At 66.8% G+C, this 50,454-nt stretch carries 74 protein-coding genes and 1 pseudogene (1 of these 75 only partly in view); 26 read left to right on the forward strand and 49 right to left on the reverse strand.

Annotated features, from left to right (window positions below; translation table 11 throughout):
* Window positions 1-64: 64 nt before the first annotated feature.
* Complete coding sequence (locus tag J8G10_RS18375; RefSeq protein ID WP_251448493.1) at window positions 65-211, reverse strand: hypothetical protein; 147 nt, start codon at window positions 209-211, stop codon at window positions 65-67.
* 57 nt (window positions 212-268) lie between these two features.
* Here J8G10_RS18375 and J8G10_RS18380 point away from each other — a divergent pair.
* Both J8G10_RS18380 and J8G10_RS18385 read left to right on the forward strand, forming a co-directional pair.
* Window positions 269-1,665, forward strand: a protein-coding gene (locus J8G10_RS18380) for an IS3 family transposase (RefSeq protein ID WP_370428832.1) whose coding sequence is annotated in 2 segments (ribosomal slippage) — window positions 269-605 and window positions 605-1,665 — 1,398 coding nt in all. Because the reading frame shifts where the segments join, the coding sequence is not laid out codon by codon here.
* Window positions 1,666-1,749: 84 nt separating this feature from the next.
* Window positions 1,750-1,845, forward strand: coding sequence for a hypothetical protein (locus J8G10_RS18385; RefSeq protein ID WP_370651862.1), 96 nt, complete (start codon window positions 1,750-1,752; stop codon window positions 1,843-1,845).
* Between the two features lie 1,038 nt (window positions 1,846-2,883).
* Here J8G10_RS18385 and J8G10_RS18390 read toward each other — a convergent pair.
* The 9 genes and pseudogenes from J8G10_RS18390 to J8G10_RS18425 form a co-directional block, all read right to left on the reverse strand.
* A complete protein-coding gene (locus J8G10_RS18390; RefSeq protein WP_169080437.1) occupies window positions 2,884-3,798 on the reverse strand; it encodes an alpha/beta fold hydrolase in 915 nt (304 codons plus the stop codon).
* A 16-nt stretch (window positions 3,799-3,814) separates the two neighbouring features.
* Window positions 3,815-4,537, reverse strand: coding sequence for an alpha/beta fold hydrolase (locus J8G10_RS18395; RefSeq protein ID WP_251448496.1), 723 nt, complete (start codon window positions 4,535-4,537; stop codon window positions 3,815-3,817).
* A 161-nt stretch (window positions 4,538-4,698) separates the two neighbouring features.
* Entirely contained in the window at window positions 4,699-5,244 is a 546-nt protein-coding gene (locus J8G10_RS18400) for an IclR family transcriptional regulator (RefSeq protein ID WP_223159176.1), read from the reverse strand.
* A 42-nt stretch (window positions 5,245-5,286) separates the two neighbouring features.
* Window positions 5,287-5,439: pseudogene (locus J8G10_RS19490) on the reverse strand (helix-turn-helix domain-containing protein); the annotation flags it as partial.
* Window positions 5,440-5,551: 112 nt separating this feature from the next.
* Window positions 5,552-6,763 carry an NAD(P)/FAD-dependent oxidoreductase gene (locus J8G10_RS18405; protein WP_005054949.1) on the reverse strand — a complete coding sequence of 404 codons (1,212 nt, stop codon included), beginning with the start codon at window positions 6,761-6,763 and terminating at the stop codon, window positions 5,552-5,554.
* Window positions 6,760-6,957 carry a ferredoxin gene (locus tag J8G10_RS18410; RefSeq protein ID WP_005054951.1) on the reverse strand — a complete coding sequence of 66 codons (198 nt, stop codon included), beginning with the start codon at window positions 6,955-6,957 and terminating at the stop codon, window positions 6,760-6,762. Before J8G10_RS18410 ends, J8G10_RS18405 begins: the two co-directional genes overlap by 4 nt.
* Before the next feature lie 3 nt (window positions 6,958-6,960).
* Window positions 6,961-7,287 carry a hypothetical protein gene (locus tag J8G10_RS18415; protein WP_005054953.1) on the reverse strand — a complete coding sequence of 109 codons (327 nt, stop codon included), beginning with the start codon at window positions 7,285-7,287 and terminating at the stop codon, window positions 6,961-6,963.
* Entirely contained in the window at window positions 7,284-7,871 is a 588-nt protein-coding gene (locus J8G10_RS18420) for a 3-phenylpropionate/cinnamic acid dioxygenase subunit beta (RefSeq protein ID WP_005054954.1), read from the reverse strand. The genes J8G10_RS18415 and J8G10_RS18420 overlap by 4 nt, the downstream gene beginning before the upstream one ends.
* The gene (locus J8G10_RS18425; RefSeq protein ID WP_005054956.1) at window positions 7,868-9,121 is read right to left on the reverse strand and encodes an aromatic ring-hydroxylating dioxygenase subunit alpha; all 1,254 of its coding nucleotides are present in this window, start codon (window positions 9,119-9,121) and stop codon (window positions 7,868-7,870) included. The genes J8G10_RS18420 and J8G10_RS18425 overlap by 4 nt, the downstream gene beginning before the upstream one ends.
* Before the next feature lie 124 nt (window positions 9,122-9,245).
* On the opposite strand from J8G10_RS18425, the gene J8G10_RS18430 reads away from it, so the two are divergent.
* The 4 genes from J8G10_RS18430 (at window position 9,246) to J8G10_RS18445 (ending at window position 12,643) form a co-directional block, all read left to right on the forward strand.
* Window positions 9,246-10,642 (forward strand): IS3 family transposase gene (locus J8G10_RS18430; protein WP_370428832.1). Its coding sequence is split into 2 segments (ribosomal slippage): window positions 9,246-9,582 and window positions 9,582-10,642, totalling 1,398 coding nucleotides; the frame shifts between segments, so codons are not numbered across the junction.
* A 91-nt stretch (window positions 10,643-10,733) separates the two neighbouring features.
* Complete coding sequence (locus J8G10_RS18435) at window positions 10,734-11,537, forward strand: polysaccharide deacetylase family protein (protein WP_203225534.1); 804 nt, start codon at window positions 10,734-10,736, stop codon at window positions 11,535-11,537.
* A complete protein-coding gene (locus J8G10_RS18440) occupies window positions 11,534-12,199 on the forward strand; it encodes an N-carbamoylsarcosine amidohydrolase (protein ID WP_005050795.1) in 666 nt (221 codons plus the stop codon). The genes J8G10_RS18435 and J8G10_RS18440 overlap by 4 nt, the downstream gene beginning before the upstream one ends.
* Window positions 12,200-12,250: 51 nt before the next feature.
* Complete coding sequence (locus J8G10_RS18445) at window positions 12,251-12,643, forward strand: SDR family oxidoreductase (RefSeq protein WP_005050794.1); 393 nt, start codon at window positions 12,251-12,253, stop codon at window positions 12,641-12,643.
* Window positions 12,644-12,728: 85 nt separating this feature from the next.
* Here the strand turns inward: J8G10_RS18445 and J8G10_RS18450 are convergent, their stop codons facing one another.
* Window positions 12,729-13,172 carry an SDR family NAD(P)-dependent oxidoreductase gene (locus J8G10_RS18450; RefSeq protein ID WP_082157159.1) on the reverse strand — a complete coding sequence of 148 codons (444 nt, stop codon included), beginning with the start codon at window positions 13,170-13,172 and terminating at the stop codon, window positions 12,729-12,731.
* Here J8G10_RS18450 and J8G10_RS18455 point away from each other — a divergent pair.
* Window positions 13,100-13,318 carry a histone-like nucleoid-structuring protein Lsr2 gene (locus J8G10_RS18455; RefSeq protein ID WP_082157160.1) on the forward strand — a complete coding sequence of 73 codons (219 nt, stop codon included), beginning with the start codon at window positions 13,100-13,102 and terminating at the stop codon, window positions 13,316-13,318. The genes J8G10_RS18450 and J8G10_RS18455 overlap by 73 nt on opposite strands.
* Window positions 13,319-13,323: 5 nt before the next feature.
* On the opposite strand, the gene J8G10_RS18460 is transcribed toward J8G10_RS18455, so the two are convergent.
* Together J8G10_RS18460 and J8G10_RS18465 are read right to left on the reverse strand one after the other, a co-directional pair.
* Window positions 13,324-14,382: a nucleotidyl transferase AbiEii/AbiGii toxin family protein gene (locus J8G10_RS18460; RefSeq protein WP_005050776.1), complete on the reverse strand. Its 1,059-nt coding sequence runs from the start codon at window positions 14,380-14,382 to the stop codon at window positions 13,324-13,326.
* Entirely contained in the window at window positions 14,375-15,034 is a 660-nt protein-coding gene (locus J8G10_RS18465; protein ID WP_005050774.1) for a type IV toxin-antitoxin system AbiEi family antitoxin domain-containing protein, read from the reverse strand. The genes J8G10_RS18460 and J8G10_RS18465 overlap by 8 nt, the downstream gene beginning before the upstream one ends.
* Before the next feature lie 152 nt (window positions 15,035-15,186).
* On the opposite strand from J8G10_RS18465, the gene J8G10_RS18470 reads away from it, so the two are divergent.
* The 5 genes from J8G10_RS18470 to J8G10_RS18490 are packed head-to-tail and all read left to right on the forward strand — an operon-like array spanning window position 15,187 to window position 17,842.
* Entirely contained in the window at window positions 15,187-16,071 is an 885-nt protein-coding gene (locus J8G10_RS18470) for a hypothetical protein (RefSeq protein ID WP_005050771.1), read from the forward strand.
* Entirely contained in the window at window positions 16,071-16,322 is a 252-nt protein-coding gene (locus tag J8G10_RS18475) for a hypothetical protein (RefSeq protein WP_005050769.1), read from the forward strand. The genes J8G10_RS18470 and J8G10_RS18475 overlap by 1 nt, the downstream gene beginning before the upstream one ends.
* Window positions 16,315-16,617 carry a hypothetical protein gene (locus J8G10_RS18480; RefSeq protein WP_005050767.1) on the forward strand — a complete coding sequence of 101 codons (303 nt, stop codon included), beginning with the start codon at window positions 16,315-16,317 and terminating at the stop codon, window positions 16,615-16,617. The genes J8G10_RS18475 and J8G10_RS18480 overlap by 8 nt, the downstream gene beginning before the upstream one ends.
* Window positions 16,617-17,093: a hypothetical protein gene (locus J8G10_RS18485; protein ID WP_005050765.1), complete on the forward strand. Its 477-nt coding sequence runs from the start codon at window positions 16,617-16,619 to the stop codon at window positions 17,091-17,093. Before J8G10_RS18480 ends, J8G10_RS18485 begins: the two co-directional genes overlap by 1 nt.
* Window positions 17,090-17,842 (forward strand): HNH endonuclease family protein, encoded by a 753-nt coding sequence (locus J8G10_RS18490; RefSeq protein ID WP_005050763.1) that lies wholly within the window; start codon window positions 17,090-17,092, stop codon window positions 17,840-17,842. Before J8G10_RS18485 ends, J8G10_RS18490 begins: the two co-directional genes overlap by 4 nt.
* Window positions 17,843-17,847: 5 nt before the next feature.
* On the opposite strand, the gene J8G10_RS18495 is transcribed toward J8G10_RS18490, so the two are convergent.
* Window positions 17,848-18,381 (reverse strand): AlpA family transcriptional regulator, encoded by a 534-nt coding sequence (locus J8G10_RS18495; protein ID WP_005050761.1) that lies wholly within the window; start codon window positions 18,379-18,381, stop codon window positions 17,848-17,850.
* 93 nt (window positions 18,382-18,474) lie between these two features.
* On the opposite strand from J8G10_RS18495, the gene J8G10_RS18500 reads away from it, so the two are divergent.
* The 5 genes from J8G10_RS18500 (at window position 18,475) to J8G10_RS18520 (ending at window position 22,123) form a co-directional block, all read left to right on the forward strand.
* Complete coding sequence (locus J8G10_RS18500; RefSeq protein WP_043340519.1) at window positions 18,475-18,711, forward strand: hypothetical protein; 237 nt, start codon at window positions 18,475-18,477, stop codon at window positions 18,709-18,711.
* A gap of 100 nt (window positions 18,712-18,811) precedes the next feature.
* Window positions 18,812-20,440, forward strand: a complete 1,629-nt coding sequence (locus tag J8G10_RS18505) for a hypothetical protein (RefSeq protein ID WP_005050756.1) — start codon at window positions 18,812-18,814, stop codon at window positions 20,438-20,440.
* Window positions 20,440-21,264: a hypothetical protein gene (locus J8G10_RS18510; RefSeq protein ID WP_005050753.1), complete on the forward strand. Its 825-nt coding sequence runs from the start codon at window positions 20,440-20,442 to the stop codon at window positions 21,262-21,264. The genes J8G10_RS18505 and J8G10_RS18510 overlap by 1 nt, the downstream gene beginning before the upstream one ends.
* Complete coding sequence (locus J8G10_RS18515) at window positions 21,261-21,662, forward strand: hypothetical protein (protein WP_005050751.1); 402 nt, start codon at window positions 21,261-21,263, stop codon at window positions 21,660-21,662. The genes J8G10_RS18510 and J8G10_RS18515 overlap by 4 nt, the downstream gene beginning before the upstream one ends.
* Before the next feature lie 35 nt (window positions 21,663-21,697).
* Window positions 21,698-22,123: a hypothetical protein gene (locus J8G10_RS18520; RefSeq protein ID WP_005050749.1), complete on the forward strand. Its 426-nt coding sequence runs from the start codon at window positions 21,698-21,700 to the stop codon at window positions 22,121-22,123.
* Between the two features lie 268 nt (window positions 22,124-22,391).
* On the opposite strand, the gene J8G10_RS18525 is transcribed toward J8G10_RS18520, so the two are convergent.
* On the reverse strand, window positions 22,392-23,642 hold the full coding sequence (locus J8G10_RS18525) for an Eco57I restriction-modification methylase domain-containing protein (RefSeq protein WP_082157161.1): 1,251 nt from the start codon (window positions 23,640-23,642) through the stop codon (window positions 22,392-22,394).
* 205 nt (window positions 23,643-23,847) lie between these two features.
* On the opposite strand from J8G10_RS18525, the gene J8G10_RS19655 reads away from it, so the two are divergent.
* Window positions 23,848-24,255: a hypothetical protein gene (locus J8G10_RS19655; protein ID WP_005050745.1), complete on the forward strand. Its 408-nt coding sequence runs from the start codon at window positions 23,848-23,850 to the stop codon at window positions 24,253-24,255.
* On the opposite strand, the gene J8G10_RS18530 is transcribed toward J8G10_RS19655, so the two are convergent.
* The gene (locus J8G10_RS18530; RefSeq protein WP_005050743.1) at window positions 24,176-24,730 is read right to left on the reverse strand and encodes a hypothetical protein; all 555 of its coding nucleotides are present in this window, start codon (window positions 24,728-24,730) and stop codon (window positions 24,176-24,178) included. The two genes, J8G10_RS19655 and J8G10_RS18530, sit on opposite strands and share 80 nt — an antisense overlap.
* Before the next feature lie 351 nt (window positions 24,731-25,081).
* Here J8G10_RS18530 and J8G10_RS18535 point away from each other — a divergent pair, with 351 nt between their 5' ends.
* Window positions 25,082-25,447: a hypothetical protein gene (locus tag J8G10_RS18535; RefSeq protein ID WP_135012837.1), complete on the forward strand. Its 366-nt coding sequence runs from the start codon at window positions 25,082-25,084 to the stop codon at window positions 25,445-25,447.
* Window positions 25,448-25,627: 180 nt separating this feature from the next.
* The gene (locus J8G10_RS18540; RefSeq protein WP_251448499.1) at window positions 25,628-26,410 is read left to right on the forward strand and encodes an IclR family transcriptional regulator; all 783 of its coding nucleotides are present in this window, start codon (window positions 25,628-25,630) and stop codon (window positions 26,408-26,410) included.
* 99 nt (window positions 26,411-26,509) lie between these two features.
* Here the strand turns inward: J8G10_RS18540 and J8G10_RS18545 are convergent, their stop codons facing one another.
* Genes J8G10_RS18545 through J8G10_RS18570 form a run of 6 tightly spaced genes read right to left on the reverse strand, consistent with a single transcriptional unit; the run spans window position 26,510 to window position 31,090 of the window.
* A complete protein-coding gene (locus tag J8G10_RS18545; protein ID WP_005050739.1) occupies window positions 26,510-27,349 on the reverse strand; it encodes an aldo/keto reductase in 840 nt (279 codons plus the stop codon).
* Window positions 27,346-28,584: an NAD(P)/FAD-dependent oxidoreductase gene (locus J8G10_RS18550; RefSeq protein WP_005050737.1), complete on the reverse strand. Its 1,239-nt coding sequence runs from the start codon at window positions 28,582-28,584 to the stop codon at window positions 27,346-27,348. The genes J8G10_RS18545 and J8G10_RS18550 overlap by 4 nt, the downstream gene beginning before the upstream one ends.
* A 1-nt stretch (window position 28,585) precedes the next feature.
* Entirely contained in the window at window positions 28,586-28,780 is a 195-nt protein-coding gene (locus tag J8G10_RS18555) for a ferredoxin (protein ID WP_005050734.1), read from the reverse strand.
* Window positions 28,781-28,794: 14 nt separating this feature from the next.
* On the reverse strand, window positions 28,795-29,109 hold the full coding sequence (locus tag J8G10_RS18560; protein WP_005050731.1) for a hypothetical protein: 315 nt from the start codon (window positions 29,107-29,109) through the stop codon (window positions 28,795-28,797).
* Complete coding sequence (locus tag J8G10_RS18565; RefSeq protein WP_005050730.1) at window positions 29,106-29,699, reverse strand: 3-phenylpropionate/cinnamic acid dioxygenase subunit beta; 594 nt, start codon at window positions 29,697-29,699, stop codon at window positions 29,106-29,108. The genes J8G10_RS18560 and J8G10_RS18565 overlap by 4 nt, the downstream gene beginning before the upstream one ends.
* Window positions 29,696-31,090, reverse strand: a complete 1,395-nt coding sequence (locus J8G10_RS18570; protein ID WP_005050729.1) for an aromatic-ring-hydroxylating dioxygenase subunit alpha — start codon at window positions 31,088-31,090, stop codon at window positions 29,696-29,698. The genes J8G10_RS18565 and J8G10_RS18570 overlap by 4 nt, the downstream gene beginning before the upstream one ends.
* A gap of 172 nt (window positions 31,091-31,262) precedes the next feature.
* Between J8G10_RS18570 and J8G10_RS18575 the strand changes: the two genes are divergently transcribed.
* Window positions 31,263-31,964: a class II aldolase/adducin family protein gene (locus tag J8G10_RS18575; RefSeq protein ID WP_251448502.1), complete on the forward strand. Its 702-nt coding sequence runs from the start codon at window positions 31,263-31,265 to the stop codon at window positions 31,962-31,964.
* A 51-nt stretch (window positions 31,965-32,015) separates the two neighbouring features.
* Here J8G10_RS18575 and J8G10_RS18580 read toward each other — a convergent pair whose 3' ends face one another.
* From J8G10_RS18580 to J8G10_RS18660, 20 genes are all read right to left on the reverse strand, one after another.
* The gene (locus tag J8G10_RS18580; protein WP_005050725.1) at window positions 32,016-32,930 is read right to left on the reverse strand and encodes an alpha/beta hydrolase; all 915 of its coding nucleotides are present in this window, start codon (window positions 32,928-32,930) and stop codon (window positions 32,016-32,018) included.
* On the reverse strand, window positions 32,927-33,640 hold the full coding sequence (locus J8G10_RS18585) for an alpha/beta fold hydrolase (RefSeq protein WP_005050723.1): 714 nt from the start codon (window positions 33,638-33,640) through the stop codon (window positions 32,927-32,929). Before J8G10_RS18585 ends, J8G10_RS18580 begins: the two co-directional genes overlap by 4 nt.
* Window positions 33,641-34,060: 420 nt before the next feature.
* Window positions 34,061-34,432 (reverse strand): LysE family transporter, encoded by a 372-nt coding sequence (locus tag J8G10_RS19660; protein ID WP_363250050.1) that lies wholly within the window; start codon window positions 34,430-34,432, stop codon window positions 34,061-34,063.
* Between the two features lie 268 nt (window positions 34,433-34,700).
* On the reverse strand, window positions 34,701-36,104 hold the full coding sequence (locus J8G10_RS18590) for a hypothetical protein (protein WP_005050720.1): 1,404 nt from the start codon (window positions 36,102-36,104) through the stop codon (window positions 34,701-34,703).
* Between the two features lie 109 nt (window positions 36,105-36,213).
* Window positions 36,214-36,342 carry a hypothetical protein gene (locus tag J8G10_RS19500; RefSeq protein WP_264674921.1) on the reverse strand — a complete coding sequence of 43 codons (129 nt, stop codon included), beginning with the start codon at window positions 36,340-36,342 and terminating at the stop codon, window positions 36,214-36,216.
* Window positions 36,339-36,623, reverse strand: coding sequence for a hypothetical protein (locus tag J8G10_RS18595; RefSeq protein WP_005050718.1), 285 nt, complete (start codon window positions 36,621-36,623; stop codon window positions 36,339-36,341). The genes J8G10_RS19500 and J8G10_RS18595 overlap by 4 nt, the downstream gene beginning before the upstream one ends.
* Window positions 36,620-37,060: a hypothetical protein gene (locus J8G10_RS18600; RefSeq protein WP_005050717.1), complete on the reverse strand. Its 441-nt coding sequence runs from the start codon at window positions 37,058-37,060 to the stop codon at window positions 36,620-36,622. Before J8G10_RS18600 ends, J8G10_RS18595 begins: the two co-directional genes overlap by 4 nt.
* On the reverse strand, window positions 37,053-37,274 hold the full coding sequence (locus J8G10_RS18605) for a hypothetical protein (protein ID WP_005050716.1): 222 nt from the start codon (window positions 37,272-37,274) through the stop codon (window positions 37,053-37,055). The genes J8G10_RS18600 and J8G10_RS18605 overlap by 8 nt, the downstream gene beginning before the upstream one ends.
* A gap of 45 nt (window positions 37,275-37,319) precedes the next feature.
* Complete coding sequence (locus J8G10_RS18610) at window positions 37,320-37,619, reverse strand: hypothetical protein (protein ID WP_005050714.1); 300 nt, start codon at window positions 37,617-37,619, stop codon at window positions 37,320-37,322.
* Between the two features lie 164 nt (window positions 37,620-37,783).
* Window positions 37,784-38,224 (reverse strand): hypothetical protein, encoded by a 441-nt coding sequence (locus tag J8G10_RS18615; RefSeq protein WP_005050713.1) that lies wholly within the window; start codon window positions 38,222-38,224, stop codon window positions 37,784-37,786.
* On the reverse strand, window positions 38,218-38,409 hold the full coding sequence (locus tag J8G10_RS18620) for a hypothetical protein (protein ID WP_005050712.1): 192 nt from the start codon (window positions 38,407-38,409) through the stop codon (window positions 38,218-38,220). The genes J8G10_RS18615 and J8G10_RS18620 overlap by 7 nt, the downstream gene beginning before the upstream one ends.
* Window positions 38,406-38,669: a hypothetical protein gene (locus tag J8G10_RS18625; protein WP_005050711.1), complete on the reverse strand. Its 264-nt coding sequence runs from the start codon at window positions 38,667-38,669 to the stop codon at window positions 38,406-38,408. Before J8G10_RS18625 ends, J8G10_RS18620 begins: the two co-directional genes overlap by 4 nt.
* A 22-nt stretch (window positions 38,670-38,691) precedes the next feature.
* Window positions 38,692-39,987 (reverse strand): hypothetical protein, encoded by a 1,296-nt coding sequence (locus J8G10_RS18630; protein ID WP_193599313.1) that lies wholly within the window; start codon window positions 39,985-39,987, stop codon window positions 38,692-38,694.
* An 11-nt stretch (window positions 39,988-39,998) separates the two neighbouring features.
* Window positions 39,999-40,460: a hypothetical protein gene (locus J8G10_RS18635; protein WP_005051910.1), complete on the reverse strand. Its 462-nt coding sequence runs from the start codon at window positions 40,458-40,460 to the stop codon at window positions 39,999-40,001.
* Between the two features lie 54 nt (window positions 40,461-40,514).
* Window positions 40,515-40,691 carry a hypothetical protein gene (locus tag J8G10_RS18640; RefSeq protein ID WP_193599314.1) on the reverse strand — a complete coding sequence of 59 codons (177 nt, stop codon included), beginning with the start codon at window positions 40,689-40,691 and terminating at the stop codon, window positions 40,515-40,517.
* 53 nt (window positions 40,692-40,744) lie between these two features.
* The gene (locus J8G10_RS18645; protein ID WP_193599315.1) at window positions 40,745-41,194 is read right to left on the reverse strand and encodes a hypothetical protein; all 450 of its coding nucleotides are present in this window, start codon (window positions 41,192-41,194) and stop codon (window positions 40,745-40,747) included.
* 11 nt (window positions 41,195-41,205) lie between these two features.
* On the reverse strand, window positions 41,206-41,976 hold the full coding sequence (locus J8G10_RS18650; protein ID WP_193599316.1) for a hypothetical protein: 771 nt from the start codon (window positions 41,974-41,976) through the stop codon (window positions 41,206-41,208).
* 340 nt (window positions 41,977-42,316) lie between these two features.
* Window positions 42,317-42,448, reverse strand: coding sequence for a hypothetical protein (locus J8G10_RS19505; RefSeq protein WP_005050812.1), 132 nt, complete (start codon window positions 42,446-42,448; stop codon window positions 42,317-42,319).
* Window positions 42,449-42,575: 127 nt separating this feature from the next.
* Window positions 42,576-42,821: a hypothetical protein gene (locus J8G10_RS18655; protein ID WP_005050814.1), complete on the reverse strand. Its 246-nt coding sequence runs from the start codon at window positions 42,819-42,821 to the stop codon at window positions 42,576-42,578.
* On the reverse strand, window positions 42,818-43,105 hold the full coding sequence (locus J8G10_RS18660; RefSeq protein WP_005050816.1) for a hypothetical protein: 288 nt from the start codon (window positions 43,103-43,105) through the stop codon (window positions 42,818-42,820). Before J8G10_RS18660 ends, J8G10_RS18655 begins: the two co-directional genes overlap by 4 nt.
* A 159-nt stretch (window positions 43,106-43,264) precedes the next feature.
* Here J8G10_RS18660 and J8G10_RS18665 point away from each other — a divergent pair, with 159 nt between their 5' ends.
* Both J8G10_RS18665 and J8G10_RS18670 read left to right on the forward strand, forming a co-directional pair.
* Window positions 43,265-43,525: a hypothetical protein gene (locus J8G10_RS18665; RefSeq protein WP_005050818.1), complete on the forward strand. Its 261-nt coding sequence runs from the start codon at window positions 43,265-43,267 to the stop codon at window positions 43,523-43,525.
* Entirely contained in the window at window positions 43,525-44,706 is a 1,182-nt protein-coding gene (locus J8G10_RS18670; protein ID WP_005050820.1) for a hypothetical protein, read from the forward strand. Before J8G10_RS18665 ends, J8G10_RS18670 begins: the two co-directional genes overlap by 1 nt.
* A gap of 55 nt (window positions 44,707-44,761) precedes the next feature.
* Here the strand turns inward: J8G10_RS18670 and J8G10_RS18675 are convergent, their stop codons facing one another.
* Together J8G10_RS18675 and J8G10_RS18680 are read right to left on the reverse strand one after the other, a co-directional pair.
* Complete coding sequence (locus J8G10_RS18675) at window positions 44,762-45,346, reverse strand: hypothetical protein (protein WP_005050822.1); 585 nt, start codon at window positions 45,344-45,346, stop codon at window positions 44,762-44,764.
* A gap of 139 nt (window positions 45,347-45,485) precedes the next feature.
* The gene (locus tag J8G10_RS18680; RefSeq protein WP_251448505.1) at window positions 45,486-46,130 is read right to left on the reverse strand and encodes a hypothetical protein; all 645 of its coding nucleotides are present in this window, start codon (window positions 46,128-46,130) and stop codon (window positions 45,486-45,488) included.
* A 101-nt stretch (window positions 46,131-46,231) separates the two neighbouring features.
* Between J8G10_RS18680 and J8G10_RS18685 the strand changes: the two genes are divergently transcribed.
* Window positions 46,232-46,738: a hypothetical protein gene (locus tag J8G10_RS18685; RefSeq protein ID WP_005050828.1), complete on the forward strand. Its 507-nt coding sequence runs from the start codon at window positions 46,232-46,234 to the stop codon at window positions 46,736-46,738.
* 73 nt (window positions 46,739-46,811) lie between these two features.
* Window positions 46,812-47,396: a hypothetical protein gene (locus J8G10_RS18690; protein WP_005050830.1), complete on the forward strand. Its 585-nt coding sequence runs from the start codon at window positions 46,812-46,814 to the stop codon at window positions 47,394-47,396.
* Between the two features lie 36 nt (window positions 47,397-47,432).
* On the opposite strand, the gene J8G10_RS18695 is transcribed toward J8G10_RS18690, so the two are convergent.
* From J8G10_RS18695 to J8G10_RS18715, 5 genes are all read right to left on the reverse strand, one after another.
* Complete coding sequence (locus J8G10_RS18695; RefSeq protein WP_005050832.1) at window positions 47,433-47,798, reverse strand: hypothetical protein; 366 nt, start codon at window positions 47,796-47,798, stop codon at window positions 47,433-47,435.
* Window positions 47,799-47,918: 120 nt separating this feature from the next.
* Window positions 47,919-48,434, reverse strand: a complete 516-nt coding sequence (locus J8G10_RS18700) for a hypothetical protein (RefSeq protein ID WP_005050834.1) — start codon at window positions 48,432-48,434, stop codon at window positions 47,919-47,921.
* Window positions 48,435-48,557: 123 nt separating this feature from the next.
* On the reverse strand, window positions 48,558-48,977 hold the full coding sequence (locus J8G10_RS18705) for a hypothetical protein (protein ID WP_005050836.1): 420 nt from the start codon (window positions 48,975-48,977) through the stop codon (window positions 48,558-48,560).
* Window positions 48,978-49,033: 56 nt separating this feature from the next.
* Window positions 49,034-49,408, reverse strand: a complete 375-nt coding sequence (locus J8G10_RS18710; protein ID WP_005050838.1) for a hypothetical protein — start codon at window positions 49,406-49,408, stop codon at window positions 49,034-49,036.
* A 122-nt stretch (window positions 49,409-49,530) separates the two neighbouring features.
* Window positions 49,531-49,962, reverse strand: a complete 432-nt coding sequence (locus J8G10_RS18715; protein WP_005050841.1) for a DUF6573 family protein — start codon at window positions 49,960-49,962, stop codon at window positions 49,531-49,533.
* Between the two features lie 110 nt (window positions 49,963-50,072).
* Here J8G10_RS18715 and J8G10_RS18720 point away from each other — a divergent pair, with 110 nt between their 5' ends.
* Window positions 50,073-50,454: the 5' portion of a DUF1643 domain-containing protein gene (locus tag J8G10_RS18720; RefSeq protein ID WP_005050843.1), read on the forward strand. Its footprint extends 131 nt past the window's final position; only the first 382 of its 513 coding nucleotides appear in the window; its start codon is at window positions 50,073-50,075; the stop codon falls past the right edge of the window.

Genomic DNA, 50,454 nt, shown 5'->3' on the forward strand with positions numbered 1-50,454 from the left:
GTCTTTCTGTGTGAGTTCTTGGTCGTTCTCACTGACCATCGCACGATGGCTCACCCCGTCGCGGTCACGACGCCGCGGGCCCGAAAGACCACCACCCCGCGGGACTCCAGGCCCGGTAGCCGGGGAACGACTGGGCCCGGCCGGTGAAACCATGCGCCCACTCGGTGAGATCGTCCAGCCGCCCCCTGTGCGTCAGGATGGGGTGAGACACCAGCACTGCTGACCTTCGCACTGCACGGGGCGAGAACGGACCAATACTGAGATGACGATGACGGTTGCTGACGTCGGCACCGATGATGGGGCTATGGCTCCTCGTGCTGACCGGCCCAAGAGGCGGACGTTCACCGCCGAGTTCAAAGCGGCGATCCTGGCCGAGTACGACGCCGCGGACCGCTCTGGGCGTGGGGAGATCCTGCGCCGGGAGGGCCTGTACACCTCCCACATCATCGAGTGGCGCAAGGCCGCGGCCGCCGGCTCGCTGTCCGGGCTGGGCAGCAAGCCGCGGGACCGGCGCGAGCGGGAGCTGCAGGCGCTACGGGCCCGGGCGGAGAAGGCCGAGGCCGAGCTGGCCAAGACCAGGGCGGCGCTGGACCTGATGGGAAAAGCACACGCGCTCTTGGAGACGCTCTCCGAGAGCGCGGACAAGCCGCCGCGGTCGCCGCGGTGATCAACCCGGCCGTCGACGGGCTGGCCGAGCACGTCGGCACCGCGGCTGCGTGCGCGCTGCTGGGTCGCTCCCGCGCCAGTCACTACCGGGCCAAGAACCCGCCACCGCCACGTCCACGGACACCGCGGCCGGCACCGGCGAACAAGCTGTCCGCCGCCGAGCGGGCCCACGTGCTGGCCGTGTTGACCAGCCAGCGGTTCGCGGACAAGTCGGTCGCCCAGGTCTGGGCCACGCTGCTGGACGAGGGCACCTACCTGTGCTCGATGTCCACGATGCACCGGATCCTGCGCGAGCACGACATGGCCGGGGAACGGCGCCGGCAGGCGAGCCACCCGCCCCGGACCCGGCCCGAGCTCGTCGCGACGGCGCCGGGGCAGGTGTGGAGTTGGGACATCACAAAGCTCAAGGGGCCGGAGCGGGGCGTGTACTACGACCTGTACGTCGTGCTCGACATCTTCTCCAGGTTCGTCGTGGGCTGGACCATCGCGGCCCGCGAGGACGCCGAGATCGCCAAGAACCTGCTCGAGCACGCCATGGGCATCCATGGCGTGCCGGAGGCGATCCACGCCGACCGCGGGACCTCGATGACCTCCAAACCGGTCGCTCAGCTGCTCGTCGACCTCGGGGTGGCCAGGTCGCACTCCCGCCCGCACGTGTCGAACGACAACCCTTACAGCGAGGCGGCGTTCAAGACGCTGAAGTACGCCCCGGTCTTCCCCGAGCGCTTCGGGTCCCTGGCCGACGCCGGCGCGTTCGCCGAGCAGTTCTTCGCCTACTACAACCACGAGCACCGCCACTGCGGGATCGGGCTGCACACCCCCGCCAGCGTCCACTTCGGCACCGCCGGGCAGGTCCGCGCCCAGCGCCAGGCCACCCTGGACGCGGCCTACGCCGCCCGTCCCGAGCGCTTCGGCCACCGCCGACCCCAGGCGCCCAAGCTGCCCGAGGCCGCCTGGATCAACCAGCCCTCACAGGAGGCCCTCATACAGACCGCCTGACGGAATCTGTCTCACCCGCCTTGACACTTTCCGGAAGACCACGGCCTGCTCACTCGCACCGTCTACCCCGAGGTTCCCGCTCGCGTGGAGTACGAACTTACTGACCTCGGACACAGCGCAGCCGCCCCGTTGAAGCATCTGCGCGACTGGGTTGAACACAACGTCGGAACCGACCAGTAGCGACCCCCTCGGCGCTACATCGAGCCAGGAGTCCCGGCCTCCGCGTAATACCGCGTCAACACAGACGAGGCGTCGCGGTCGCCGTCACCGGACACGACAGAGTTCAGCAGGTACCGGTACCCGTCACCGGTCGTCATCACCCTAATTGATAACGTCACACCTAGAAGGTGCGAAGTAACCGACGCGCGAGCACAGGAGCGCTTCTGTCATTTCGAAGGCGAGACTTCGCGCGATTGGGATTCGCCGGGCCATCCTTCTTCTCTTTCGTCGAACGTCACCGCAACACCGTGTCGCTGGGGTTCGTGAAATCTTCTTCCGGAAGCGAAACCCAGGTACTGCGCCATGAGGAACTCGCCGCAGCGATGCACAGGCGTTCGACAGTTCGGTCGCACGAACCGATCGTTTGTTAACGGACGGCACTGTACGTCGATCGAAAGTCGCGCCGACACCCCCTGCGAATTCGCGTCGCGGGATAGTTTGCCAGGATCCGGCGATCAGCGTGGTGCGCATCAAGGAGGTGCGCAGCGGCCTCAGCACGAGGAGCCTGCCCGCGAGGCCGACCACCCCGCCCCTAGGAACGGTAGGAGTGCGACGTCGGGGCGAGCTGGGGGCCACCCCCCCGAGACCGAAAGTAGCACCGCAGCGACGATAAGCGCCACGCCAACCAGGGTGGTCGTCAGCTCCCCGACCAACGAACCGATCCATCCGCGTTCCTGGAGGTCTCGGAACATCCTTATGCTCAGCCCGAACGTTCCGTTCGAGCTGCGAACCGATCGTCTCGATGCGTCGTGGCAGACGCCTCAGCTGTCCACCGATGACCTGGAGTTGCACGCGGCCGTCGGCGAACATCTCCCTTGAGTCCATCGCCAGACGTATGAAATGAGGAGTTCGAGCAAGGGCCCGATCGACCAAGTCGTAGTCGGCAACGAGCTGGCACAGCGTTCCCTCGAGTGACACGAAGGAAACGACTGGCGTTCTCCTCCGCTGTTGGGGACGTCGGGTCGGCTGAAATAATGGCCGGGACGATACGGTGGCGAGTCAGAGCGCCGTGATCCACCGCGCGATCTCGTCAGCGATCTCGTCGCTATTGTCTTCGACCATCAGCATGTGGCCGTTCCCAGCGAGAAGAGGCAGTTCGGACGACCAGAAGGTGACGGCGGCGCCCTGATCGGTGAGCCAGGCCACGATGTCCTGATCCAGCTGCGAGGGGTGGTCGGTATCGGCTCCACCCGTGAAGACGAGAATCGGCTTGTTCGTGAACGCGTCGGTCGGCCCGATCCTCATTTGGCTCCCACCGATGTTCTGACGCTGATAAAGCATCCGGGCCGGGATCGGCCGAAGGGTGCGGCGGAACACCTCGATGCACTCGCGGGGGAACCGCCGGCTGGGTCCGATGGCCTTGTCGTTCACGAAGGCGCTTGTGGGTTCCCAGAAACCCATCTTCGGGATGGTCCAGTCGATGGCCGCTCCACGGATGGAGACCTCCTGGTCGGACTCCCTCACGATCTCGGGCACCGCCTGTATATTTCCAGGCGGGCCCGGAGCGACGGCTACGAGCCCGTCGATGAGATCGCCATGCGTCTCTAGGAGGCGGAAGCCAATCGGACCTGCCATCGAGTGCACGACCAGCACGACGTTCCGGCCGAGACCAGAGAGGAACACGCCCATCCCTCGGCACACGCTCTCATAGTCCAGCCGCGCAGACGCCGCACGATCATCGACGTGTTGGGCCGCCTCATAGGACAACCCCAGCCAGTCCACCACCAGCACACCGTAGCCAAGCGATACGAATCGTGCCGCCCAGCCCTGTCGGCCGTCGGGCGTCTCGAGATAGTACTCGTTCGAGGCACCACCCCCGTGCACGAGGACGATCCACCGAGCAGGCGCACCCGACGGCGCCAGTTCGGTGTACGAGATCGGCGCGACGTCGTCTGGGCGTGAAATCGAATCCATAGCTTCCCCAGGCCTGTTAGGCAATGACGGCGTCGAGGGCCCGTGCGAGCCTCTCCGGATGCGTGAGCATCACCAAATGGCTTCCGTCGATCTCGATCGTGCGCGGACTATCAAGCCGCCCGGCCGCGGCCTGGTAGATCTCAGCGGGAACGGCCTGGTCCTGAGCGAGGAACACATAACTTGACGGGATGCTGCTCGCCCAGAACCGGTCGAGGCGGATCGGCTCATCGGACCAGCCTGCCGGCGATGGGACGAGCCTCGGCTCGAGCGCGGCGAGCTGCTGCTGCTCGAACGGGGACATGTCCTGCATCATCGCGGCCCAGAGCTCAGGCGGCATGACCATGGTGTTGTCGTCGGACTGACTCGCAAGCGCCTTCATCGCTGCGACCAACGGATCGGGGAACACGTCGTTAATGCTCTCGCCGTCGCGCAGCACCCAGGCGTCGACGAAGACGACCCGGCCGATGCGCTCGGGCATCGCCTCAGCGACGAGTTGGATGAGCGGACCTCCGCCGCTATGACCGACGAGCACGATGTCGAGCTGGGTGAGCTCTCTTACCTGATCGATCAGATCGCGCGCCATCATGCTCATCGTGACGCCGGAGCGGTCCACGTCACCGTCTTCGAGACCGCGCAGCGTCGGCGCGATCACCTCGTGCCCCATTCTGCGCAATTCGTCGGCGACGCCGTCCCACGCCCAGCCGCCTACCCATCCGCCGTGCACCAGTACGATCTGCATTGATCATCCTCTTCGCATATTTATCTGCTGAGCAGAACTTGTTCCTAACTAGAAGACACAATAGCTTGCGCGGCGCCAACAGTCCAGCATGGCTCGAGCTCTCTTCAGAACGCGCCGAACGACCCCTGCACCAGGTCGCAGGGGAAAGAGACGACGAGCCTTCAGGAGGTCAGGTCGGCCAGACGTACGGCTGCCTCATCGAGGAGTGCGACGAGGGTCTTCACCTTGCGGGGAGGCAAGCGGAACACCGGGGCAGATGCGTTGATCGCCAACCGCAGCCCGCTCGCCGAGGGAACGGCCACGGCCACCGAGGCCACGCCCTCCTCGCTCTCCTCCCGGTTCGTTGCATAGCCCTGCTTCGCGACAAGATCCAGTTGTGCGAGGAGCTCGGTCTTGGTACGGATCGACTGCGGAGTCACCTGTGAGAGTTGCTCGTCGGGGTAGAGACGGTCCAATTGTTCTCGCGGGAGCTGCGCCAGGAGAACCTTTCCCGTGGAGGTGCAATGGGCCGGCATCTCCTTGCCCAACCGTGAAGCGACTCGCACCGCCGTCGTCGGTTCCGAGACTGCGAGAAAGCGAGTGGAGTTGCCGTCGAGCGTGCCGAGGTGAACCGTCTCGCCGGCTTGGTGGCTGAGTTCCTCGAGGATCGGTTGCACGATCTGCGGGATGTCCATCTTTCTCAGCACCGAGAAGGCGATCGTGGTCAACGACGGCCCTGGCCCGTATGTCTTCGTTCGCGGGTCTTGCCGCACGAATCCTCGCCATTGAAGCATCGCGAGGATGCGATGCGCCGTTGAGGTCGCGACACCCAGGTGCTTGCTGGCGTCCGTCAGTCGAAGTTCGTTCTTCTCACCGAGCAGGAGCAGGAGTTTCAGGGCATTGTCGACCGACTCGATCGGTATTGCGGAGCCGCATCGACTCCGTCGGCTGCTCTATTTCTCTGCACAACAGAAACTGTATCGTTCCTGCCGGCCCTCAGGGCCGCCATCAAGGGCAAGGCGATCCCGTCCAGGTCTATCCGGACGCCGATTCGAGCAGCCGGCCCAGTCGTACACGAACGTCGGAAAGCGACGATCCCGCTGCGATGGACCGGCGGACTTCGACGAGAGCGCGGGGCCAATTCAGTACCACTGCCCCGTCGAATGACAGACCATTCTGAGAGTACAGAGACGCGATCCGGTCGGGTGTTCGAGGGTCCGTCACCATCTCGGGGTTGACTGCCGTCGTGCGACCGACGATGTGCAGCTTCCAGTTGAACTGGTCACTCCAGACATACTCGACAGGCAGATATGAGCGTCGGTCGTCGGGATGAGCGATGTTGTGCGCGACACAGCGCGCCTGGTCGACCGCATTCGTCCAGTGCTCAAGACGGGTGAGATCGCCGCGAACCGGATGCCGCCACCGCGCAACATCGCCGATCGCATGGATTTCCGGGGCGCCGAGTGCCGTGAGGAATTCGTCGCAGACGAGACCGTCGTCGATCTCGAGCCCTGAGTCCTCGAGCCATTCGACGTTCGGCACTGCCCCGATGCCGATGACGACGACATCACCGTGGAGCTCGGAACCGTCATCCAGGAGCACGCGGAAGTCTCCCTTCGCACCGTCGATCTGCGCGACCGTCCGTCCGAGAACCGCATGTACGCCATGCCGGGAGTGCTTCTGCGAGAAGAGGGCGCCAATCTCGTCACCGAGCCGGCGTGACATCAGGTCGCGTGTCGCCGAGACCAGGGTGACATCGACTCCGAGCCCAAGAGCGGTCGCGGCGACCTCGGCGCCGATGAAGCCCGCTCCGATGACGATGATCCTGCGATCGGGAACTAGCTCGGCGCGCAGCCGGTCTGCGTCGTCGAGTGTCCGCAGCACATGGATTCCCTCGCCTTCACCCCACGGCGACGGCCGCGCGCGGACGCCGGTCGCCACCACGAGGTCATCGAAGCCGACCCGCCGTCCATTCGCCAGCCGGAGCTCCGACAACGCACGGTCCAGACCTACCGCCGGCACACCGAGACGAAGGTCGATGTTAAGCTCGAGCGCCTCCGCCGCCGTGAGGAGCGTGACCTCGGCTGCACCTGCACCGACGAGGTATCCCTTCGACAGCGGCGGCTTGTCGTAGGGCAGCACGGGCTCGGAGCCGATGAGCACAACGTCTCCGCGATACCCCTCTGCCCGAAGCGCCTGCGCGGCCCGTACCCCCGCGATCGACGCACCGACAATCGCTGTCGTCATTCGTCTTCCACCCGGAGCGCGGAAACCGGGCAGCTGTTCGCCGCCTCGGTGACCCGTTTCCGGTCGGCCTCGTCGACCTCTGTTCTGAGCAGGATCACGACGCCGTCGTCATCGAGATCGAAATAGTCTCCCGCGGCCATGATGCAGTTGGCGTAGCCCTGACAGAGCCCGAGATCCGCTTTCACGACAGGCATGTGTCACTCCTCTCCTGCTTCTTCAGGCGTTATCTCAGGGAACATCGGTGCGAACGGTTGGGCGATCATGGCGGAGAACGTCGCCGTAGTCTGCCAGGTCAGCGCCTCGAGCTCGAGCGGATCGAGAGCGACCCACTGCCCGGATCGCGGCGACTCGATCAGGAGCCGGGAGCCGTTGCGTGTCTCCACGCGAGATACCCGGATCTCCGAGAACTCATTGGCGATCGAGATCGGAGCCCCTACCCGCTGGTCTTCGAGCCGCTGACGTTCGTCTGCTGCTGCGATGGCCGCGATGCGGTCGTCCTCTTCGCCTTCCCATTCGAGTTTCATAGGAAGATCGCCAGATTCTGTGTGCGCAAGACCGACTCGTCGACCGTGATGGTTCGGCGTGCGAGCTGCAACCCGCCGCCGACACGTCGCAGAACGTCTTCGCGGCCGGCCGAGATCACCGCGGGCTCGTGCACGTCGCCGCGACTGCGGAAAAGAAGCACCGCAGAATCGACGACGACCTCGCCCGGGACGTCGCTCTCGAAGGTGCGCACGTTCGTGACGAAGTGACGGAGCCGGGAGGGCGGATCCTCTGTCCAGGCGTGTTCCGTGAGGAAGCGGGCGACCCGCCGGCTCAGGGAGTACTTGTTCTCGTCCCAATGCGCCATGCCCGGAGACGTCGAGTACCCGGCGCCGAGCGCGGTAGTGACCTGCACGGGCATGATGTAGTGCACATCGTCGGCGATGAGGTCGAGCCAGTCCTCGTACCGCTGCTCGTCGAGGATGTATGCCTCTTCGACGAGCCACCTGTGCGTCTCCAGATGCAGGCCGTCCGAGAACGACAACGAACTCCCCACCCGCGTGGCTTTGGTCGTATGTGCTCCGAGCGGCGACTCTTTCAGTCGAACCCAGCGCGCCTCGGTCATGACAGCCCCTCCGGCATCCCCACCGACGAGATGATCAGCGCGGTCGGCTCCGTCTCGAGGTAGTCCGCCCAGCGCTCGAGCAGATGCCGCTGGTTGTACTCTCCGTAACCGACGTGGGCCACGCCCGGGCCAGAGAACGCGTCCGGTCCGAGCGGCTCCACGACGAATCTGCCGTCTTTCAGCACGCCCATCCGGCTGTTCAGCAGCAAGCGCCGCGCCATATTCCCTTTCGCGGTGTTCGTAAGGGACACCCAGTTCTCCACATCGTCCTGCTCGAACATCCCCGTGCTGCCGAAGCACATCAGGTACGCCTTGTACGACAGAGCCTTGAACTCCTCCGGTGCCGCTGCGTCGACGGCGAACCAGGAAAGCACCTCGGTCTCGTTCTCGCTGATCGGCTGCCAGGTACGGATCGAGATGAACGGGAGCACGTCGTCGCCGTCTTCCACCTTCGGCCAGTTGTGCACGAAGCTCATGTTCGGGAAGATCGAGGCCGCCGAGATCATGAAGCCGTTCTCGCCGATCACATTGAGCTGGTCCTGGGACCAGACCTCCTTCATCCGGTCGATCATCTCGTCGGGGTAGCCCACGTAGCGCAGCCGCTCCTCGAGCGTTCCCTCCGGAAGCTTGTAGGTCGTGCCTCCGCCGTTGCCCGCCCAGTACGTGTTGCCGTCTTTACGCTTCTCCGCCTTCGGTTCGCGGAAGAGGCCGATCTCGACCACCGAGGTGTGGGTCTGTGGCGTGTGGTACATGTCGCCGGCGAAGTTCTCTGCGCCGATCTTCCAGTTCGCCTTCACCCGCCAGCGCTGCGGGCCGCGGAGCTCGATGCCCGAGGAGCTCTGCTTCGTGTAGTAGTCGAGATAGAAAGCGAAATCGCCGAGGTAGTCGATCAGCGGTGGCGCATCCGGATCCATGCTGATGAAGATCAACCCGTTGTAGCTGTCGAGGCTCGGCGCCGGAAGCAGGCGGGCTCCCTTGCGATTGAAGCCAGCCTCGCCACCGTACGCCTCTTCGTGGAACGGCAGCCCCACGATTCGTCCGTCGTTGCGGTACGACCAGCCGTGATACGGGCAGCGGAAGTGCGAGGCGTTGCCCATTTCCGCCCGGCACACCTGCATTCCTCGGTGCAGGCACATGTTGAACATCGCCTTGACGGAGCCACTCTCGTCGCGCACCACGATGAACGAGTCGTCGAGCACTCGCCGCACCACGTAGTCGCCGGGCTGAGGGATCTCTGATTCGTGACCCACGAAGATCCACGCGCGACTGAACAAGCGCTCCCGCTCGAGCCCTGTGCGTCAGGATGGGGTGAGACACCAGCACTGCTGACCTTCGCACTGCACGGGGCGAGAACGGACCAATACTGAGATGACGATGACGGTTGCTGACGTCGGCACCGATGATGGGGCTATGGCTCCTCGTGCTGACCGGCCCAAGAGGCGGACGTTCACCGCCGAGTTCAAAGCGGCGATCCTGGCCGAGTACGACGCCGCGGACCGCTCTGGGCGTGGGGAGATCCTGCGCCGGGAGGGCCTGTACACCTCCCACATCATCGAGTGGCGCAAGGCCGCGGCCGCCGGCTCGCTGTCCGGGCTGGGCAGCAAGCCGCGGGACCGGCGCGAGCGGGAGCTGCAGGCGCTACGGGCCCGGGCGGAGAAGGCCGAGGCCGAGCTGGCCAAGACCAGGGCGGCGCTGGACCTGATGGGAAAAGCACACGCGCTCTTGGAGACGCTCTCCGAGAGCGCGGACAAGCCGCCGCGGTCGCCGCGGTGATCAACCCGGCCGTCGACGGGCTGGCCGAGCACGTCGGCACCGCGGCTGCGTGCGCGCTGCTGGGTCGCTCCCGCGCCAGTCACTACCGGGCCAAGAACCCGCCACCGCCACGTCCACGGACACCGCGGCCGGCACCGGCGAACAAGCTGTCCGCCGCCGAGCGGGCCCACGTGCTGGCCGTGTTGACCAGCCAGCGGTTCGCGGACAAGTCGGTCGCCCAGGTCTGGGCCACGCTGCTGGACGAGGGCACCTACCTGTGCTCGATGTCCACGATGCACCGGATCCTGCGCGAGCACGACATGGCCGGGGAACGGCGCCGGCAGGCGAGCCACCCGCCCCGGACCCGGCCCGAGCTCGTCGCGACGGCGCCGGGGCAGGTGTGGAGTTGGGACATCACAAAGCTCAAGGGGCCGGAGCGGGGCGTGTACTACGACCTGTACGTCGTGCTCGACATCTTCTCCAGGTTCGTCGTGGGCTGGACCATCGCGGCCCGCGAGGACGCCGAGATCGCCAAGAACCTGCTCGAGCACGCCATGGGCATCCATGGCGTGCCGGAGGCGATCCACGCCGACCGCGGGACCTCGATGACCTCCAAACCGGTCGCTCAGCTGCTCGTCGACCTCGGGGTGGCCAGGTCGCACTCCCGCCCGCACGTGTCGAACGACAACCCTTACAGCGAGGCGGCGTTCAAGACGCTGAAGTACGCCCCGGTCTTCCCCGAGCGCTTCGGGTCCCTGGCCGACGCCGGCGCGTTCGCCGAGCAGTTCTTCGCCTACTACAACCACGAGCACCGCCACTGCGGGATCGGGCTGCACACCCCCGCCAGCGTCCACTTCGGCACCGCCGGGCAGGTCCGCGCCCAGCGCCAGGCCACCCTGGACGCGGCCTACGCCGCCCGTCCCGAGCGCTTCGGCCACCGCCGACCCCAGGCGCCCAAGCTGCCCGAGGCCGCCTGGATCAACCAGCCCTCACAGGAGGCCCTCATACAGACCGCCTGACGGAATCTGTCTCACCCGCCTTGACACTTTCCGCTTCGATTACAGCCCGATCACGGAGCGACCGACGATTTCGTGGCCGAATGGGGCCCGAGTGGCGTTCTATGTCGGGCTGAACATCGAGCACTATCAGATCGACAAGCCCTCCACGAGCATCTTCGGCGGTACCGCGATGCTGCAGCCGGATCCACTCAATTACGGCTGGCGCGATTACGGTCCGCGGGTAGGCCTGTGGCGGATGATCGAGAGCCTCGACCGACATGGAGTGCCCGCAAGTGTGCTTCTCAACTCCGACGTTTGTCGGCACTACCCCCAGATTCTCGAGGCAGGCCGGCAACGCGGCTGGGCGTGGCTCGCGCATGGCCGCGACAATTCCACCTTCCAAGCTGGAATGGGTGCTGACACGGAGCGCGCCTACCTTCAAGACGTGACGGATACAATCGCCTCCGCCACCGGAGTACGGCCGCGGGGCTGGCTTGGCCCGGCGCTCACAGAGACGTTCGAGACGCCGCGGATCCTTCGGGAGCTGGGGTATGACTACGTCCTGGACTGGACGAACGACGATCAGCCGTATCCGCTGAACGTCGACGGGATGTTCAGCGTTCCCTACACGATAGAACTCAACGATGTGACGATGTTCGTGAGTAAGAGCTATACCGGCCCGCAGTTCCTGGAAGCGGTGATCGACCAGTTCGATCAGCTCTATTCAGACTCCGAGCACTCGGGTCGCGTCATGTCGCTGCCGTTGCACCCGTTCATCGTCGGCCAGCCGTTCCGCCACCGCTACCTTGATCGGGCCCTCGAGCACATCACGTCTCACGATGGTGTCTGGGTGACGACGAGCGATGCCATCGCGGCGCACTATCAGTCGACGGGGAACAGGAGAGCCGATTCGTGACGAATACGGAGCTGATCGATGAGTACGCACGGCTGCGCGACGAGTTCAAGGCCAAGGGATTGGGCGGCCGGATCGGCTACGGCGAGAAGCCGGCGCTGCTGATCGTCGACTTGATCACCGGATTCACGGACAGCCGTTCGCCCCTGTCAGGCGAACTGGAGTCACAGCTGGCCGCCACCAATGCCTTACTCGTCCCCGCCCGTGAACTCGAGATCCCCATCTTCTTCTCGACGGTCGCGTACGACACCGAATTGCAGGAGGCGGGGCTCTGGATCAAGAAGATCCCGTCCAACCACCTGTTGGTGGAGGGCAGCGAATGGGTGGAGGTCGACAGCAGGCTGGGCCAGCTGCCCCACGAGATGACCCTGGTGAAGAAGTACGCATCCTGCTTCTTCGGAACTGATCTCGCCGCACGCTTGATCTCACGGGGTGTCGACACCATCATCATCGTCGGCTGCACCACCAGTGGGTGCGTGCGCGCCTCGGCGGTTGACGCCTGCTCCTACGGCTTCCACACCATCGTCGTCGAAGAGGCAGTCGGCGACCGGGCAGCCCTTCCGCACCTGGCCAGCCTCTTTGACATCGACGCGAAGTACGGCGATGTCGTCAGCCTCGACGACGCACGTGCTTACCTGCGGGGGCTTGCGCAACAGAACGATTGACTGCAGTAACGCCGTGGGGCCAACTTCCTCTGTGCGGAATATTGAACCGGCGTGCAGGCCGAGATCCCGCAGATGCTGGCGCAGGGCGGCGGATCCATCATCAACACCGCCTCGTCCCTCGGGCAGGTCGCCATCGCCCACCAGTCCGCCTACGTCACGTCGAAGCACGGCGTCATCGGCCTCACCCGAGCCGCCGCGGTGGAGTACTCCGACAAAGGCATCCGCGTGAACGCAGTGCTGCCCGGGGTGATCCAGACGCCAATGATAGACGCGCTGGAGGAGACCTACCCCGGCTTCAAGGACGCGCTGCTGACGAAGCACCCGATCGGCCGACTCGGCACGCCGCACGACATCGCCGAGATGGTCGCGTGGCTCGGTTCCGACGCGGCCGCCTTCGCGACCGGCGCGCAGTTCGCCGTCGACGGCGGGTACCTCGCGATTTAGACGAGGTGGCCACGACGGACGGGAGGCACGGTGTCAGCTGACACCGTGCCTCACGTCCGTCACCGGTCGCGCCGCGACCCGCGTGTCAGCCGTTCTTCGCGGCCAGTCGGTCCGTCTCGCTGTCGTTCCGCCACCCGGCGGTCGCGCCGCCGTCGACGCTGTAGTTCTGTCCGGTCACCCAAGAGGACTCGTCGGAGGCCAGGTAGAGCGGCATGTACGCGATGTCCTCGCCCGTGCCGGGGCGTTGAATGAGCGCGTTGCCGACCTGCCAGGCCTTGCCCTCCGCATCCACCGCCTTGTCCGTCGCCGGGGTGCTGACGAAGCCAGGCGAGATCGAGTTCGCGCGGACGCCGTAGCGGGCGCCCTCCGCAGCGAGCGACTTCGTCATCGCGATGACGCCGCCCTTCGCGGTGGTGTGCGCGACCTGGCGAGCGGCTCGATCCCGCGACCTTCGCGATCGACGGAAAGCAACTCGAGATCGATCTCGAGTTCGAGGCCTGGGCCAAGAGCGCGCGCCGCATCGGCGCAGCCACCCGGCGTCCGGCGAGGACGTCGCGGGGCGGACGGGCCGATCTCAACACGGTGCGTGAATGGGCCAGTCAGAACGGACACCAGGTCAGCGATCGCGGCAGGGTTCCCGCGTCCATCCTCGAGGCGTACGACGCGGCGCACTGACGCGGTCACTCCTGGGCTGAGCCGCGCGCTGCGCGCCAGTGCTCCGTGACGGGATAACCGGAGCGCACGTGCGCGCGCACGTGGACCTCCCCCGAAGGGGATCCGCTGCCGCCCGGCTCCGGCGGCGGAGGGTTCTGTGTCCAGCCTGAGCCAGGGACCCAGACCGTCCCCGGTTGCACGGGCGCGTCGGCGAGCGCGGGATCGATCAGCTGACGCGCGAGAGCCACGGCCTCACCCAGATCGGTGATCCCGCCGGCTGAGGGCGTGCCGGCCGCGAGCACCCGGTAGGGACCGTCCCAACCGTCCGGGACCGTGAACGTAGTGAACGAGTCGAGCTTTGACAGTGCACGCTTCGCGTCGATGGCCATCTGCAGCTCGCGCAGGTCGACGCGCTGCGTGCGTGCAATGGTGACGATGTCCACCAGGTCTTTCGCGCGGCTGCTGGGGCGGCCGTTGTAGGTGCTCATCGTCGCAGTGACCTTCTCCGCGACCTGATCGGAGATCGGGAACAGCCGGTAGGGGTGCGACGGGACCGGCCGCCCCAGCTGCAGCCGCGTCGACGGCTCGATCGTCTCGACGCGGCCGACCGGGGGAGGGCCGACGACCACGTCGATGGGGATGTCGGAGATCCTCCGGCCGGTGTTCGCGTCCAGACATGTGAACACCAGGCGCCGGGTCGCGACACCCGGCTGGTTCTCTCCTCGCCCGGTCGCACGGGCACGGGTGAGCTGGAACCGCACATGGTCGCCGAGATCACGCGCGGCTGCCTGCTCGAGCGCCTGCTGCGCGGCATCCAGATCGGCGGCGCCGGTCGAGGCCAGATCCAGGTCTTTCGTCGACCGTGACTTCGGCACCCGGGCGAGCATCGCCGTGCCGCCCTTGAGCAGCCACTCGGACTCTTCCCCCTCCGCAAAGACCCGGCTGAGGAAACGATCGTGCTGTGCCTGCACGATCTGCGCATTCACATCCAGCGCGCTCGCGCCGTCACCGGCTGCCTTCGTCGCGGCCGCCTTGATCGCCTGCGCAAGCCCCGTCCAGTCTTTGTAGCCGTCGGGCTCAGGCATCGGCCGGCACCACCGCGTCGACGCCCGCAAGAGCGAGCAGATCAGCCGCGAGCGCGGCACCCGAGGGGTACTTGTTGGGCTTGGCCAGCGGCTCCAGATACTCGGTCAGGCGGGCGGGGGAGAGCAGCTTTCCCGCGTCCGCGGCGTCGGCGAGCGCATCGGCGACGAGGGAGCGGTCGACCCACTGCTCGATCAGGTCGGCGATCGTGCGCTCGACGCTCATGGTCGGCATCCCGTCGACGGAGACCACCTCGGTGGGCGCGAGCTCGCGGGTGCGGAGCCGCACCCCGTCCAGGCGGGTACCGCGGCGGGTGGGAACGACGAACTCGAGTGGCCCGGGGAACCAGTCGCCGATGCCATGCAGCTGCGCGGCCGTCTGGCCTGCGGCGACGACGGGCGGGACGCCGGTGTCTGTGCGGGGACGGTCGGCGCCGCCGAGGGCGAGCCAGGTCGCGAGGATCGCCTCCTGCTCGTGCTCTGGCGCGCCGGCGAGGCGGTAGACGCCGCGCGCGACGCGGATGAGCGCGCCGCTGTTGGCGAGGCGCGTCAGGGTCGGGCGCGCCACGCCAGCCTCGAGCGCCTGGGCGGTGGTCACCAGGCCCCAACGCTGTGACGCGAGCTCGCCCAGACGAGCGAAAGTTGATCCTGCCATGCGCACAGTGTAGCGAGAAACCGCAACAAACGTTGTAGCTCGTTCAGATTGTCGACTTCGAGCCTCTGGGGCCACCCCTTAGCAGTGAGGGGGTTCCAAACCCTCGGGAACGGGTTATATTCGGGAATATAACCATCTGTGAGGAGGAGAAGATGCGGACCCACACCTGCCCGCCGGACCACAAGCACGGGCTGACCTCCACCTGCTACGTCGTCCACCTCTGCGGGTGCCGCGCCTGCATGGACGGCAACGCGCGCCGCCGCCGCGACCGCTACCGTCTCCTGGCCTACGGGCGATACCAGGACGCGCACCAACCCATCGAGCCGATCCGGCAGCACCTGCAGGCACTGGTCGACACCGGGATGATCCCCGAACGGATCGCCATCAGCGCCGGCGTCGGCGGCGCCACGGTCCGTCGCCTGCTCAACAGCGAGACGGCACGGTTCGTCACCGGCGCCACCGCCCGCAAACTCCTCGCAGTCACCCCCGACAGCAGCACTCTCGCCGCGCAGGGCCGAGTCAACGGCCGCGGCACCCGCCGGCGCCTCCAGGCTCTGGCCGCGATCGGATGGAACCACCACGAGATCGCACGCCGACTCGGCTACCCGCGCTGGAAGGTCAACAAGGCACTCGAAGGCGCCTACGTGGACATCCGTGTCCACGACGACATCGCCGCGCTCTACGACGAGCTCTGGGACCAGCAGCCCCCCACCCACACCCGAGCGCAGCGGGTCGGCCGCTCCTACGCACTCACGGTCGCACGCCGGCACGGCTGGCTGCCGCCGCTGGCCTGGGACGACATCGACACCGACCCGGCACCGCCCACAGCCGGGCAGGAACCCCTGCTCGACGAGATCGCGATCGAGCTCGCTCTCGCCGGCCAGAACGTCCGCCTCACCCGAGACGAGCGCCTCGAAGCCACCCGACGCGGGACCGAACGCGGACTCAGCCTCACCCAGCTCAGCGACCTGCTCGGCGTCGACGTCCGCACCATCGACCGCGACCGTGACGACCTCGGACTCCGGCAGGCCGCCTGATGAGCAAGACGCTCGACATCCTCGAAGCCGCCCTGCACGGCACCACCGCCGGCTACCTGGCCGGATGCCGCAGCAAGGGAGGATGCCCGAACCACGGCAACCGCCAGCTGCTCACCTGCACCGAAGCGGCCCGCGCCCGCCGCCACTACTTCTCGCTCGCCTCGCTCGAGGAGACCGAGCCGATCACCCGGCAGATGCTCCGCGACGCCAAGAACAGCCCCTTCGCACCGAAAGAAGCCGCAGATGTCTGACCAGCCGAACACCTTCACCATCGACTCCACCAAAGAGGGAGAGTGGCTGCGGGTCGTCCGCGCGCTCGGCGGCCATCGCTGGGCCCTGTCGCTGCGCTTCAACCCCCTCCCGCTGACTCAGCGAGGCGCCCGGCACACCCGGCCAACGCGGCAGCCCACACCCCACGCGGCAGCAGGCCACGGGCCGAACGCGAGACTGCACCTGCCCAGCTGCGCGATCTCCCCCCAGCTCGGCAACGGCCGCGGCGCCCACCTCAAGCAGATCCCCCACCTGGGCCGAACCGAGGAGCACTGATGACCGACATCGCCGTGCGCCTCCAGGAAGCCATGACCATCCAGACCGGCACACCCGTCACCGTCCGATGGAGCTTCCGCGAGTTCGCGCTCAACTGCACCCGCCGCGACGGCCGCCCCCTCACCCAACGGATGCACAGGCTCTTCCAGACGCTGCTCAACCGTGAAGCGCTCCGCGAGCTCACTCCAGGAGAAGACCCAACGATGGGATCCCGCGCAACCCTCATCGAGATCATCGACGACCTCGCCGTCAGCGCCGACCACCAAGGCGCCCGCGCGGCCGCGCTCGCCGAGGTCCTCCTCAGTGCCGGCATGTTCCACCTCGGCGACCAGCTCCGCCGCCAGAGCCACGCACTCTCAGAGCTCGACGCCGACGACGAAACCCTCGAGGTCATCGACGAGGCACGCACCCAGATCGCCCGAACCATACTGCTGCTCGACCAAGCCGACACCGCACAGGCAAAGGAGCGCAGATGAACCGACGCACCCGCCGCGCCAGCACAGCCCTCGCCGCGGTCGCAGCTCTCGCGCTCGGCTTCGGCGCCCACCAGCTGGGCATCACCTCCTGGATCGACACATGGACGCGCCCGCAGGCACCCGCCCCGGACCCGACCTACGACTACACCGCGCTCGCCGCAGTCGCGCAGGAGCTGCCGCTGATCGATCCCACCGAGGAGATTCCCGAGTATCGCCGCGCCACGTTCGGCGAGCGCTGGATCGACATCGAGGGAAACGGCTGCGATCAGCGAGACGATCTCCTCGCCGTCCAGCTGCAGGACGTCGTCCGTGACGGTTGCACGGTGCTCTCCGGCGTGCTCGACCCCGATCCGTACACGGGCACACGCATTGAGTTCGAGCACGACCGGATCGCCGCCCCTGGAGCCCCGGGAAGCTCCGGCGTCCAGATCGACCACATCGTCAGCCTTTCGGCGGCGCACGCCGGGGGCGCGTGGGCGTGGACCGAGCAGCAGCGCATTCAGTTCGCCAACTCGTTCGACAACATCGTCGCCGTCGATGGCAACACGAATGCGGCCAAGAACGACCACGGGCCAGCCCTGTGGCTGCCATCGAACGCCGACTACGTGTGCACCTACGTCGCCCGCTACACGGAGATCGTCGACACCTGGCACCTCGCGGTCGACGAAGCCGACCGCGGTGCGCTCGTGGACACGCTCTCAACCTGCGCTGCCCAGCAAGCCAGCGACGAGAGCGGGAGCATGTCGTGAAGCCGCTACGAACCCGCGTGGGATCTCGCCGCGCGCGCCTGACGCTTGGCCGCGCGAGCGCGGTCTACGACCTCGTTCGCATCCGTCGTGTCGACACCGAGGGTGCGCCTGATCACCTCGAGCTCGGCGTCGGTCCAGCGGGTGCGCCCTCGCATCCGCTCACCGAACGTGACGACGTTCAAGCCGAGCAGGTCGATCAGAGCCGCCTGCGTGGGAACCTCGGGCGCCCCCGCCCCGTCCGCGATCGCCGCCCGCAACCGCTCCGCGAAAGCCGCATCGCGCGCCAGTCCCGGCATCAGTCGCGGCCGGCGGCCGCGCTGCGAGGGCGCCCTGCGCGCGCGCTCCTGCGCGAATGCGTCGATCGCGGCCTCGTCGTAGAGCGGGGAGTTGCCTTCTATGGCAACCGGCTCGGGGAGCAGAGGACCCTCCTGGCCGGCTCTGCGCAGCTTGTTGCTGATGGAGCGCATCTTGTAGACCGCGACGACGGACACGCCGAGCTTCTCGGCGACGTCCGCCGTGGTGAGGTGCCGTCCGGTCATCAGCGCTCCTCTCAGCTGGATGAATATAACCACTTTCGCGGTTACGGCGCGCCGCGGCAACCAGACCCAACTTGGTTGGGGATGCTGGGGCGCATGGCTAACAAGGACGCGGACGCCATCCGTGAGGAGCTCCGTCGCATCGGCCAGCAGCTCGCGCAAGCGGACGAGCTGCGCGAACGCCGCGGCAAAGTCGTCGACGAGGCGCGCGCGGCCGAGCTGACCCAGCGAGAGATCGCCCTCCTGCTGGGGATGACCGAGGAAGGGCTGCGGAAGGCGCAGAAGTCCTACCACGGACGCGGGCGCTCTTACGGCGGCCGCCTCGCGTCCTAGCGACCCCGCCAGACCTTCATGGAGCGCCCGTCGACTGCGAAATCTGATTGCAATTTTCAAGCACTCTTGACTAATATAACCTGACGAATGAGGGGGTGAGATGGACGAGCTGAACTACCGACCCAAGCCGTGGACGCCGAAGGACGTGCCCACGATCTGGGTCGACCAGACCACCGGGCAAGGCGTCACCGACGCCGGCACGCCCGTTCGCCCCGTCATCGGCGAGCGCCGCAAGAACCCCAACCTGACGGACCTGCTCGACACGGCTGCCTCGTACGGCGCTAACCGCATCATGCTGACCGGGAAGCGCCCCGAGCCTGCGCCTGGCGTGCGGCACTGGCTGTACGTCCAGACCCCGAACTGGAAGCCCGGAGCCCACTGGGTCAACAACGGCCCGCCCACCGGTCGGTTCGAGCACGCGGTCACCGGCTTCAAGATCGAAGTCCGCACCGCGGAGGAGTGGTTCGGCGACGGGCCGCTGACCCCTGCCCAGGCTCGTCTGGCCTGGAACGTCACCGCGTCGATCATTCGCCACGCCGACGAGAACGCGCGCCTGTTCAACAGCCCTGCCGCCACCGGAACGAACCTGTGGGCGCTGTCGCTGCCGAAGAACATCAACCCCGTGCCGGTCGAAGACGACATCGCCCAGGAGATCCACTTCACCTCGGGCCTGCACCACTACGACCACCTGGTCGCGGGGGAGTCGTTCGCCAAGCACGAGGACTGCGTCCCGCTGATCGACCCGGCCAAGACGAAGAAGATCAGCGAGTTCGCCTACGTCGACGGCCGGTTCATGTTCGCCGGCGTCGGGCGCGAGCTCGGTATCGGCCCCGCGATCCGGCTGAACCAGGCCGCCGCGTACGAGCTGCTCGAGCAAGACCCCTACGCGCGCGCCCGCTTCCACGTGCGGTTCCGCGTCCCTCAGGGCTGGAACCACGTTGGCCTGCTCGGTGTGAAGCACCTGGACGTTCGCGAAGGCTGGTTCTATCCGAACCGGCCCGGAGCGGTGCACGACACCTGGGCCGACGGCAGCGAGATCCACGTCGCCCTCAAGCACGGGTGGGAGATCCGCCCTCACGAGGCCGTGGTGTTCCGCAAGGCCAAGCCTCTAGACACCTTCACCGAGCGCATGACGCGCGCCCGCGAGCGAGTCCAGCTGCAGGACGAGATGCACCCGGACCTGCGCCGCGCTGTGCTCGCCGCGCTGCGGAACATCATGCTGCACTCGATCGGTGCATTCGCCGCCGCGGGCCGCGACGAGACCCGCGTCGCCGCGTCGCCCGATGACGTCCCGCCCGAGTACAGGGCCAAGATGCTGCGACAGGGCAACCTCTGGATCTATCGCATCCCGTCGCGCCCGAACGACCGCACCCGAAGCTTCTACCACCCGGAGCTCGCCGCCCAGGTCTGGGGTCGCGCACGCGCTCGCGTCCTCCACGGCCCCAGCTCCCTCGGCGGCTACACCTCCGGTGCTCTCACGGTCGACCCCTCGACGCTCATCGGCATCCAGGGTGATGCGATCTACACGACCAAGCTGCCGGCGTGGTCCCTGCCGGACCGGTTCATCGGCGGCGGCGACGACGGCAAGACCGGGCGCCTGCGCCTGCAGGGCTACCTCAACGGATCCTTCATCACGCCGGAGACGCTGCGGCAGCGTGACGCGCTGAAAGCACGTGCCGAGCGGGCCGGCATCGCCAAGGCGCTCGAGCAGGCAGAGGAGAAGGGCTGATGGCTGACCAGCAGCGCACCGCCCAAGACCTCATCCGCGATCTGCGGCGCAAGGGCATCAGCACGGCCGAGATCGCCGAGGAGCTGCACCGCTCGCCTCGAATGGTCCGCAAGATCCTCAACGGCGAAACCAGCGGCGCCCTCTACCGCCAGGCGCTCCAGGAGCTCGCTGACACCGGACGCCTCACCCACGTCCCGCCGCGGCGCCGGCGCAAGGACGGCTCGATCGCCCCCGTGCGAGGCAAGGCCGGCGCCAAGCCCGTCATCCCCGAAGACCTCAGCGGCACCTACGTTGAGGGTCGCCAGGGTGGTCGGCTGCGCGTCGACGTGGCATACGCCACCGGGGGCGACCGGTACATCGAGATGCGCATCCCCAAGGGCCGCACCGCGAAGGGCCGCGAGCAGGCGAACGCCGAACTGATCAAGCAGGTCCGCAACGCCGCCAAGGGCCAGTCCCACGACAAGCAGAAGCAGATCACCGCCCACCTGACCTTCTCCAACGGCCGCGTGATGGAGGTCAACTCGTACAACGCCTCGACGATGCTCAAGCGCATCCACGAGAACGGCGGCGACGCCCTCGGCTGGTTCCGCGAAGAGTCGAAGAACCGATACGTGAACCTCGACACCAGCCGCGACACCATCACCGGCGTCACCCTCAACGTCGTCAGCACGGCCAAGACGACCGAGTACCAGAGGCAGGCCGAGCGCGGCCGCACTCACCGCCCCCGCTCGCTGTCGCCGGCGGAGCTCATCAGCATGGAAGAGAAGCGGCGCATCGAGGAGCGCCGCGCTCGCCGCCGTGGAAACCGAGGAGGTGGTCAGTGACCATGGCCGCCCCGAAGAAGCCCACAGCTGCAGCGAAGCCCCGCGCACGCAAGGCCGCGCCCCCCGCTGAGGAAGTCACCAGCGACGTCGACCAGGCAGCGACGTCCGAAGCACCCGCACGCGCACCTCGCGCAAGCCAGAAGCCGGCAGCGGCGAGCGCGACGCCTCCTGAGTCGGCCGAGGCGGAGACGCCACCGCCGGCGAAGAAGAAGCGGGGGCCCTACAACGTCGTCTACGTCCAGAAGAAGCCCGTCTCGATCCGTCTCCCCGACGACGCGCTTGAACTGATGGACTGGGCCAAGCAGGATGCAGCCAGCCGCGGCGACCGCCTCACCAAGGACGAGATCGTCACCGTTGCGCTTCGCGCCTACTGGGGCCGCAAACGGCGCCGCGGGTAATGACCGTCTCCTGAGCTGCTGGCAGGGAAGTCGAGATGAGTGAAACTAACGGGCCGGCCGAGTTGCCGGTCTACTCGATCGCCGAGGCATTCGTGAAGCGATCCGGAATGTATATCGGGCAGCCCGTCACGTTCGAGCGAGTGCACACGTTCCTGCTCGGTTTCGAAACGGCGATGTTGTACGTTCGCGACGAGCTCGCGCGCGATCGCAATGCGTTTCAGCCCGTGGGCGTGCTCGGTCAGTTCCGGGAGCAGCTGCGATCCGAGGGGCGGCTCAGGTGGGACTCCTGGTCCCTGACGATCGTGGCGGAAGCGATCGGCTGGACTGGCGACGAGCCTCCGGCGATCGACGATCTGACCGAAGAGCAGCACCTCGAGGCAGTCCGGGACCTTCTCCCGTTGCTCGAGAAGGTCTTTGCCCTCCCCGCGGAGCTTGTCACCTCGCTCCGTGACTCCGCCTGAGAAGGGTAGGCACCCCACCGCTGTCGGTGTGTCGTCCCGCCCATCGAGTTCGAGAACGCGTTCTATGCTGTGCGGCGATGATCAACCTGACCGCCACCGTCCCGCTTGGACCGCTGACAGAACTTGTCGGACGATCCCTCTCGGCGACTGGGAGATGGGTCAACTCATCCGGTAGCGCCTACCTGTCATATCCATCACTCAGAGGATCCTGACCCGGACGAACGATCGCAGTCGCTCGAGGGCAAAGGACCCGTGCGGATGTCGCGCGTCACACCTCGACCTCGAACGGCAACTTTCGCAGTGTCGTCGCGGAAATCCCGGTGCTCTTGTACATCCGGGCGTGGGCGTACTGGATCTCCGGCAGCAGATCGATGCGGCCGATCGCCTCCAGCATGATCTCGTCGGCCTGACCGGTGAGATGACGCAGTTCGGGGATCGCGTACCCGCCCACGTACTTCCCGGAGTTGAGATCCCAGGAGCGCACGGCCGGCAGCGCCTCCTCGATCCTCTCGCCGAGCTCCACCAGAGCATCGAACGTGTCCTGCCCGTAAGCGTGCGGGGAGAATGGGATCTGCGACATCGTGCCCTTGGTGACGTTGAAGCAGTCGCCCGTGAACGTCCACCACAGGAACGCCAGCCGCGACGCCGCGATCGCGCTGGCCGCGAGCTGGTCCTTCCGGTTCTGAACGAACAGCTTCCCCTCGTTGAGGGGCACCGTGGCGTGCGTGGTCTTGTCGTAGGTGACCGGCGGCACCGTGTACGTGCTCAGGAAGTACGTGGCGGTCTTCTTGAAACCGACGGAGTAGTCGCTCACACGGACAAGCGGCGTCGAGGAGATCGTGCCCTTCGCAAGCAGCGTGTCGATCAGCTCGAACATCGCGTCGCTGCTGGCGCGCATCCAGTTCGGGGTCCGCGAGCCGGCGGGCCGAAGCGAATACCGCAGTGTCGCCATCAGATGCGGACGGAACGCCTCGATCCAGCTGTGGGTGAGCGTCGTGTGCAGCTCGGAGACGCTGCCATACCCGGCGGCGGTGATGATCGTGCTGCGCACCTTCACCTGGAACAGGGCAGCCGGGCGTTCCTGGAAGGTGCTCACCCAGATCGCATCGAACCGCCGCTCGTAGAACTTCCGCAGTGACTCGTCGCGATCGGCGAACTGGCTGCGGATGGGAACGATCAGGCTGAGCCGGCCATCCGGGCGCGTGATCTGCGCCGAGCGCTCGCAGCAGGAGGCGTAGATGTCGTCGACGTTGTCTGTCTCGAAGCCGGTGATGCGGTAGCTGAGCTCGCGCCGGTTGACGTAGGGTGGGTTGCCGATGACGACGTCGAAGCCGCCCTGATTGGGGTGTGACACGTCGCCCCGCACCGGCAAGAAGCGCGGCCCGTACAATGTCCAGCGCATCGAAAAACACCCCGCGACCTTCCGACTACCTCCGGACGTCTTCGAGTACATCAACCAGGCACGCGACGAAGCCGCGGCCCGTGGTGATCGCCTCACCAAAGACGAAGCGATCACCATGGCAGTCCGCGCGTTCTGGGGCGGCAAGCGCCAGCGCCGCCGCTGATCACCACACCGACATAACCGACGAAAAGAACTCTGGAGGCATCTGATGAGCCGTCGATCTATGCTCGAGCAGGAAACCGATCCGCTACACCCCGCGCGGATGCTACCGCGCACCTGAGACGAACGCGCGGTCCTTCACCGAGGATGGCTACATCTCGACATGATCAACCGAGGCAGCGAGAAGATTTCGTGCGAAGAGGTGGAGGACCTCGTCTACCGCTATGACAGCTTCGATCTAGCGGCCGCCGTCGCGATGCTCGACCCCGTGTTCAGCGAGCGGGTATGCGTCTACGTGAGTCTCAAGGAGGGCGGCCCGCTCGGGCTCGAACGGATCCGCGCCGCCATGGAGTCCGCCGGGGTGGCTAAGCATAAGCACCCCGAGCGGCTGATCGCCGTCGACGACATGCCCCTCACCAAGGTAGGCAAGATTGACAAGAGGGAGCGGAGAGGGCTTTGCCCGCCGCGACAGCGCCTAATGGGGCAGACGCTCAGCGCCCGCGCCGCCACGCGAGCCAGTGGCGGATGCTCTCCTCGAGCGCGTGCAATAGAGGCAACATCACCCAGATGACGCACGCGACGGTCAGTGGCGTCGTACATAGGATCTGGAGGTACGGCGGCAGGCCGGTCAGGAGCGGAGCGATGAAGTAGGCGTTGAACATGGCAGGCGGTACCAGCGCGATCCACACTAAAATCGCCGTCCACCACCGCGGGCGCGCGGGACCGGCCGTCGGGATTGCACCGGTGAGGGCGTCCGGAGTCAGTGGACGGGCCTGCCCGATCGTGAGCGGCACGGCCTGTTGCAGGTGCGCCTGCCGCTCCTTACTGTCCTCCCACCGGATGAGGTCATGGGGGGAAGCGAACGTGATCTCGACGACAACCTGGCGCCGGTGCCGTTCCGAGACTCGGACCTTCGACTCCCGGTAGCCGGGGAACGACTGGGCCCGGCCGGTGAAACCATGCGCCCACTCGGTGAGATCGTCCAGCCGCCCGGGGACGGCTGTGCGCGCCACCCGAGCCGTGACCGTGAGGTTATCTGGTTGCATGGTGTCCTCCCGGGGCAGAGGAAGCCCCGTCTCCCAGCGTATTGCGCCGATGACGCGGCACTGAACAGCTTCCGACCATCGGGGTCCGGATCAATAGCGCGAAATAGTGCTCTTCCGAGCAGTGGAGTGTCACCGCCACTGCCGCCTCACGCAGGATGGAAAGTTGAAAGACCTGGATCGACGGGGAGGTCATTTGCACGAGGCGTTTCGCTTGCTGCGGGAAGAAAGGCTCAAACGAGGCCGATACCATCGCCGAGCGACGGTGTATCACCCGGACGTAGAAGAGGTCGACCAGCTCTACGGTGTCCGGCTTCAGCTGGAGTCCTTAGGCGCGCGCCGGACGGTGGACGGATGCTGCGCTCCGAGATCGGCGCTTCGCGCGAGTACGGGACGCTAATGGATGCGGCGCTGGCAGTCGGTGACATGGACGCCTGGCTGGTGGCGCACCACGCGTTCCTCCGCTGCTGCGTCGCGCGTGCAGACATCCCGTTGGGGCGGGTAGTGGACTCCTACCCGGAACGCTGCTTACACATCTATCAGTTGTGGCACCCGCAGTCGTTCGCCATCGCTCATCGCGAGTACGAGGCCGTCCTCGAGTCGATCGTCAGGCGTCCGACGCCCAGGGGATCGATCTGTCGCCGCTGGCGACCCACGAGTTCGCCTTCGACGATGCCGCCGCCGCCTTCGAGCAGTCCCGCGACGCGTCCAGCAGCCTGAAGGTCCTGCTCCGACCGTAGAGCGCCTGGGCCGTCGGGGCCGTCACAGGGAGCCACGCGGGCGGCGTGGGGTGGCACGGGCTGCAGTGGCACCGCGGAGACGATCCTCCCGCCTGTCGGGTCGGCATCGGAGCGCGCGGTGCAGGAGGAGCGCGCCCACGTTGCAAGTAAGCTTTCTGCCGTGCAGAATCGACAGCTCGGGTCGCCGGGCGATCCACCCCAGTATCCGATCGAGTCGGTCGACAACGCGCTGAAGCTGATCCTGCTGCTGGGTGAGGAGCACGAGCTGCGGCTCACGGACGCCGGTGCCCTCCTCGGGGTGGCGACCTCGACCGCGCACCGACTTCTCGCGATGCTGGCATGGCGCGGCTTCGTGCGGCAGAACCCGGTGACCAAGGCTTACGGCCCTGGCCCGGCGCTGACGACGGTGGCCTTCTCGGTGCTGCGCAGGATGGATGTCCCGAGACTGGCGCAGCCGATCCTCGAGGACCTCAGCGCCGCCCTCGGTGAGACCTGCCACCTGGGCACGCTCGAGGGCAACCATGTCCGATTCCTCGCCGTTGCCGAGCCCGATGTGGCCGTGCGCGTGGTTTCGAGACTGGGCAAGACCCTGCCGGCGCATTGCACCTCGACCGGCAAGGCGCTGCTTGCCGAGCTGAGCGACGAGCAGCTCTTCCGGCTGTACCCGGACGAGCAGCTCGAGATCGTCACACCGAACTCCATACGTTCCCGAGACGAACTCGTCGCCGAACTGGTTCGGACACGACTGGACGGTTATGCCGTGAATCGGCAGGAAAGCGAGGACGGCGTGGCGAGCGTCGCGGTCCCGGTCCACGTCTCGTCGGGACTGCGACTGGCGATCAACGCCTCCGCGCCCGTGCAGCGGTTACCGCCGGGCAAGGTCAAGTCCCTAGCGCGGTCACTGCGGGACGCCGCGATCCGCCTCGCCGAACTGTTGGGGTGAACCGGCCCGGGTCGTCGTAGCGCCCATGGATGCGCTGCGCACGCGAACACGCCGCTGATGAGCGTGGCTGCGGGAGCGACCGACCCGCCGCCGTGGGCCTCAGTGCCCGTTGGCCGGATCGTCCGGGTCGCGGGCGGCTTCTTCGCCTTGATCCAGCCCACTCAGCGTCGCCATATCCTCCGAGCTGAGCGTGAAATCGAAGACGTCGATGTTCTGCGCGAGATGCTTCTCATCGCCGGCGCGCGGGACGGGAACGATCCCTTCCTCGATGTGCCAGCGCAGTAGGACCTGTGCGGGCGACTTGTCATACTTCGACGCGATCGCGGTCACCGCGGGATCGGACAGCAGGGCTCCTCCGCGTCCGAGCGGGCTCCACGCCTCGGTCAGGATGCCGTGAGCGCGCTGGAAGCTGCGCTGTTCGACACGGGCGATGTCGACGCTGAGCTGGATCTGATCGACGTCGGGGACGACACCGGTCGCGTCGACGACGCGCTGAAGGTGGTGAGACTTGAAGTTGGAGACGCCGATCGCCTTCACTCGTCCCTCTTCGAGCAGTCTCACCAGACCCTTCCACGCTTCGACGTATCGGTCGAGGGCCGGAACCGGCCAATGGATCAGGAACAGATCGAGGTAGTCGACGCGAAGGGTCTTCAGCGATCGGTCGTACGCGCGCTGCACTCCCTCGACGCTGTGGTCCTCCTTGTTGAACTTGCTCGTGATGAAGACCTCGTCACGAGGGATGCCCGATGCACGCAGACCGGCACCGACGGCCTCCTCATTCGCGTACTTGTACGCCGTATCGAACAGGCGGTAACCGTAGCCGACCGCCTTCTCGACCATCGTTGCGCACTCGTCTCCCGTGAGTGGCCACGTGCCCACCCCGATTCGCGGGATGCGGTGACCGTGCAGGAGGGGGAGGGTGGTGTCGTCAGCTCTCATCGGGCGGCCGCCTTCGCCGGAGCCGTGCTCGAGGGCTCGAGGAGGGCGCGCAGCCGATGTATCAGCTCGTCCGCCTTCGCTCGCGAGGCGACCGAGCGGCGGGCGTCGACGAGGGCACGCGGCCAGTTCACGATGACGGCACCTTCGGCCTGCCCTTGGCTCTCGCCGTACACGACGGCGAAGCGGTCCTGCGCAGGGTCGCCCACCATCGTCCAGTGATCAGATCCGGTATGCCCGACGATCTGGATCTTCCAGTCGTACTGGTCGCTCCAGACATACTCGGTCGTGTCGTAGTCCTCGCAATCATCAGGGTGGACGATGTTGTGTGCGACGACGCGAGCCTGATCAACGGCATTGGTCCAATGTTCGAGGCGCAGCGAGACGTTGCGCGACGCACTCGCCCAACGTGCGATATCGCCGACGGCAAAGATCTCAGGATGCCCGATGGCCCGCAGCCCAGAGTCGCAGGTCACCCCGTTGTCGAGTTCGATGCCGGAACCCTCGAGCCACTCTGTGTTGACCACAGCTCCGATACCGACGAGAGCTGCATCGGCCTCGATGATCTCGCCGCCATCGAGCACCACGCGCACCCCGTCTGCCGTCTGTTCGACGCCTTCGACTGTCCTTCCGAAGTACTCCTCGACGCCCTCCTGGGCATACTTGCGGCTGAAGATCTGGCCGACTTCGGCATTGAGCACCCGCGACATCGGCGCCGGGAACGGGTCAACCATGCTGACCCGTACGCCCGCCGTGATCGCCGTTGCGGCAGCCTCCCCCCCGATGAAGCCTGCGCCGATGACCACAAGGTGCCGCGCTGTGGCCAGCTCATCCCGCAAGCGCTCGGCATCGCCGCTGGTACGCAGCAAGTGAATATGCTCACCTTCACCCCACGGAGAGCGACGGGCGCGTGACCCGGTGGCGATCACGAGTGTGTCGTATGAGACGGCTGTACCGTCCTCGAGCGTCACAACCTGGCCTTCGAGGTTGAGGGATGCCGCGGGCGTGCCGAAGATTGAGATGGCTCCGATCCCCCGCGTCTCGTGCTCGGAGAGAAGCTCGATCTCGTGTCGCGCCGTCTCACCGGTGAGGTACTTCTTCGAGAGCGGAGGTTTGTCGTAGGTGGGATGGCGTTCCTGGTCAATCAGGACGATCTCGCCCTCGAATCCCTCGCTTCGAAGGGCTTGGGCGGTCTTGAGCCCACCAACAGAGGCGCCGACGATGACGACCCGCGACACGTCAGTCCTCCACAACCAAGGCGGAGACGGGGCAGCTGCGCGCCGCCTCCTCTACTCGCTTGCGGTCACTGTCGGGCAGGTCCTCGCGCAGAACGATCACTAGGGCGTCGTCATCTAGGTCGAAGTAGTCGCCCGCGGCGACAACGCAATTGGCGTAGCCCTGGCAGGCGCTGCGGTCGGCGATGATCCGTGCCATCGGTCTCTCCTTTTCTACTGCGGTCGCATTTCGGGAAACATCGGCTGGTCAGGCCGCGCGATCATCTCGGAGAACGTCTGCGTGGTCTGCCAGGTCAGGGCCTCGAGTTCCATGGGGTCGATCGCGATCCACTGGCCAGTTTTCGGGGCGTCGATCAGTAGCCTCGTGCCGTTGTGAGTTTCCACGCGGCGCACTTCGATCTCCGAAAACTCGTTGGCGATGACGAGCGGCTCTCCGACGGTGCGGGCAATAAGACGCTCGCGCTCCGCCGCCGCAGCCGCCGCGGCATCACGATCGACGTCGGCACCCTCCCAGTCGAGGCCGCTCACAGGAAGATCGCCAGGTTCTGGGTGCGGAGCACCGACTCGTCCACCATGATCACCCGACGTGCCAACTGCAGGTCGTCACCGACGCGACGCAATACGTCCTCGCGGTGAGCGGAGATGATTGACGGCTCGTTGACGTCTCCCCGGCTGCGGAACAGCAGGACGGCGGAGTCGACGATGAGCTCGTCCTCGACCGAGGACAGGAACACGCGCACGTTCGTCACGTAGTGACGCAGGCGTGAGGGAGGGTCCTCCGTCCAAGCGTGTTCAGTCAGGAATCGCGCGACCCGGCGGCTGAGCGAGTACTTATTCTCGTCCCAGTGCGACATCCCCCTCGCCGTCGTGAAGGAAGACCCGAGAGCCGTCGTCTGACGCACCGGCATGATGTAGTGAATATCCTCTGTAAGCGTCTCAAGCCAGTGCTCGTACCGTTGCTCGTCGAGGGTGTAAGCCTCTTCAATCAACCAACGATGCGCCTCGAGATGCAGTTCGTCGGAGAACAGTAGGGACCGCCCGACTCGATCGGCGCGCGTGGCGTGGGCGCCGAGAGGCGATTGCTCGGATATCTGGACACCGGTCTCGGTGTTCATCATGCGGGTGCCTCCCCGTTGTTGGTGATGCCTGTACCGATGCTCGCGACCTGCACCTCGACTTCGTCATCGGTGTCGAGGTAGTCGGCCCAGCGATCGAGCAGATGACGCTGGTTGTACTCGCCGTAACCAACGTGCGCGACGCCTGGACCGGCGAACTGTTCAGGCGTCAGCGCAGCGACGACCGGAGTGTCGTCTTTGAGAGTCCCCATCCGACTGTTGAGCAGGAGCCGTCGAGCCATCGAACCCTTGGCAGTCGTGGTCAGCGAGACCCAGTTCTCGACATCGTCCTGCTCGAACATTCCCGTGCTACCGAAGCACATAAGGTAGGCCTTGTACGAGAGCTCCTTGAACTCCTCCGGCGCCTCGGCATCGACCGCGAACCAGGAGTAGACCTCCGTCTCGTTCTCGCTAATGGGCTGCCACGAACGGATCGAGATGAAGGGCAGCACGTCGTCCCCGTCCTCCACCTTCGGCCAGTTGTGCACGAAACTCATGTTCGGGAAGAGCGATGCCGCTGAGATCATAAACCCGTCACGGCCAATCACATCGAGCTGCTCAGGCGACCATTGCTCCTTCATCCGCTCGATCATCGCGTCGGGATATCCGACGTAGCGCAGCCGCTCCTCGAGGCTGCCCGGCGGGAGCTTGTAGGTCGTGCCGCCGCCGTTGCCGGCCCAGTACGTGTTGCCGTCCTTGCGCTTCTCCGCCTTCGGCTCACGGAACAACCCGATCTCGACGACCGAGGTGTGGGTCTGGGGCGTGTGATACATGTCGCCGGCGAAGTTCTCGGCGCCGATCTTCCAGTTCGCGTTGACGCGCCACCGCTGCGGGCCACGCAGCTCGATGCCCTTGGCGCTCTGCCCGGTGTAGTAGTCGAGGTAGAACGCGAAGTCGCCGATGTATTCCCGCAGGGTCGGCGCGTTCGGGTCCATGCTGATGAAGATCAGACCGTTGTATGTGTCCAGGTTCGGCGCCGGGAGCAGTCGTGCACCCTTCTTGTTGAACCCTGCCTCACCCCCGTAGGCCTCCTCGTGGAACGGGAGGCCCATAATCCGGCCGTCGTTGCGGTATGACCACCCGTGGTAGGGGCAACGGAAGTGGGAGGCGTTGCCGACCTCGGCGCGGCACACCTGCATCCCGCGGTGCAGGCACATGTTGAAGTGCGCCCGAATCTCACCACTCTCATCGCGCACGACGATAAACGAGTCGTCGAGCACATGCCGCACCACGTAGTCACCGGGCTGAGGGATCTCGGATTCATGTCCGACGAAAATCCACGCGCGGCTGAAGAGCTTGCTCTTCTCCTGCTCGAAGATCTCCTCGTCGTTATAGATGTGCGCCGGGATCATGCCGCGCCGCACGTCCTCGAAGATCGTCGTCTTGCTCGCCATTGGGTCGCTGCTTCCTGATGTCAGAGTCCTATTCCGCGCCTTGAAGATGATGTCGGTCGAGACCGGTTTTCTTTAAGACAGAATCTGATTCTGCTAGATTTTCCAGGAATTCGCAATCGGAGATCACGCCTCGAAGGAGAAGTGGATGATGAACGACTACGTCGACGAACGCATGCTCGTCGCCAATGCTTGCCGCGTGCTCGCGGTCCGGGGGCTCGTGGACGACATCCTCGGGCACGTCAGCCTGCGGGTCGACGACGACACCGTCCTCATCCGAGCCCGCGGACCGCAGGAGCGGGGGCTGCGGTTCACCACCGCCGACGACATCCTCGCCGTGCCCCTTGAGGGATCGTTCGAGCTCGCCGGCGGGTACCGGGCGCCGAACGAGCTGTCTCTGCATCTTGAGCTGCTGCGCCGCAATCCTGCGGCTCGATCCGTCGTCCACGCGCATCCGCCGGCTGTCGTCGCGTTCTCGCTGACCGGACGGACGTTGCTACCGATTGTCGGTGCCTTCAACATCCCCGCTATGCGGATGGCGCGCGGCGGCATCCCCGCGCACCCCTCGTCTGCGCTGATCCGCAACCACGCACGCGCGACGGCCATGGCGGACGATTTCGGCACGCGGCCGGTCGGCATCCTGCGCGGTCACGGCCTCACGGCCGTCGGCGAGAGCGTCCCGCAGGCCGTCATCCGCGCGATCAATGTCGACAGCCTGGCTCGCGTGCACCTCGCCGTTCTGCAGGCAGGGGCCGAGCCTATGCCGATCGATGACGACGATCTCGCCGACCTGCCCGACCTGGGTGACGCATTCAACGACGGGCATCTCTGGCGATTCCTGCTGCAGGAACTTGCTGAGCAACGGCTCCTGCTGTAGTCGGGCCATCACAGATGTCCGGAGCCCGGGTCGCGATCAACTGCACCATCCTCACCGCCGCAGGCGCACATTTGGACCGAGCCACTCCGTCACCAGGGTGAGTACCGCATCGCTGTTCGACTCCTGCATCAGCATGTGGCCGTTGCCAGCCACGTTCGCTGCCGTCAACGCGACGAACCTGACATCGCCGCCTCGCTCGGCGAGCCAGTCAGCAGTCGCGCGGTCCGACTCGATCGGATGATCGGTGTCGTGGGTACCGACCATCACGAGGGTCGGTAGGCCGTCCAACTCCCTGTCGCCGATATGGACCTGCGCACCGCGGACGTTCTGCCGCTCGAGGAGGAGCCCGGCTGGGATTGGCACCAGCTGCGAACGGAGCTCGTCCAGGTGACCGGGTGGGAACTGCTCGCTTGCACCGACCAGCTTCGCCTCGATGAACTCTGGTCCGGGATGCCACCAGCCGCGACGGGGAAGCCTCCAGGTGAGCGGGCGTCCCTGGACGACGATGTGATCGGCGTCCTCTTCCAGCACGGCGGGCTCGGGCTGGATGTCCCCGGGGGGAGCGGGTGCCAGCGCGACTAGGGCGATCAGTGAATCCCGATGGTGGAAAGCGACCCGATAGCCGAAAGCGGCGGACATGGAGTGGACCACGAGGACGACCGGGCCGCCGAGCGCAGCGATTAGCTCGACGATCGCGCCGGCGACCGCCGCCCCATCCAGCCGCGTGTCGGGGTCCCATGCGCCGCCAGCCGACAACCCAGGCCACGTCATCACGACCGCGCGGTATCCGGCTTCGGCGAGACGGGGTGCCCACCCGGGTCGCCCGCCGATCGCTCGACTCCAGCCACCGGGGCCCACCCCCCCGCCGTGAACGAGCAGCACCGTCGCACGGGCGGGGCCGCCGGGCAGCCATTCGGCGTAAGCGACGGTCCCAGCGGAAGTCGCGAAAGAGCGAAACGTCGTCACGACATAACGGAGACGATGGCTGCTGCCAGCTCCACCGGGCGCGTCAACATGGCCTGATGGCTCCCCGGCGAGCTCGCGGTCGTCGGGTTCGTGAGCCGGTCTGCTGATGCGCGGTACAACTCCTGCGGCACAGCCCGATCCTCTTGCAGGAAGATGTAGCCGCTCGGCACGTCACCGGTGCCGGCCGTCCGAAGACGGATCGGCTCGTCGAGCCAACCGCCAGGCGACGGCACCAGACGAGGCTCGACCTGCGCGTGAAGCTCCTCCGATCCGTCCTGCAAGAAAGCCGTCATGAATAGCTGCGGCGGGATCGGCACGCTCTGGTCGGGCGAGGACGCGGCTGTGCCACGGGCGAAATTCGCCAACTCGGCGGGGAGGATCGCATTGATCGACTCGCCGTCGGCGAGTACCCACGCGTCGATGAAGATCGCCTGCTCCACCTGCTCCGGCATCGCCTCAGCTACGAGTTGGATGAGCGGGCCGCCGCCACTGTGGCCGACTACGACGAACCGGTCCCACCCCTTGTCGGCGATCCGGCCGATGAGATTGTCCGCCATGGTCGAGAGCGTGACACCTGCACGGTCGTCGTTGTCACCGTGACCCTGCAAGGTTGGGGCCCATACCTCGTGGCCTGCCTTCGTGAGCTCAGCGACAACGCCGTCCCACGCCCAACCACCCTGCCAACCTCCATGAACCAAGACGATGCGCATTCTGGAACTCCTTTGTTCACCGACGGCGGGTTCCGTCGGATGGAATCCCACTCTACCTAGCAGAATCTGTGCAGAACAACAGTCCTGTTCAATCCCTTCAGAAAGGGTCATTCGTACTCGTCGAGCTTCCGGAGGACGGTCTATCTGAGCGGCGTCTCACGGAGGTCCTGCAGCATGATCGCCCGGTTCAGGGGCGAGATGCATTGCGGGACCTCTCTGGCCAGCGTGACCGCCACTGCGCCGAGCGGGGTGCCGGATCCATGTGAGTCGCGTCGACACGAATCCGGAGATTGTGCCGGCGCCCAGCACGATGAGGGAGTTGACGATCATCCTGACGATGATCTGAACTCCGCCGAGAACGAATCCCTGAGCGGTCGTGTTTCCCTGCCCGTGATCTATGAACTGCGGGATGATCGCGAGTTACATGACAGCGGCCTTGGGGTTGAGCAGGTTGGTGACGAGCCCCATCCGGAACAGCTTCGACCGGGAGTCGCGCGCGTGGGATTGTGTCTCGAATAGCCCGTTGCCGCCGGGGCGCAGGGTTGCGGACGCCAGCCACGCGAGATAGAGCACTCCAGCGGCTGTCCCGGTCCAGCTCACCTTGACAGGGCTCTCAGGGGTGAGTGCTCGACCGGACGATCCCCCGCGGACTCGCCATGGAGCCACGGCCAAGGAATGCGGAGATCGAGGACGCCGGTCGCGCTGAGCAACACCGGGATGAGGAGAAGAGTGAGCCGCCCCGTCGGCGATCGCCCTCGCCTCTGAACGGCGCGGCTGCTCACTCGTTAACACACTCTAGGTCGATCTGCCTGCCGCAAGCGGGCATCTGAGTTGAGTCGGACCAACTGTAGGAAAATGCCATTTCGCGTGGAATCCTGGCCCTGAAACCGTTGCCAACTACCGTGGAATCGCGAGGGGTTCATGCCATCTCGAGCGGGAACCTACAATGCCGCTTTCCTCGAGGAGGATGCGACCGTGAGGATCCTCGCGGTCGGTACAGACGACTATGAGGTGTTCCCCTCGGCGCTGGCGCACGAGATCGCCCGAGGTCTCTGACGCGCTAGAGGAGCGCGGTGTCCACGCGGCAGCACTTCTGCTGCGCGTAGGGACGGTCACTCAACGGGATCCAGCCCTCTTCTCCTCGGCGGAGGAGGCGCGGGTGTCCGGGCTCGGTCTCAGCAGTCATGTGTGGGCCAGCGTTGGTCCAGCAGTTCTGTGCGCGCGTCTCGCACCACAGCGCGAGTCGCGCTTCGCGGGGGAGACATGCCCGGTGCGTCCACCAGGCGCGCTTCTCCCCGTAGGGGCCGAATTGGTGCCCTTCACTGTGGGCGATTGCGTCGTGGACAGCGCGGAACACGTCGTTGGCGAGCATCGGCGCGCGCTCTCCCGAGGGGAGGGTGACGGTCACGGTGCGTGCCATCGGGTGGTCCGGCGGTAGAGCGCCTTCGGTGTGCTGCGAGACCTCGGTGCGGAAGTAGAACAGATGCTTGTTCTGTCGCAGATCGTCGAGCATCGCGGCGGAGTCGGCATAGGGCTGCTCGGCCTCTCCGTGCCAGGGCTCGAAGGTGTAGCCGGCTTCCGTGAGCATGTCCCACTGCGCGCCGATGTGCTGGCGCAGGCTTCGGTAAGACCGGGCGACCTGTGGGTGGGTGGGTTCGTGCGCTGCGGCCGCGTAGGCTCGCGCTGCAGCGATGTCGTCGAGCTCGGTCAGCCGGGGGATGGGTTTGCGTTGCGGGAACCCGTGCGCGTCGGCGTATCGCTCTCTGAGCGATTGGATCTCCTTGATGGGCTGGTGGCGCTGGTAGCTGTCGGTGCCTGGCACGAACGCGACGTGCGCTCGAGCGAAGGTGGGCGACGTGCCGAGACGTGCGGCGATCGCGTTCACGGCGGATGCCGGCAGCGGGTACTCGGCGGGTTCGGCGATCTCGAGCTTGCCGTCGTAGAGCCTGCCACCTGGTGCGCCGGCGGCGCGGAGGATGTCGAGAGTCTCCTGGACTTGCAGCTGCGAGCCGGTGTCGGCGGCGAAGCTGTAAACCCGGTCAGGTCCGTCCGGGTCGAAGTACCCGGCCATGATGCTGTCCTGCTCATACCGTCCTGCGAGCTCTCCCGCCCAGTCGGTGACCTGCTCGAAGCTGTCCGCACGGACGATGTAGGCGCCGGCTGGTTCAGATGCGCCTTCCCAGAGCCCGTCTGCGTGCTGCAGTTCCGAGATCTCGATGCCGTGGCGTTCCGCGGCGGCGCGGAGGGTGTCTTCGTACTCGATCCACTCGTCGGTGTCGTAGTAGCTGGGGCGGGAGCTCATTCGCATCAGCTCGCCAGAGACCGGCCGGAACGGGGTTGCCCCGATGAAGGCCTCGAGCTGCTTCTCGGCGTTCTGCTCACGCTTCTCCGCACGCCGACGCCGCTGCCCTGCGGCTGTCGACGACGGGCACCGTCGCCCTCCGTGGTCGATGTCGTCGCACATGGCCTCTCCCGTTCGTCTGCTGGGTATAGGCCGGTGTTGGGGGTGTTCGCGGACAGAAATCGGGCCCCGCCGGTGAGCGGGGCCCCGAGGAGTGCGGTCGAGGTCTGGGTCAGCCGTTGAGCTCCTCCCAGACCTGGTACGCGCGGTGGAACTCGGGGCTGTCATCGTTCCCCTCATTGATGAGCTGGTCGAGGTACTCGTCGAGCTCGGCCTGCGAGAGCTGGCGTGGATCCTTCATGACACGGACCCATCCGCTACCGGCGGGCAGCTGCATCGGGCGCGTGGCTGCTGGCCTTTCCAATTGCCGGTGTAGAACAGCGCGCACGGCCACTCATGCTCGCCGCGGCGCCGCGGCCTCGGGACGGCGACCGTGAGCTCACTGCCCAGGTTCAGCGCGTCCATGATGTCGTCGGCGATGAAACCTGCCTCTTCGTCAGGCTCGTCGGTGTGCTGCTGGATTATTCGCACGATCGTCGCGCGCACATCCAGAGTGACGGACGACGGCGCAGCCCCGGTCATCGGGTGTACTCGCTCGGTGAGGGGATCGGCAGGTCGGGGTCGCGCAGCTCGTACTGCCGGTCCTCCACGTAGGCGGCGTACTCGTCGGCGAACTCACGCGCCTCGGCCTCGTTGTGTCCGTCCTGGCGGGCGTGATCGAACGCCGCCCGCCACTGCTCCCCCACTGCGCGATCGCGCAGCGCCGCGCTGACACCATCCATCAGCTGACCGGCCCGCACGGACGCGAACCGCAGATCCCCTTCGGCGAGGGCGAACAGGATCTTCTCGATGCCTTCGATGGCGGGTGCGGGGATGGTCAGGGTGATGTCGTCGCCGGCGTCGTGCTGGCCGGTGCGGAGGCGCCAGAGTGCGTCGGAGAGGGTGAGTGCGCGTTGGCGCTGGATGGGGGTAAGGAGGGAGCTGTCGGTGCCGGTCGTGGTGGGGGCGGGGTTAGGCATGCTCGGCCTCCTCTGTGGGCGGATTCATGATGATGAACCCTGTGCCGGTGGGCGGCTGGTCCTGGCGCAGTCCGATGATCTCGGTGTCGTTCGCGTCGGTGTCGTTGAGGGTCTGCGTGAGCAGGTCGGCGTACTCGTCCGGGGTGAGTGCCTGGACGGCCGCGGCGTCGGTGACGTCGACGGGCTTGCCGTTGACGTGGAAGATGCGGGTCATGGTGCTCCCTGGTAGTGCGTCGGTGGTGTCCATCTTCGTCGCGGGTCAGTGGAGGTCGAGTTCGACGCTGTCGGCTTCGAGGTCGGGGATGGTCTGGTCAGGGTGGCTGAACGTGGCGGCGGGGGCGTGGACGGTGACGCGGTCCCCGCGGTGCGTTGTCAGTCGGAGCAGCTCGGCGAGGGCGCCGTTGGCGTGGACGTTGTAGGGGCCGGCGTCGGTGTCGACGCGGAACCCTACTCGTGCTCGGCGGTCGGGGAGGCGGCGGACGAGGGTGAGCGGGGTGCGGATGGTTCCTGTGATGGTGACCGCGGTGCCCGTGGGGGCGGCGGTCTGGGTGATGGTCATGGCGTTTCTCCTCAATCGAACAGTGAATGTGACATTCACTGACTATACGCCTGCATGCCCGGTGGGGGAACCCCCGTGCATGGTGTTGCTGCAGGCCCTTCTTGCTGGGTATAGGCCGATGTTGGGGGTGTTCGCGGACATCCGGGTTGTGGAGGTCGGTGCGGTCAGTCGTCGGGGCCGCTGTCGGGTTCGTCGCACGCGCCGCTGTTGATGGCGTCGACGCCGACTTTCGTGAGCACCCAGCCGGGTTCGACCCACGAGTAGCGTTCGATCAGTCCTCGCCTGCGGAGGGACTGGATGGTGCCGCCGGGGATCCCCAGGCCTGTCGTGTCGAGGTAGCTGGCGCCGCCGGAGAGTGATCGGCCATCGGCGATCATCCGCATGGTGACTCGTTGGGACCAGTTCAGCGGCCGGGCGTTCTGGCGGCGCTTGAGCTCGGTGGTGGCGCATCGCGTGGCGTCGGCCTCGGTGGTGTGATGGTGGGCGCAGCGCCACACTCGTTCGCCGGACTGGTGGGTGTCTTTGTCGGCGACGTCGTCGATGACGCCGCGCAGCGCGCCTCCTGGGCGTCCGGGAGTCCATGATGACCAGCTGGCGGTCAGCATGCGATCGCCGCGGTCAGCTCGGGGGTGAGGATGCCGGCTTGCTGGTCTGCACGCACGGCTGCGCCGCAGTCTTTGCAGGTCACGTCGGCGATCGTGGTGGCTGCCGATGACGTCTTGCGTCCGCAGTAGCCGCGTTGCCCTGTGGCGGTGGCAAGGCAGGTTCGGGCGGTGCTTTCCTGTGTCATTGGTGGGGCCTGTCCTCGCAGCTCGAGCAGAGGTCGGGGGTGCCGTCGTCGTTGACCCACCAGCAGCCGCCGAAGCATGCTCGCTCGTCGGTGCAGCCGCAGACGTGACAGGTGCGCACGAGCTCGAGGAGCACCTGGTCGATTCCGCCTTGGGCGCCGAGCTCCGCGCCGAGCGCGGTGACTCGTGAGATCACGTCCTCGGGTGCGGTGCTGGGCACTTGGATCGTGATGGTGGTGGTAGGTGTGGTGCGGTCGTTCATGGTGGCCTTCCTGATGTTGGTGTCAGGCGGAGCGGGCGAACTTCGTGGCTGCGGTAGTCGGCTGCAGGGCGAGCAGTCGTCGTGCTTTCTCTGCTTCGATCTCGCGGGGCAGCTCTCCTTTGCGGGTGCCTGAGCGGCCGTAGAGGAGGATCTTCACGCCGGTCTTGGACACCTGTGCCTGGTCGGCGATCTCGAGGACGGTCATGCCGGATGCCATGAGCTGGCGGACGTGCTGTCGGATCGGCTCGGCGGGCACGCGCGGGGCCTGCGGGGCGATGCCGGCCTCCCGGCGTCGGCGCCGTTCCTCAGCCAGTGACGCATCGGCGCACGAGATCTCCGCGGGGCAGTGGTCGCGGTCCTTGCAGCCGAGCTGGTAGCCGTAGGCGGTCCCGTGGTGCTCGAGCGGGATGCTCTGCGCCTTCCGGTTCGCCATCCACTGCCGGTGATACTCGCGGCCGGCTTCGATGCACTCGGGGCGGTCGCAGCCGCGCGCTCGGCATGCGTTGGTGCCGTGCGGCTGCAGCTGCCTCGGCTGCGAGGTTCGGGCAGCACGCGCGGTCCGAAGTCGCGGTGTGCGTGGCCTGGCCGGTGGGGAAGGGCGATCGTGGTCTGCGAGGGCGTCGACGGCGGACTGGTGCCGCAGGGTTGCCTCCTGCAGCGCTCTCTCGATCACCCCTCCGACGGAGAGGCCGGTGCCGGCGGCGATGGTGGCCGTCTTGAGGGTCTCGGCCGCGGCGCGCAGCTGGCCGCGCAGCTCTCGGTGGTCTTTGCGCCACTGCTCGAGCTCGTCGACGTGACGATCGAGGTCCGCTTCGTAGCCGTCGAGTGCCTCTGAGAACGCGCTGGCGAGCTCTGCGGGGAGCTTCTCGGCGTCGCTGCGTGCCTTGTCGAGCCACTGGTAGCCGGGATGGGTGCGCGGCCGCGGCGTCGACGGGCGAGGCCGTGCGGTCGGCGCCGGCGCCGGCGCCTCCTTCGGCATGCGCGGGGGTTTGGGTGTGTTGGCGCGCGCCGGCTTCGGTTTGGGGGTCGGCTTGGGTCGACGGGGGCGTGTGGCTTCGACGGCGGCACGGCGCTCTTCTCGAGCGGCGATCTTGTCCCGTTGCCGCGACTCGGCACGCGCGGCCTCGTCGCGCTCGAGGATCTCGGCGAGCGGTGTGCCGGCGTCGATGAGCTTCGCGAAGGAGTAGTCGCCCACGTAGCGGGTGTGGACGGTGCGGCAGGGGATCAGCGCGGGGCACGCGGCAGTGCGGCATCCGTGGCGGTACCCGTCCGGGGTACCGTGCGGGAAGCGGTCGTCGAGGAGATCGAGGGTGGACATGACGGTCGACCTCAGTAGCGGAGGAGCTTCGCGGTGACCAGGGTCAACAGTGCTGCCCGCTGCGGGGCGTTGAGCCGTGAGAAGTGCGCACCAACGGTGTCTAGCGCCGTGGTGAACTCCTCGGGCAGACCGTCGAGATCCCGCTTGATGCGCCGCTCATTCGCATCCCGCTGCGCCTCCGCTTGATCGGCCACGCGCCACTCGTCGGTGGCGGCTGTGTCGGCGTATCTGCCGGTGATCCGTGGCGTGTACTGTCCGCCCGTGTAGAGCACGGTCGGCTCGCCGGCGGGGCGGGTGATCGTGATGATCGCGCCCACCGGAGCCGACGTGTACGGCTTGTACGAGCCGAGCTCCTTGCTGGTGAGCTCACCGTCGTCGAGCGTCCGATACCAGTGCGCGAGCTTTCCATTACTCGCGGCCTTGCGGCCGACGTAGACGACTTCCTCGGTGACGGTCGCTGCCTCTTCGCTCATTGGGGAGCACTCCTCGGATCAGTAAGAAAGTAGTGAATGTGACATTCACTGATACTAGAGAGGTTGCAGGGTCTTCGCAACCGTCGTCGTCGTCACGTCGACGGGCCGCTCTCGACGCTCGTTGACGGGAATCATCCGCACGGGCTCGTCGCGGGGAGCTTCGATCTCGAAGCCGCACGCGCCGCAGCTGTGCAGCCCGATCCCGTCGACGTCGTCGGAGGGGATGTACATGGTGGTCGGCTCTTCGCACATAAGGCAGCGCATGGTGATCTCCGTTCGCGTGGTCAGGCGCTTGTTGCCGGGGTGATCGGTTGGACGGTGGCGGAGTAGCCGCGGTGGGAACCCCAGGCGGCGGCGATGCGGTCGGCGACGTCGCGGTCCTCTCCGAGGTACGGGCGGTATCGCTTGCCGCGGGGGTCTGTGATGACGACCTGGACGACGCCGGATGGCTCGCGCACGGTGACTCTGGCTGCGGGGATCGGATACGCCTGGACGTGGCCGGCGATGATGAAGATCGGGTACAGGTCGCGTGCGAGCTCGGGGGTGCGGAACACGTCGTGAACCCATGCCGTGATGGCGAGCGCGCCGGCGGGGCTGAATCCGATGAGTCGTGCGGGGAGCTGCTCGAGCCCGGCGCGCACGAAGTAGTGCTCGTCGACGAGGATCGGCGTCGGTGGGAGCAGAGACTTCTCGTCGTGGGCGGGGTAGATGGTCAGGCTGGTGCGGCTGTTCATGAGGCGCTCGTTCATGCGGTGCGGCGGATGCCGGCGGCGATGATGTGTGCCTTGGTGGGCCGGGAGTAGAAGCCGAAGCTGTCGTCGTCGTCGGAAGCGGAGACGGTGGCGGTGAACGCGACGACGTCGCCGCGGGCGGCGGTGGAGATCTCGGAGGGCTTGGTGCCCCATACGCGCCAGCCCTCGCCCTGGACGAGGATCTTGACGGTGATTCCCCACTGAGTGTCGGTGGTCTTGGTCGCGAGGATCTCGCCCTGGATGAGGGTGCGCCCGGTGGGGACCGGGCGGCGCGCGGCCAGCTCGAGCTCGTACTGCTCGAGCAGCTCGTGGGCGGTGCGGACCTCGTCGTCGTCGAGGGTGCCGGTGTAGTCCTCGAGGGAGTCGAGGATGTAGCCGATCTTCTCGCGCAGCGGGTTTCCGTCTCGCATGCTCAGGTGTGCCTCGGTGAGCTGGTCGCGGAGGCCGGGGTGCTCGGCCTCGAAGGCGGCGCGGCGGGCGGTGATCGCCCGTGTTGTGTCGACGTGCTCGGCGTGTGCCTTCGCGTGGGCTCGTGCGGTGGCGCGGGCGCTGCTGACGAGGCGGCTGCGGGTGCCGGTGCCGCGGCAGTCGAAGCAGATCGGGCGCCCCTGGCCATCGGTGAAATGTGTCGGCGCGGTGTACAGGCCGGTGCCGATGCACTTGCCGCAGGTGTCGGTGATCCGCTCGGAGCCCTTGCGGCCGGGGAAGGGGTCGACGTAGAAGTCGTGCCAATCGGCCGGTGCGGTGGTGTCGATGCTGTCCATGGGATCCTCCGGTTCGTCTGTGGGTATAGGCCGCGGATCGTTCTCTTCGCGGACATGAAGGGGAAGGGGCGGGGGCGGCTGTGTCACGGAGCCGCCCCCGCGGCGGCGACCTGGTTGGGAGGACGGCGGGTCGCCGGGAGGGACATGGCGGCGAGCGCGGCGAGCGCTCGTCAGGCTGCGGTGTGGCGCCTGTCCCTGGGAGGGGAACGGCGTTGCGCGGTTCCCCTGGTTGTGGGTCTGTGGGTTCTCCCTCTACTCAGTTAGTAGTGAATGTGACATTTACTAGGGTAGGTGTTTCCTGCCCGGAGGTCAAGTGGCGATCTGGCCTGCATCTGCTGGATCAGCTCGCGGGTGCGCGGTCCTCGTCGGCGGGGCCGAGCCCTTCCCAAAGGTCGGGGCGGTTCTCGTGGATCCAGGCGCAGATGGTGGCCCAGTCCGCGACGCCGGACGGGTGCTGGTTGATGGTTGCCATGGTGTCCTCCCGGATCGTCGGCTAGTGAATGTGACATTCACAGCTTAGGGAGGGGGTCGGACATCGCTGGGGGACATCGCGAGTGCGTCACTGAGGGCGGCGGAGTTGCCGCCGCCCTCAGCTCGGTCTATTGCATCTGTCTGGCGATGCCGGCTGCGGCGCTGACGACTCGACGGGGGATGCCGAAGATTTCGGGAGGGCCGGACGCGACGCCGTTGCTCCACACCTTTCCGACGCGCCATCCGATGGGGAACCGGAGGGTGGTCGTGGTGTAGGTGGCCCCGGATTCGAGGGGGCCGGCGATCACACCGAGGGGGCTGACCTCGACGTACCACCGGCCAACGGTCTTGGAGCCGCCTTCGTGGCCGTTCATGCGCCGGCGTTCTCGAGCGGCTGCGCGACGTGTGCCGGCAGGGCGCGTAGCGCGGCGCGGGTCACCCACTCGTCGGCGGTCTCGTCGAACTGGCCGAGCTCGATGATCGGCCCCTGGTCGTCGTGGTGGATGAACAGCGACCCGTACTCGCGGCCGTCGACGTACAGGTAGATGTTCCCGGCGTAGGCGCCGATCTCGCCGTTGTCGAACAGCCCGTCGCGGGCGTCGGGTTCACCCAGGTCGATCTCTTCCTGGCGGTGCCCGAAGTTGAGGGTGAGCTTCATGGTGTCCTCCGTAGTAGGTGGTGAATGTGACATTCATAGGCTACGGTGGGGGTCCGACATTGCGCCGGCGAGCGAGCGATGCACTCTGTGTCCGCGAAGCAGCCGGGATGCGGCCTATACCCCTCAGACGGGCACAAGCCCGCGACGAGAGGAGGAGCGATGCCGAGTCGCGAAGAGGTAGACGACGTCCTGCAGCGCGTGGGGCTGGCGGCGATCTCGTACTACCCAGAGATTCACATCGACGAGCCGGACTACACCGTCGACACCGACGTTGATTGGTGCCTCGAGCCGGTGACCGACCTGACCGATGAGCAACGCGCCCCGCTGCGAGAGGCGGTCGGCCTGGCGATCACCAACCCGACAGCTCACCGGTACGCCCTGTTCCAGACGTTGCTCGAGCTGGCGCCAGCGGAGTCGTAATGTCCGCCGGCGTCGACGACTCGTCGGCGCGACCGGTTGGCGGACCAACCGACCCTCACGCGGCATGGCTGCGAGCGGGTCAGGCACGCCAGCAGGCGAAGCGCGCCGAGCAGGAGCAGTCGGCTGCGGCGAGCGCTGCGGCCGATCCGAAGCGGGACTACGCGAAGCGGTATCGCGAGGAGCATCGCGAGGAGATCCGCGCGTACCGGGCGAAGTATCACGCGGAGAACCGTGACGAAGTGAACCGGAAGAACCGGGAGTACATGCGGGAGCGGTCGCGGAAGATGCGAGCGCAGAAGGAGCGGCGCGAGAAGGACCGCGAGCGGGTGCGGCGGTGGACCGAGGCTAACCGTGAGCGCAAGCGCGAGACGATCAGGCGGTGGCACGCGGAGCACCCAGAGAAGACGGCGGAGTACTCGCGGCGCTACTACGAGCGCAACCGTGACGCGGTGCTGGCCAGGGCGAGACAGCGTCGAGATCAGAGCCCGGAGAAGGTGAAGGCGTCGTCGCGGGACTGGCAGCAGCGCAACCGGGAACACCTGACCGAGTGGCAGCGGCAGTATCGGGCTGAGAACCCGGATGTGTATGAGCGGGCGCTGCAGTCCAACCGTGAGTCGAAGCGGCTGGCTCGCCGCCTCAAGTCGTTGGGGTTGCCGGCAAAGCGCGTGCGTCGGTCCCCGGCAGCAGAGCGGCGAGCGCATGAGGCGGAGTCGCGGGAGTTCTTCGAGCGGGACCGGGCGGTGAGCGCGCGGAAGCGGGTCATGGCGGAGTACACACCGCTGGATCAGGCGGCGCTCGAGGCGTGGCGGGCGAGGTCGCCATTGGCGCGTCGACGGGATGCGCAGCTGTCGCGGTTCCGGCGGCAGCTGCGCACGGGCGCGGGCAGGATATCGGAGATCCGTGAAGAGGTTCGGATGGATGCCGTTGCACGGCGACTGCGGGGAGACAGCCTCGACGCGCCCGCGGAGCTGCGTCAGCGGGTCTTCGACGCCGCGGGAGGCCAGGAGTACCTCGCGGCGGGTGGCGATCGCCATACGGCGGCGCTGATGCTCGAGGAGTCCCTAGATGGGCTGGTCAAGCCTGTCGCGCTCCCGGATGGGCGGGGGATGGTGTGGGTGCCGGAGCACACGCGCGCAGGACGGGAGATCGCCGGTCACTGGCGCCGGCGCCCCGGCGCGTGAGCAGCTGCGCGGTGAGGACTGCGGGGCGTCCCTGTGTGGGGCGCCCCGCACTCGCTCAGCTGGCTGCGGCGAGCGCGTAGCTGCGTGCCCGCCAGCGGGGGATGCGCACGCGCACGCCGTGGTGGTCGATCACGCGGAGCACGTCGCGCCCTTCGACCTCGAAGACGGTCTCCGTGGTGGTCTGCAGCCCTCCTCCGAAGGTGAACGGCTCTGCGAAGCGGATGTGGTCGCCGCGGCGGACGCGGGGCTTGGCTTCCTCGAGCTCGAGGTTCGCCCAGCAGGCGGCGCGCCACTGGTTGGCGTACTCGTGGTCGGTCGGGGTGAGGGCCTCGAGCACCCGGCGGGGTGCGTGGACTGCGCCGGGGCCGACCGTCTCGTCCATGTCCTTGTACGTGAAGTTGTAGTAGCTGGACGGGGCGACGGAGTAGAGCACGACGAACGCGAAGACCTCCCCGGCGTGGGGGTGGCCGTCGTTGTAGCGCACCGCGGCGTAGAACTCGTAGGGCCAGTCGTAGCTCCCGCCGATGTAGTCGGGGTCGCGGCGGGTGCCGCTGGCGATGATCGTGGCGTTGGTGAAGTAGTCCGCGAAGTAGTCGCTGACGCTGACGCCGGCCGTCTTGTGAGTGGATGTGGCACCCATGGTGTCCTCCTCGGTTGCTAGTGAATGTGACATTCACAGGCTAAGGGAGGCCTCCGACATCGCCGACGTGACAGCAACAACGACGGCGGCGGGATGGCGAGCGCGAGCGCGGGGCCGAGCTCGGGGGAGAGCGAAGGGGCTACCAGGCCTCGGGGTCAAGAAGTTCGTCAGCGACATCGACGAAGTAGTCGTCGTCTTCACTCCATGCGTAGAGGCCCTCGAAGACCACGCCGATTGCAAACGTCATCACGACGAGTCCGCCCCAACGGCCGATGAACTCCGAGTAGGAGTCGAAAGCTCTGTGCTCTCTGGCTCGCTCGAAGATCTCGTACATGATCTTGCTTGACTCCTCGTCCCAGCGTTCGGTGAAGGATGGGCGCGCGATTGCCCCGGTGAGAACCTCGTCCTCGAACCAGGGATCCAGGAGGCTGAGCGTCGTCCCGATGATCTGCGCGGGGGTTGGTTCTTCGTCGGGGGTCATCCCGGTGAGGAAGTCGGAGAAGTCTTCGTAGTCGGCCTCCCACAAGTACTCTGCAGCGAGCCGTATCGCGCGGAACGCCTCTTTTCGAGCCTCACCTGTAGGCACCGCCATGATGAAGTTGTGACGTTGGATCGCCACCTGTAGGCCATCGTTGATCTCGTCGATTGTGTAGGCCTTGCCGCTGTCGAGGTCGATGTCACTTTCGAGAAGCAGCGGCTTGAGCTGCTTGAAGAGTTCAGCTGCCAGCCCTGTCTCTACACGCCGCCCGAAACTGTCGCGGCCGCTGCTGTCTACGTTGGGCATGAACGAGTCTCCTCATCAGGCGTCTGTAGCTCAGACCATAGCCGAGGGGTCTGTTGCCCGGAGCCGGGACATCGCCTGTGGTGCCGTGAGACGATGCGTCGATGAAGACGACCCATCGCGACGGCGAGGCGGGTGGGCTGCGGATGCCGGCCGTGTGGGATCGGGCCTCGCTCGAGGCGGTCGGGTTCGTGGGGTTCGTTCGATTCGCGGATCTTGCGGCCGCGAGGGTGCCGACTGAGGCGGGGATCTACGTGGTGCTGCGTCCGGCGGCGACGTCGCCGGAGCTGCTCGAGCTGACGCGAGCGCGGGCGGGATCCGCCTACCCTTTGGATGACCTCGCGGCTCGGTGGGTGTCGGGGACGCCGGTGCTGTACATCGGCAAGGCAGAGGCGAAAGTGGGCGGGCTGCGCAAGCGGCTGGGGCAGTTCGCGCGGAAGGGTGCCAGCCACCAGGGCGGGCGTTCGATCTGGCAGCTGGCCGATCAAGACGAGCTGCTCGTTGCGTGGGTGACGACGCCGGAGGAGTCCGCGGAGGACGTGGAGGTTCGCTACCGCGCCGCGTTCGCTGACGTGTTCGGTCGCTGGCCGTTCGCGAACCGGAAGCGATGAGGGCAGGCGGTTGATGAGAGGGGTTTCGCCGGGGATCTAGGTTGCTACCGCGGGCCTGTGTACGCTCTCGGCCATGAGGGCAGACAGGTTTGAGGACGTGGAACTTGGCGCGTTTGAGCGCTTCTATGACGAGCGACCCTTCGAGGGGCGCAGCTATCCCGGCCCATACTTCGAGACCGAGATCGCGTCGGGCATGAAGCGCGGGTTAGCGGTGTCCGTGGAGGGGCCTACGGTCGATGACGCGCGGGCGCTCATGGATCAGGTGAGGGCCATTATCGCCCGCCCGCTGCCCACCCACGAGATGTACTCTGCGCTGCTCGAGACATTCCCCAAGGCGTTCCCCTGGAATACCCCAAGACAGATGAGCTATGCCGTCACGCCGAGTGCCATTTGCGTCGGAAGGGAGGGAGACTACTCAGTCCACTTCGACGTCGACTCGGAAGACGACACTCAAGTCGACTATTGGCCTGTCGTGTGGCTTGACCGTGACGGCAACATTCTGAGCGCTCACGCCGATGGCGGACGTGGCGAATATCCCGGAGGTCGGGACTACACCCTCCCGGAGGCGACCGAGGCGTTGGTGCGATCCTGGCCGTCGAAGAACATTTGGGCAGAGGACATCGCGACCCGTCTGGACAAACTGGACGGGCTGGGCTGAGCCCCGCGTTCGTCGACGGGGCCCAGCGCGGCGGTGTCAGCCTCGTGCGGCTGCCAGCTCAGCGTCGATCCGGCGCCGCTCGCCGCCGGGGTGAGTGCTGCCCAGCAGCACGACGCGGCGATCCCATGCGACCTCACCCGTGAGCGAGTCGACCCAGTCGGTGACGTCGGCGCGCTGCGCCTCGGTCAGCTGGTCGACGGCCAGGCCGGGCAGGATCGTATCGGGCAGGGTGAGGGTCTTGCGCAGGTACTCGAAGTCAACCTCGTTGCGCCAGGCGCGCTCCGACTCGATGAACCGGTCGATCTGCGCGTTGTCGGGGTGCCACTGGCATCCGCCGATGCAGGCCTCCTCGGGGTCGACGGACTGAAACCAGACGGCGTGTACGGTGCGGTTGGTGGTCATGGCATCCTCCCGGATTGCTAGTGAATGTGACATTCATAGGCTACGGGGGGCCTCCGACATTGGCAGCGGCGAGCGCCGCGAGGGGCGGGGCGGGCGGTGTGCCCGCCCCGCCGGGTTGGGTTACTCGCGCTCCCAGTCGGTGACTTCCGCGTCGATCGAGTCGGCGACGTAGTTGTCGGATCGGAGCGACTCGATCACGTCTTCGACGGTGTACGCCTCGATCGCGAGGTCTTCCGCTTCGTCCGACGTGCGGGCGGTGACCGAGACGGTAACGCGCTGGGTCAGTGTGACGGAGAGGGTCACCCGGAAGTCGCGCTCGCGCGGGGTGCCGCCGATCGCTTCCACGAGCCGGTCGTACTCGGAGCAGAAGCCCTCATCGTTGGCGATCTGCTCACCCTTCTCCCAGATCGCCGCGAGCCGGTCGTCGGCGGCGTCGGTGATCGGCAGTCGCAGCCTGTCGATCTCGCGCTGCTGCCGTTCGACGGTCAGCGCGAGATCCGCGGCCTGCGCCTGGGCGGCGACGAGATCGGCCTGCGTGCGGGCCATCTCCCCGACGTAGGCGCCGCGCCGCTCGGTGACCGGGGCGGGCATGTCGAGCTGGCCCTGAGCGAACTCGATGTTGGTGGTGGTTGCCATGGTGTCCTCCTTGGAACGTAGGCGGTGAATGTGACATTCACAGGCTACGGGGGGCCTCCGACATTGCTGCGGCGAGCGCGGCAGTGCCCCGCCGGTAGATCCCGGCGGGGCACTGGGGGAGGTTCAGCTGGCGGGTGGTGTGAGTGCCGCGAGGAGTGCTCTGAGGGCGTCCACAGCCCCGTCACGGGCCTCGAAGACGGCATCCATGGTATCGGCCTCTGTGGAGCGCTCGGCCTCCTCGATCGCCGCCTGTGCGGCGCCGGTCAGCTCGCGCAGGCGGGCGGTGTCTGCGGCGAGCGCGAGGGGTGCTCCGTGCTCGGTGATGTGCAGCGTCCATCCGTCGCCGGTCGGGGTCGCCCACACGGTGGCGATCGCCTGTCCTTCGGCGTTGTCGAAGTCGACCTTGCCGAAGTCGTCGCCGTGGTGGGCGAGGATGCGTGCTCGGTCGTCGACGGGCATCGAGTACAGGTGGGAGTTGCTCGGCGTCCAGGTCGCCGGTTCGGCGCGCTGGCCGGTGTCGTAGGGAGTGAGTGCGGTGGTCATGGCTGGTCCTTTCGTCAGAGGGTCGGGGGCGGGCGCGGTGCCCGCCCCCGGTGGTGTCAGCGGGTGAGCAGCCCGGCGATGATCCTGTCGACGGACTCGGCCGAGACCGTCACGGCGCAGGGGATGCAGACCTCTGTGCGGGTGTGGCGGATGTCCTCGTGGTCCAAGATCGTGACGACGTAGTTGCGGGCGTCCTGGACGCCGCACTCGGCGCAGGAGTATCCGACCGGCGGGGCGTCGGTCTCGGTGTCGTCGTCGATGCCCTGGCGGGCCAGTTCGACGGCCTGGCCGACCCAGTAGGCGACGGCCTGGTCGTCGACGACGAACGCGCCGTCGTCGATTGCCTCGATGAGCGAGCCGCCGTGGTTGCTGGTCATCCGCTCGAGGATCGTCCGCGAGATCTCGTCGACGGTGAGTGGTGTGGGTGCCATGGTGTCCTCCTTGGAACGTAGGCGGTGAATGTGACATTCACAGGCTACGGGAGGCCTCCGACATTGCTGCGGCGAGCGCGGCAGCGCCCCGCCGGTAGATCCCGGCGGGGCGCTGGTGGGGGTCAGTCTTCGCCGGGGAGGGCGATGATGATGCACGCCTGGCCGGTGAGGTTGTACCCCTCGATGCTCACGCGGAGTCGCTGGCGGCTGGCGGTGGTGGCGGTGCTCGGGTTGCCGGAGCGGGTGGCGTTCGGCACGCGCAGCACGTAGGTCTCGCGCGGGACGAGATCGCCGGCGACCTGGCGGGCGGTGGGGCGGATGACGTTGAGCACGTCCCAGAATCGGGCGTCCTCGCTCTGCCAGTCGCCCTCGCGGGTCCACTGCACCGCGGCCTCGTAGGCGGCGCGGGTGAGCAGTACCGTGAGCCGGTATCCGGCCTCGAGGGCGGTGGCGGGGTTGAAGTGCAGCAGCAGCCCGTCTGCGACGGCCTCCTCTGCGGTGTAGACGGCGATGATTTCTGCGCCCTTGAACGGGTTTTCGCTCTGCTCGGTCATGGTGTCCTCCCGGATCGCTTGCTAGTGAATGTGACGCTTACACTCTAAGTGAGGGGTCAGACATTGGGCCCGGCGGGTGAGCGCAGGACGATGGGGAGACGGCGGCGTGCATGACTGAGACGTGGATCTACGAGCGCACGGCGGACAACTCTGCGCGCTTCGTGCTGGGGACGGTGGGCGTAAACCCTCTCGTGTGCGTCGGTGTGAACCCCAGCACCGCGGCGCCGGGAGACCCGGATCGCACCGTCAGCAAGGTCATGGGGTTCGCGGCCCGAAACGGGTTCGACAGCTGGGTGATGCTGAACCTCTACCCGCAGAGATCCATCGACCCCAAGGGCATGCACCTGGTGCACGACCCCCAGCTGCAAGCCGATAACGAGCGACACATCGCCGATCTCATCGGCGGACGCCAGCTCACGATCGTCGCCGCGTGGGGCGAGCTGATCCGATCCCGCCCTTACCTCCCGCAGATGCTTGAGGGCATCGCCTCGG

The organism is Microbacterium sp. USTB-Y (assembly GCF_023703415.1).
Classification (GTDB): domain Bacteria; phylum Actinomycetota; class Actinomycetes; order Actinomycetales; family Microbacteriaceae; genus Microbacterium.

Coding starts and splice junctions, on each gene's coding strand:
- J8G10_RS18390 (WP_169080437.1), bottom strand. CDS start 3,798: ATGGATTCGATTTCACGCCCAGACGACGTCGCGCCGATCTCGTACACC.
- J8G10_RS18395 (WP_251448496.1), bottom strand. CDS start 4,537: ATGCAGATCGTACTGGTGCACGGCGGATGGGTAGGCGGCTGGGCGTGG.
- J8G10_RS18405 (WP_005054949.1), bottom strand. CDS start 6,763: ATGACGACAGCGATTGTCGGTGCGTCGATCGCGGGGGTACGGGCCGCG.
- J8G10_RS18410 (WP_005054951.1), bottom strand. CDS start 6,957: ATGCCTGTCGTGAAAGCGGATCTCGGGCTCTGTCAGGGCTACGCCAAC.
- J8G10_RS18415 (WP_005054953.1), bottom strand. CDS start 7,287: ATGAAACTCGAATGGGAAGGCGAAGAGGACGACCGCATCGCGGCCATC.
- J8G10_RS18420 (WP_005054954.1), bottom strand. CDS start 7,871: ATGACCGAGGCGCGCTGGGTTCGACTGAAAGAGTCGCCGCTCGGAGCA.
- J8G10_RS18460 (WP_005050776.1), bottom strand. CDS start 14,382: ATGCCTGAGCCCGACGGCTACAAAGACTGGACGGGGCTTGCGCAGGCG.
- J8G10_RS18465 (WP_005050774.1), bottom strand. CDS start 15,034: ATGGCAGGATCAACTTTCGCTCGTCTGGGCGAGCTCGCGTCACAGCGT.
- J8G10_RS18470 (WP_005050771.1), top strand. CDS start 15,187: ATGCGGACCCACACCTGCCCGCCGGACCACAAGCACGGGCTGACCTCC.
- J8G10_RS18475 (WP_005050769.1), top strand. CDS start 16,071: ATGAGCAAGACGCTCGACATCCTCGAAGCCGCCCTGCACGGCACCACC.
- J8G10_RS18480 (WP_005050767.1), top strand. CDS start 16,315: ATGTCTGACCAGCCGAACACCTTCACCATCGACTCCACCAAAGAGGGA.
- J8G10_RS18485 (WP_005050765.1), top strand. CDS start 16,617: ATGACCGACATCGCCGTGCGCCTCCAGGAAGCCATGACCATCCAGACC.
- J8G10_RS18490 (WP_005050763.1), top strand. CDS start 17,090: ATGAACCGACGCACCCGCCGCGCCAGCACAGCCCTCGCCGCGGTCGCA.
- J8G10_RS18495 (WP_005050761.1), bottom strand. CDS start 18,381: ATGACCGGACGGCACCTCACCACGGCGGACGTCGCCGAGAAGCTCGGC.
- J8G10_RS18500 (WP_043340519.1), top strand. CDS start 18,475: ATGGCTAACAAGGACGCGGACGCCATCCGTGAGGAGCTCCGTCGCATC.
- J8G10_RS18505 (WP_005050756.1), top strand. CDS start 18,812: ATGGACGAGCTGAACTACCGACCCAAGCCGTGGACGCCGAAGGACGTG.
- J8G10_RS18510 (WP_005050753.1), top strand. CDS start 20,440: ATGGCTGACCAGCAGCGCACCGCCCAAGACCTCATCCGCGATCTGCGG.
- J8G10_RS18520 (WP_005050749.1), top strand. CDS start 21,698: ATGAGTGAAACTAACGGGCCGGCCGAGTTGCCGGTCTACTCGATCGCC.
- J8G10_RS18525 (WP_082157161.1), bottom strand. CDS start 23,642: ATGGTGATCGCTTCGTCTTTGGTGAGGCGATCACCACGGGCCGCGGCT.
- J8G10_RS19655 (WP_005050745.1), top strand. CDS start 23,848: ATGATCAACCGAGGCAGCGAGAAGATTTCGTGCGAAGAGGTGGAGGAC.
- J8G10_RS18530 (WP_005050743.1), bottom strand. CDS start 24,730: ATGCAACCAGATAACCTCACGGTCACGGCTCGGGTGGCGCGCACAGCC.
- J8G10_RS18535 (WP_135012837.1), top strand. CDS start 25,082: ATGCTGCGCTCCGAGATCGGCGCTTCGCGCGAGTACGGGACGCTAATG.
- J8G10_RS18545 (WP_005050739.1), bottom strand. CDS start 27,349: ATGAGAGCTGACGACACCACCCTCCCCCTCCTGCACGGTCACCGCATC.
- J8G10_RS18555 (WP_005050734.1), bottom strand. CDS start 28,780: ATGGCACGGATCATCGCCGACCGCAGCGCCTGCCAGGGCTACGCCAAT.
- J8G10_RS18565 (WP_005050730.1), bottom strand. CDS start 29,699: ATGATGAACACCGAGACCGGTGTCCAGATATCCGAGCAATCGCCTCTC.
- J8G10_RS18570 (WP_005050729.1), bottom strand. CDS start 31,090: ATGGCGAGCAAGACGACGATCTTCGAGGACGTGCGGCGCGGCATGATC.
- J8G10_RS18575 (WP_251448502.1), top strand. CDS start 31,263: ATGCTCGTCGCCAATGCTTGCCGCGTGCTCGCGGTCCGGGGGCTCGTG.
- J8G10_RS18585 (WP_005050723.1), bottom strand. CDS start 33,640: ATGCGCATCGTCTTGGTTCATGGAGGTTGGCAGGGTGGTTGGGCGTGG.
- J8G10_RS18590 (WP_005050720.1), bottom strand. CDS start 36,104: ATGTGCGACGACATCGACCACGGAGGGCGACGGTGCCCGTCGTCGACA.
- J8G10_RS19500 (WP_264674921.1), bottom strand. CDS start 36,342: ATGAAGGATCCACGCCAGCTCTCGCAGGCCGAGCTCGACGAGTACCTC.
- J8G10_RS18595 (WP_005050718.1), bottom strand. CDS start 36,623: ATGACCGGGGCTGCGCCGTCGTCCGTCACTCTGGATGTGCGCGCGACG.
- J8G10_RS18600 (WP_005050717.1), bottom strand. CDS start 37,060: ATGCCTAACCCCGCCCCCACCACGACCGGCACCGACAGCTCCCTCCTT.
- J8G10_RS18605 (WP_005050716.1), bottom strand. CDS start 37,274: ATGACCCGCATCTTCCACGTCAACGGCAAGCCCGTCGACGTCACCGAC.
- J8G10_RS18610 (WP_005050714.1), bottom strand. CDS start 37,619: ATGACCATCACCCAGACCGCCGCCCCCACGGGCACCGCGGTCACCATC.
- J8G10_RS18615 (WP_005050713.1), bottom strand. CDS start 38,224: ATGCTGACCGCCAGCTGGTCATCATGGACTCCCGGACGCCCAGGAGGC.
- J8G10_RS18620 (WP_005050712.1), bottom strand. CDS start 38,409: ATGACACAGGAAAGCACCGCCCGAACCTGCCTTGCCACCGCCACAGGG.
- J8G10_RS18625 (WP_005050711.1), bottom strand. CDS start 38,669: ATGAACGACCGCACCACACCTACCACCACCATCACGATCCAAGTGCCC.
- J8G10_RS18630 (WP_193599313.1), bottom strand. CDS start 39,987: ATGTCCACCCTCGATCTCCTCGACGACCGCTTCCCGCACGGTACCCCG.
- J8G10_RS18635 (WP_005051910.1), bottom strand. CDS start 40,460: ATGAGCGAAGAGGCAGCGACCGTCACCGAGGAAGTCGTCTACGTCGGC.
- J8G10_RS18640 (WP_193599314.1), bottom strand. CDS start 40,691: ATGTACATCCCCTCCGACGACGTCGACGGGATCGGGCTGCACAGCTGC.
- J8G10_RS18645 (WP_193599315.1), bottom strand. CDS start 41,194: ATGAACAGCCGCACCAGCCTGACCATCTACCCCGCCCACGACGAGAAG.
- J8G10_RS18650 (WP_193599316.1), bottom strand. CDS start 41,976: ATGGACAGCATCGACACCACCGCACCGGCCGATTGGCACGACTTCTAC.
- J8G10_RS19505 (WP_005050812.1), bottom strand. CDS start 42,448: ATGGCAACCATCAACCAGCACCCGTCCGGCGTCGCGGACTGGGCCACC.
- J8G10_RS18655 (WP_005050814.1), bottom strand. CDS start 42,821: ATGAACGGCCACGAAGGCGGCTCCAAGACCGTTGGCCGGTGGTACGTC.
- J8G10_RS18660 (WP_005050816.1), bottom strand. CDS start 43,105: ATGAAGCTCACCCTCAACTTCGGGCACCGCCAGGAAGAGATCGACCTG.
- J8G10_RS18665 (WP_005050818.1), top strand. CDS start 43,265: ATGCCGAGTCGCGAAGAGGTAGACGACGTCCTGCAGCGCGTGGGGCTG.
- J8G10_RS18670 (WP_005050820.1), top strand. CDS start 43,525: ATGTCCGCCGGCGTCGACGACTCGTCGGCGCGACCGGTTGGCGGACCA.
- J8G10_RS18675 (WP_005050822.1), bottom strand. CDS start 45,346: ATGGGTGCCACATCCACTCACAAGACGGCCGGCGTCAGCGTCAGCGAC.
- J8G10_RS18680 (WP_251448505.1), bottom strand. CDS start 46,130: ATGCCCAACGTAGACAGCAGCGGCCGCGACAGTTTCGGGCGGCGTGTA.
- J8G10_RS18685 (WP_005050828.1), top strand. CDS start 46,232: ATGAAGACGACCCATCGCGACGGCGAGGCGGGTGGGCTGCGGATGCCG.
- J8G10_RS18690 (WP_005050830.1), top strand. CDS start 46,812: ATGAGGGCAGACAGGTTTGAGGACGTGGAACTTGGCGCGTTTGAGCGC.
- J8G10_RS18695 (WP_005050832.1), bottom strand. CDS start 47,798: ATGACCACCAACCGCACCGTACACGCCGTCTGGTTTCAGTCCGTCGAC.
- J8G10_RS18700 (WP_005050834.1), bottom strand. CDS start 48,434: ATGGCAACCACCACCAACATCGAGTTCGCTCAGGGCCAGCTCGACATG.
- J8G10_RS18705 (WP_005050836.1), bottom strand. CDS start 48,977: ATGACCACCGCACTCACTCCCTACGACACCGGCCAGCGCGCCGAACCG.
- J8G10_RS18710 (WP_005050838.1), bottom strand. CDS start 49,408: ATGGCACCCACACCACTCACCGTCGACGAGATCTCGCGGACGATCCTC.
- J8G10_RS18715 (WP_005050841.1), bottom strand. CDS start 49,962: ATGACCGAGCAGAGCGAAAACCCGTTCAAGGGCGCAGAAATCATCGCC.